This window comes from Acidimicrobiia bacterium, assembly GCA_041676705.1.
Classification (GTDB): domain Bacteria; phylum Actinomycetota; class Acidimicrobiia; order Acidimicrobiales; family SKKL01; genus Actinomarinicola.
Genome location: JBAYRL010000003.1, coordinates 57,672 through 114,380, shown reverse-complemented (window position 1 = coordinate 114,380; position 56,709 = coordinate 57,672). Strand labels below are relative to the sequence as shown.

Sequence of the window (56,709 nt, the reverse complement as noted above, 5' to 3'; positions counted from 1 at the left end):
TGCACCCAGGGTTAGCGTGGAACGCCTATCTGGCTTGTTTCATTGCCACCGCAGCCAGCATCCAGCATCTGCGCAAAGGCTCCATTGGTTCAGATTTGTTGGCCCACTCGGCCGTTGAAGTTGGTGTGGTCATGACGGCTCTAACCCTTTTCACCGGTTCAATCTGGGGACGACCAACTTGGGGCGTGTACTGGGTTTGGGATGCCCGTCTGACCTCAACGGCTATTTTGTTTCTTTTACTGCTGGGCTATCTGGCCTTACAACGGATTGATCTGCCAGCCAAGGTTCGCTCCCGCCGAGCGGCCGTAGTGGGCCTGTTGTTGGTGCCGAACGTGATTCTGGTACACCAGTCGGTTGAGTGGTGGCGCACTTTGCACCAAGAACCCACCTTGGCTCGCCGCGACTTCGACTTCGGGGCTAGCGACTTGATTATGTTCACCATGTTGTTCGGGTTCGTGGCGCTGTCGCTGGTTTTCGGCTGGTTAATGTTGCACCGCTTCCGCCTTGGTTGGTTAGAGGCCCAGGTTGAACAGAGCTGGCTAGATGAGGCGATTGAGGCTCGTCGTGCCGAATCAGGTGGTGCCTCAAACCCTGGTACCGATGCATTAGCTTTTCCCACTGAAGGAGCCTCTCCGTGAGCCAAATGGGTTATATGTACGTGGGATGGGGCGTATCCCTCACTGTGGTAGCGCTCTATTCCGTTTTATTGGTGTTGCGCGGTCGCCGCCTCAGCCAACGAGTGCCAGCGGAGAAGCGTCGATGGACCAGTTAAACGAAACCCCCAAAACCTCACTTGACCTGTCGCCACGTGAAGTTAAGAGTAAGGGCGGTCGGCGTCGTAAGCCCTGGGCATTGTTGGCCCTAGTGGCAGTGGTTGGCGCTCTGTTGCTAGTGGTGTTCCAAGGCCTCGGCGACGCCACCTTGTTCTTCCGTAATACCGATGAAGCCGTTGCTCAACGGGCTTCGCTTGGTGAGAAGCGGTTCCGGATCCAAGGCCGGGTTGTTGGCGACTCCATTACCCCTACGCAAAACGGTGTTGATTTTGTTATCTCATACAACGACGTCGATGTAACAATCTCGCATCTGGGCGACCCCCCCGATCTTTTTCAACCTAATATCCCCGTTGTTCTTGAAGGCCGTTGGGCCCAAGTTGGTGACTTGGAAGTGTCGAGTCCGAACGCGGCCCTACCAACTGACGATGGCTGGTTTTTCGCCAGCGATCGCTTCTTTGTGAAACACGAAGAGGTTTACCAAGAAGAACATCCTGATCGGGTAGAAGATTATTCTTCGAGCGACGCCAACCCTTCGAGCGTTACCAACCCATGAACGCTGCGCTGGGCTCCGCCGGGGTCATGGTCGGGCTGGTATCGGCTGCGTTCGGTGTGATTTCCACGGCCGTTGGTTTAACCCGCCATCGGCCGCTCTTGCTAAAGCGGGCCCGGACCTATGCCATTTTGGTCTTGGTAGGCGGACTGGTGGCCTTCGCCGCCATGGAACGTGCTTTGATTGTGCGCGATTTCAGCTTGGAATACGTTGCCAAAAACGGCAGTAGCCTAACACCGCCGCTCTATAATTTCGCGGCTTTATGGGGGGCGTTAGAAGGCTCGATAATACTCTGGGCACTAATTCTCGGGGCCTACATTGTGGCCGTAGCTTGGAAGTTTCGCGATCGTCTGACCGATCCGTTAGTTGGCTGGGCGCTGCTCACCATGTTTGTGGTGGCCCTGTTCTTCTTTGGCTTGCTGGCGGGGCCTGCGAACCCATTTAGGGTGCTGGCCGAGGCACCACTAGATGGCAGAGGGCCAAACCCGCTCTTGCAGAACCATCCACTCATGGCATTCCATCCGCCCATGTTGTACTTGGGTTACGTGGGTTTCACCGTGCCCTTTGCTTTCGCGGTCGCAGCGTTAGTCACAGGTCGGGTCGGCGAAGGTTGGCTTTTGGAAACTCGCCGCTGGACCTTAATTGCCTGGGGTTTTTTAACCCTTGGCATCGCGCTCGGTGCTTGGTGGGCCTATGAAGTATTGGGCTGGGGAGGCTACTGGGGGTGGGACCCAGTTGAGAACGCTTCTTTCATCCCTTGGCTGACCGGAACCGCCTATCTCCATTCGGTGATGGTGCAAGAACGTCGGGGCATGCTGCGGGTGTGGAATCTTTCGCTGCTATGTGCCACATTTTCGCTCACCATCTTGGGCACCTTTATCACCCGTTCTGGGGTCTTGGCGTCGGTGCATGCCTTCACTGAGTCGACTATCGGGGTTTGGTTGCTCAGCTTTTTCGCACTTATCGTGGTGGTTTCGGTCGGACTTATTGGCTGGCGCGGCGACCGTTTGCGATCACCGGGTTCTATCGATTCGCCGATGTCTCGTGAAGGCATTTTCTTAGCTAACAACGTTCTTTTTGGTGCCTTTGCCTTCGTGATCTTGTTGGGCACAGTCTTTCCGCTGCTCATAGAGGCCTTTAACGGTGATCAGGTTCGAATCGGGGAACCCTATTTCGAGCGTATGAGCGTGCCTTTGGGTCTAGCCATGCTCACTTTGATGGCCATCGCTCCGGTATTGCCTTGGCGTAGCACCAATGTGGAAACCTTAGCCACCCGCCTTCGCTGGCCAATTTGGCTGGCCGCGCTGGCAGTGGTGTTTACCGTGGCTATTGGTCAACGCGGTCTAGGCACTATTGCCGGATACGGTCTAGCCGGTTTCGCGGCTGGTTCTGCCTTGCGAACGGTAGCTTTAGCTACCCGACGACAAGGCTGGCGTGGCCTGGTGGGGCGGGCCAACGGCGGGATGATCGTTCATATCGGCGTCATCATCATCGCTACCGGGATTATTGCTTCGAACGCCAACGTAGTGAGCCGTGAAGCACGTTTGATGCCTGGGGAATCGTTCGTAGTTTCAGGCCACGAGCTGACCCTAGAAGAAGTGACGATTGAAGATTTACCTCGCACCATTAGAACTACTGCCTACGTACGAATTGATGGGGGACAGGTCTACGCTCCCGCAGTGAGCATTTTCCGTGCCGATGGACAAACCATTCCCACGCCGTCAGTCAAGAGCAGCTTTACCCACGACGTGGCGCTGACAATGTCAGTTGGAGACTGGCCCGAAGGCCCAGTACAAATTCGTGCGGTGGTACAACCGCTGATTTCTTGGCTGTGGTTCGGTGTGGCGCTAATGGCAATAGGCACTTTACTGGCGGCTTTTCCTGGGCGGAGGCGACGCCCCACCGAGCCAGTTTCGGCATTGCTAAGTGATGATCAAGCGAAACGGATTGCTCCAAAGACCTCACCAACAGCCGAGGTTAAAGCCACGCTAGACCAAGGTGACAACGATAAAGATTTGGCTGAAGTTCTGGCAAGCGAGGCTGAATAGTGGCACCCGATGAGCTTTATGACGAACATGTGGCCAAACACCCTTCGGCCGCAAAACCTAGGCGCACGGCCTTAATAGCATCGCTAGTGGTGGGCATTGTAATGGTGGGCTTTATTGCCGTATTGGCAGTAAGCGACACCGGCCCCAGGGCTGCAAAAAATAACATGGTTGGGCAGGCCGCTCCTGGTGTGAGCGGTGTAACGCTCGACGGCAACGCTTTCGACCTGGATGATTATCGAGGCCGCTGGGTGCTCGTAAACTTTTTTGCGGATTGGTGTCCGCCGTGCCGGGTGGAACATCCCGAATTGGTGAAATTCCACGAAGCTCATGCGGCCCGTGGTGATATTGAAATTGTGAGCGTGGCTTTCCAAAACTCCAAAGAAGACGTGCAGGCCTTCTTCGATGAAAATGGAGGAGAGTGGCCCGTCTTGGCTGATGACGTTAACCATTTGGCGATTGCGTGGGGCGTAACTAAGCTGCCCGAATCATTTCTGATTTCGCCACAAGGAGTGGTGGCCTACAAATTCATTTCCTCTGTTACCCAAGAAGATTTGGAGTCGGTCCTTAGCGAGGCTCGAGGTCGACCGGTTGAGAACGCCGCTACCTCATCGCCCTCATCGCTAGCGCTGGCTTCAATCTTGAATCAATCGGGCTTGCTGCAATGACACGAACCAAACATGCTTCGCCAGCATTGGTGATTTCGTGGATTTTGGCGGTCTCAATAATTGTGGTGGGCCTAATCATTGGCACGGTGGCATCGTCACCCGCTACCCCGCTGGAACGGGCTCGCGACCTAGCAGGGCGATTCGGCTGTCCGGTGTGCAACGGGCAATCGGTCCGCGAAAGCGACTCTGGCATCGCGATTGAGATTAGAGCCGAGATCCAACGCCAAGTTCAGGCCGGTCGGAGCGACGATCAAATCCTTGGTTATCTAGAGAACTCTTATCCCGGTCACCTTCTTACGCCACCTTCGAGCGGGTTCTCTGCTTTGGTGTGGATTCTGCCGGTGGCCGGCGGCATCGTGGCTCTGGCCGGAGCGGGATTCGCTTTCATCTGGTGGAAGCCTCGTAAAGACGTGCAAGTAACGCCTGAAGAAGAGGCGCTAGTGAATCGCCTTCTCGACGAGCGACGGCAACCCTCAGGCGGTTAATGGTGAATCAACGCAAGTTGGCTGATCCCGACTATTTGGCACACCTGGAAGAAGAGCAAGACTTCCTGTTGCGTTCGATTGAAGATCTGGACCGTGAACTCGCCGCCGGTGATCTCAGCGCGCAAGACTACGAAACCCTCCGTAACGATTACGTATCACGGGCGGCAGCGGTCGCCACTCAAATAGAGGAACGCGCCGAGTTCGTGGCGTCCCACAAACGGGAATCAAACCTGTTGCGTTCACTAGGCATGGCAGCTCTGGTGGCCTTAGTCGCTGGTCTGGCCGGAGTTGCGGTGGCCAGATCTTCAGGCGACCGTTCGGCGTCACAAGAACTAAGTGGGGGCGTGAATGAGAGTGTGGGTCAGCAACTTTCCAACTGCTTTGTGATGATCCGCACCGCCGAGCCGGTTGAGACGCTCAAATGTTATGACCAAATTTTGGAGCAACACCCGGCAAATGTTGAAGCGCGTACCTATCGAGGTTGGTCGCTGGTGCTAGCCGGGCTTCCTCAATTTGCGTGGCGCGACTTCACTGAAGCTGTAGCCATCGAAGCAGAATATCCTGACGTGCGTGTGTTCCGTGCCATTGCCCTTAACCAGCTGTGCCGACCCGATGAAGCTTTAGCCGAGCTGGCGGTATTTGATGCAATGAATCCGCCTGAAGACATGGTTGACCTGGTTGAAAGTCAAGGTCTACGGGAATCAATTTCACAACTGATGGCACTGCGCGATGGAGTCGAGCAGGTTGCGGGGCCACCGGCACCAGCGTCGCTTGATGCTGAGGACGAACTTGATCAATGCACGGTGTTAGTCGAGGCCGGGGTGTTCGATTCGTTAGCCGAGTCGGAGTCGGACTCGCCGCTCGACCCGCCAACATTGGACCCATCTACGGTCAAACCCAGCTCTTAATGGGCATGTTGGGCCAATTGTTACCGCGATTTCATTGCAGAAGAGCTGTGTAACGAGCTAGCGCAAGATCTGATGCTCAGCTCGTGCTGGTCGCTACTCGTCGAGTGGTTTACAAAGTGGCGCGCAATTGACGCAGCTCGGAAACTACCTTGGGCAGCGCTGCACAAAGAGCATCCACATCAGCTTGGGTGGTTGACCAACCAAGGGAAATTCGGAGCGAATGTTGAGCGTCGACTCCCATGGCTTCAAGTACGGGTGACGGTTCAAGAGCCTCTGAAGAACATGAACTACCGGAATGCACCGAAATGTTCACTCGATCAAGCCCTATCAGGATTGGTTGTGGTTCCACATCGCTGATTCCTAGGCAGATGAGGTGATCAAGGTGGTGTTCGGGATCGCCAAAAACCTCGACCCTGGGAATAGTCTCAACCGCTTTGAGTATTTGGTTCCTAAAGAGGGTGTTCTTAGTCGCTTCTTGCGACATAACCTCGCCAGAGCTCAGGGTTTCGGCAGTGGCACCAAATGCTGCGATGCCGGGAGTGTTTTCAGCGCCCGCTCGCCGGGCCCGCTCCTGGTCTCCCCCCAGAAGCAATGGTGTAAGACGAAGACCACGACGCACCAACAGTGCACCCATGCCCGGAGGGCCACCAAACTTGTGTGCTGAGACTGAGACTAGGTCGGCACCAAGTTCGTGAAACGAAAAGGGTATACGGCCAATGGCTTGAGCAGCGTCAACGTGAACTAGAACCTTATGTTCTTTACACCAATCGATCACCTCGCGAACGGGTTGCAGGGTGCCGACTTCATGGTTGGCTAGTTGGAGGTGAACGAGTGCCGTTTCGCCTGGTACTACTGCCGCCACCAGTTCTTCAGGGTCGACCCGTCCTAGATTATTTACCCCCACCAAGGTGGTTCGACTGTGACGGGCCGCCTGTTCTCGCACCGCGGAATGTTCAAGAGCAGCTAAAACCTGGTGTGTGCCTTTGGTCTGTACCCCCCAGACGGCACTGGCAATGGCCTCGGTGGCCCCAGAAGTGAAGATCACCTCACGAGGTCTAGCACCCAAGAAATGTGCTACTTGTTCTCGGGCGTGTTCAACAGTAACCCGAGCTTCTAACCCTGGCGCGTGGATACGACTCGGGTCGCCCAAGTTCTTTTCGATGGCACTTAGATAGGCGGCCTTAGTTTCTGGGCGCATGGGAGAAGTGGAGGCGTGATCAAAATAATGTTGTGTCACCAGCGCTAGCTTTCTACCGACGTCACGCAACGTGCTGCTCCAAGTGCTTGTGACATTTCGACTTGGGTAGTGGTCGAGCCGTAGAGGGCTTCCAGCATGCCTTTGATCATGCCCTGGTCTACGGCGCAGATTACGGGGTTTGCAACGGCGGTGTCACCAAAGGGGCAATGGTCGGCCACGATTTTTAATCCGGTGGCGTGCTCTTCGGTGTGAGCGTCGAAACCATGCGCCGACATGGCCTCGGCAACCGCGTAGAGCGCGGAACGGAAGGAACGTTGATGAACTGAAGCGTCACCCATGGCAGCTACAATCCGGTGACCATGTTCAAGGCCCACTTCTTCAGCTAATTCTGCGACCAACTCGGCGGGTAGATGGCGAAGAGCTTTGTTCAAAAGCGACGCCAAGATTTCGTCTTTCCGTAACGCTGATTCGAAAACAAAGTCGTGTTGCAGCACGATGTAACGTTTTGAAGGTCGCCCCACCTTGCCAGTGGCGGGAGTGGAATCGGTATAGAGATAGCCACCAGCCACCAGTTTCTCGAGGTGATGTCGGGCCACGTTGGGGTGAAGTCCAAAATGTGTCGCCACGGTGTTGGCGGTGGAACCATCGGGCCGTTCGTGTAAATACAAATAGATTTGGCGGCGTGTTGGGTCTCCGAATGCCGCCGTAATAGCGTTGGTAGCCGAGGCGAACTCAGTTGGATTGAGGCCTTTTGATGACACATAGGTATTATACCTATGCACATAGTAGAAAATAAGGAGCCCGGTAGCTTATGGCCGTTAGTGAAGCCGCGATCATCGAAGCCTTGAGGCCGGTTGACGACCCAGAATTGAAGCGTTCGATCGTGGATTTAGACATGCTGCGCTCCGTTGGTCAAGAAGGCAGCGCGGTCGTGGTGCAAATTGCACTCACCACCGAGGGCTACCCAATGCGGGCCGAGCTCACCCGCCGTGTAACCGATGCCTTAATGGCACTTCCCGACGTTAGTGCCGTCAATGTTGATTACACGGTCATGACTGACGAGGAACGGGCGGCGCTGCGCCAATCGCTACACGGCAACCCGGCAGCTACAGCTGGCACGACCCAACGCCAAGGCCATTCAGAAGGCCGGGTCATTCCTTTTGCTGATCCCCAATCGAAAACGCGGGCCCTGCTGATCGCCTCAGGTAAGGGCGGTGTGGGTAAATCTTCAGTCACCGCTAACCTGGCCATCGCGTTAGCTAACCGCGGCCACTCGGTCGCCGTAATTGACGCCGATGTTTGGGGATTCTCCATTCCACGCATGTTGGGTGTCGAGCATCCGCCAACCATCATCGATTCCATGTTGGTACCGCCTGAAAGTCATGGCGTGCGTTGCATCTCCATGGGCTTTTTTGCTGAGGAAGATCAACCAGTCATTTGGCGGGGACCAATGTTGCACAAGGCCCTTGAGCAGTTTTTGACCGATGTTTTTTGGGATGAACCTGATTTCCTGCTGGTCGACCTGCCGCCAGGCACCGGTGACATCGCGATTTCTTTAGCTCAGTTCTTGCCCCGCTCGGAAGTATTTGTGGTGACCACGCCACAACCTGCGGCCCAACGTGTTGCACAGCGGGCGGCCTTTATGGCCCAAAAAGTGCAGCTCGACATCAAGGGCGTTATTGAGAACATGTCGTGGTTCACCGGCGATGACGACAAGCGTTATTACCTCTTCGGGGCGGGCGGTGGTCAAGAGCTGGCCGATCGTCTACATGTTCCCCTAGTGGGTCAGGTGCCACTGGAACCAGAACTTCGCGAAGGCAGCGATAGCGGACGACCGATCGTGGCCGTTTCTCCCGAGAGTGAATCGGCTCAAGTGTTTGCCGCCATGGCTGAGCGAATCGATGTTGAATTGGCACCAACCAAGCGTGCGCATCCCGAGCTGAAAATTATTTAAGAACCTGACCAGAAGTTGCTTCAGCCCGTTACTCTCTTTCGCCTGTTAGGGCGTAACATGGCCCGAGGCAGCATGAGGAGGAGCCCGTGGAAGTTCGGATTGGGATTACACAAGCGCGTGAGCTTGAAATAGAGCTGGCTGACGACGCTGATCCCGAGGCCCTAAGTGAGTACGTGAGCGAGCAATTGGCAAATGATAATGCAGTGCTTTGGCTCACCGACCGTCGTGGTCGCAAGGTTGGAGTACCGGTGGCCAAGGTAGCTTTCGTGGAAATTGGGAGCCCGGCCGATACTCGACGTATCGGTTTTAGTTCTTAAGAGGTCTCGTAACCCTCAGCAGACGAAGTGACCTACGCCGTGACAAGGCTAGGTATGGGTGATCGCCGAATGCATTCACCGTGCCGGCGGGGTGAAATGCTCATCGTGGCTGAGCGGTTGGGTGCAAAACAAAGTTTGGGTACCAGTTCAGCGGAACTGGTACCCAAACCTGTGAACTTTATCTAGCTGGCGCTATTACCGGTGTGGTGGTTAAACCTTCGGTAGTTGTTAACTCTGGTGTAAGAGATTCTGCTAAGAGGCAGCCTGTGAGCGACGCTCGGCTACCCACTGACGCCGGATTTTGCGGCGTTCCTCTTCCGAGGTACCACCCCAGATGCCAGAGTCTTGATTGGTGGTCAATGCATATTCAAGGCACTCCAGTCGTGCCTCACAGGTGTTGCATACCGCTTTGGCGATTTCAATCTGTTCAATCGCTGGGCCGGTAGTACCTACTGGGAAGAACAAGTCTGGGTCGGTGTCTCGGCAAGAAGCCAAACGCCGCCAGGCCTGGGGCTGGGTCGGATCGATATCTAAGTTGAAGGCAACCGAAATGCTGCTCGTGAGTGCCACGACACCTCCACGCGCTCGTGACTAGATTCACATGCGCAGGCCTGGGCGGGGCACAGCGCATAGGGGGACTTGGTAACCGTATCGGTTTGTTGTGCGTTAGACAAGGGTTTTTTGCCAAATAGTTTAAGATTTGTCAAGAAAGATGAAAGTAGATGACCGAGAATGCTTGAAATATACGCTCACCGTGGCGCTTCTGCTGATGAACACGAAAACACGCTGCTAGCTTTTGAGGCCGCCGTTCGAGCGGAAGCCGATGGCGTGGAGCTGGACGTGAGACGTTGCCAGAGTGGTGAGCTCATCGTGCACCACGATGCTGTACTGGCTGATGGCATCGCTTTGGCGAGTATTGCCTACCCGAACTTGCCAAGCTACATACCGTTACTTTCCGAGGCGCTATTGGCTTGTGGGTCGTTGACCGTAAACGTTGAGATAAAGAATTTACCCAATGATCCTGATTTCGATGTTGATAACCTAATCGTCGCTGATGTGATTAGGGTAATAAACGAAACTAATTATGCGTCGCAAGTAATAGTCTCAAGCTTCAACTTGGCTACCTTGAATGAGGTTAAGGTCCAATTTCCTGAACTTCGTACTGCTTGGCTTATATTTCCTGGTATGGGTGATGACCTGGTGCAGCGTACCCATGATGCCGGTCATGAGGGAGTGCATCCCCATTTCTCAATGGTCGATGCGGCCTTCATAGGCAAGGCTCGCGAACATAACCTTTTTACCAACGTCTGGACGGTTGATGAACCGAGCGAGATACTACGACTAGCCGATTTAGGGGTAGATGGGATTATTACTAATAAGCCAGGTCCTACTCGAGCGGTATTGACGGAACGCGGCGAGTAGATTTCGTATCTAGTTGCTGAGTGGCATTAAAATGTTTAAGGCCTCTGGCTCGTAGCCTAAATTGAGTATTGGTACAGCCCCTAGATAATCGCCATCCACCTGAAAGGGGATAGGCCGGGTTCCGCTAATCGTGGCCGAAGTAATTCCCCGGTGAACGTCTAGCCATCTTCCTGGTTTGAGGCCGTTTCCCCGCACTAACGAGGTTGCGATACTTCGCACCAAGGGCAAAAATCGCAAGGTTTTTAGAGTCACCAGGCTCAATCCGAATTCGGAAGTAGCGCCCGGCATTAGGCTCAGTGGCCGATTGCCGAGATAGGTGTAGGGGTCGGTGTTCATCCCGATGGCGAAATAGCCATCGTCGATCGTTTCCGTCTCGGTCCGATCAGTTGCCGCGGTGTCAGCATCGTGCTTGGCGGCCGAATCGTCTGAGCTGTTTGCGGCTAATGGGGTGACCGAAGGTATTGAGACCGTGAAATGGGGTTGGGCACGGTCATAATGGCGAAGCCAGGTGTCAATCGCCGAGTAGATAAAGAGGGGATGGCCCGCCCAGCGTTTCAGTGAACCCCGTTTCTCCACCTGCTCCACCACCGCAGCATCAAAGCCAATGCCCACATGAAAGAGGAAACACCGACCGTTGACTGTGCCAACCCCCATAGAGGCATAGTTAGGTGCTGCCATGGCTTCCAGTAAAGTGGCGGTGGCTTCTATAGGATCGTTGGGAAGGCCAATCGTCCGAGCGAAAACGTTCGTGCTTCCTCCAGGCAGAACACCCAACATGGTTTTCGTGCCAACTAAACCATTGGCGGTTTCATTCAGGGTGCCGTCTCCACCCAAGCTGATGACAGCGTCAAACCCCGAGTTGGCAGCGCCGCGCGCCAGACGCGAAGCGTGTCCACGGCGGGAAGTTTCAGCCACCTCGAGGTTGTGATCCGCAGACAGAGCCTTCTGGATAACGACCCGACTTCGAGGCGTTACTGACGAGGCTGAAGCGTTGACGATGAGCAGGGCTTTCAGAGCTTTTCTCCGACTGTGGCGAGACCGCGACTTAAGGTGGGGCGGGCCGAGTGCATATAACATCTTTGCACGGGCCGATTTGTAAAAGCCTCCTCCTAGGCTGCAAAATCGCACAATGAACGTCGTCGTCTGTGTGAAGCAGATCCCCGACCCGGCTGAGCCGGGCGCGTTGGATCCCTCGACCAAGACCCTCAAGCGAGATGGCAAACTTATCCTGGATGATTCTGACAGCTACGGCGTCGAAATGGCGCTGCAGCTGGTAGATAAAGCCGGTGGCGGTGAAGTCACTCTTGTTTCGATGGCCCCGAATGGCGAAGTCTCAGGTCTTCGCACTGCCCTTGCAATGGGCGCAGTATCCGCCACCTTGGTGAGCGATCCCGCGCTGTTGGGCACTGATGCTTTAGGTACCGCCAAAGTGTTGGCAGCTGTGATTAAAGAGGCCAACCCCGATCTAGTAATTGCCGCTACCGAGTCGAGCGACGGTTACACCGGTACTGTGCCTGAGCAAGTCGCCGCCCTATTGGATCTGCCTTCGATCACCTTTGCCAAGACGGTAGAAATTGCCGACGGCACCGTGAAGGTTCAACGCCAAACTGAGGCTGGCTACGACGAGGTTGAATGCCCGTTGCCCGCCGTGGTGTCAGTAACCGCTGGTGTGGTGGAACCACGCTACCCGTCCTTCAAGGGCATCATGGCCGCCAAGTCGAAGCCAGTGGCTGAAAAGACATTGGCTGACCTTGGTATCGACGCCTCGAGCGTTGGTTGGGCTGGTGCTGGTCAAGAAATCGTTGAAATTGCCGATGCGCCTGCTCGTGAAGCCGGTGAAATCATCGAAGATGAAGGCGAAGCGTACCTTAAGATTGTCGAACTCCTCGACAGCCTCAAGCTTCTCTAGGAGGAATTGGACATGTCTCTTTCAAAAATCTGGGTGTATGCCCAAGCTGCCGAAGGCAAAGTAGCCACAATCACTCTTGAGATGCTGGCTAAGGCCCGCACCTTGGGGGACACCGTAGAAGCCTTCTACGGCGGTGCCGATGCCGATGCCATTGCCGCTGAGCTTGGAGATCACGGCGCGACCAAAATTTATGCGACCGGTGACCTCGGTGGTGCCATGCAAGGCGCCTCGGTGGCAGCTGCTTTGGCGGCGGCCATTGAAGCTGGCAACACTCCCGATCTCATCATGTTGGGTACCACCTACGACGGTCGTGACGTAGCGGCTCGTTTGTCGGTGAAGCTCGATAAGCCTGTTGTGACGAACGTGGTCGACGTTGCTCTCGACGGCGATGCCATTGTTGGTACCGAGCCCGTTTTTGGTGGCACCGTCAACGTCAAGACCAAGGTCACCACTAGCGGTCCGGCCATCGTGTTGGTTCGTCCTAAATCGTTTGCTGCAGAATCAGCTGGCGGTGGCGCGGCGGCTGTTGAAGCGCTGACCGTACCCGATGTAGGTGCGGCTGGTACTGCTCGCATCGTCAATCGTTTTGTGGAAGAAGCCACCGGACCGAAGCTTGACGAGGCCGCGGTCGTAGTGGCTGGCGGTCGTGGCCTGGGCGAATCCGACAAGTTCGACATGATCGAAAAACTTGCCAAGCTGCTTAAGGGTGCTCCAGGTGCCTCACGGGCAATTGTTGACGCCGGTTGGGTGCCTTACTCCTACCAGGTTGGACAAACCGGTAAGGTTGTGAAGCCTAACGTCTACATCGCCGCTGGTATTTCAGGCGCCACGCAGCATGCGGTTGGGATGAAGGGCTCCAATCACATTATCGCCATCAATAAGGACCCAGAAGCTCCCATCTTTGGTATGGCCGACCTGGGTATCGTTGGTGACGTGCACGTTGTGCTGCCGAAGCTCATTGAAGCTTTGGAAGCTCGTTAGAGTATTCTGCACTCAGTAAACTAGCTTTAATCTAAGTTAAACCGAAGGCGGCCCCATTTAATGGTGGGGCCGCCTTCTCTTTTGGTTATAGAGGTATGACCATAATGTTTATCCACTAAAGATTATATCCATTCTTTAGTGGATAAATCGGGGCCATTTACTGCTAGGGTTTTCATTACTAAATTACTTTTGGATGCGTGAACGCTGAGTAATGGAGCCTTTGACTAAAATACCAGTGCGCTCAGCAATGCGCGTTCGTAATTTCGCCATCATATGCGTTTTGGCATTCGCGCTATCTGCTGTGGGCCTGGGTTTTCGACATGGACCGACAATCTCTGTTGTTTGGCCCGCGGCCACCATTATCATCGGTATTTTAATCCGCATGCCACAAATGGCTCGCTGGGAAGCCTTTGTTGCGAGTGCGGGTGGCTTTTATCTGGCCGACGGACTCACGCACAATCATAGTGGTCATGGGTTCGTGGCGGCGGTAGCTAACACCGTGTTTGTGGTGGTTGGTTGGTATTTGCTGTATCGAAGCAAGCCCGTTGATTTGCGTCTAGGTCGAGCACAGTCGGTAGTTGTAATCTATTTCGTTTCGGTAGTAGCGGCTTTGGTATCGGGCGCATCGGCCATGGTGTTAGAACAGCTTTTAGGTGCCGACACCAGCGCGACCACCGTGCTGAGCTGGGCTATCGTGAGTTTTTCAAATGCTGCGCTGGTTCTTCCAGTGGTTCTAACCGCACCTGCCTGGCGGCGTGTTCGGGTGATAACTAATACCCCACGTCAAGAGGCTCGAGGCCGTGTTATTGTCACTCCTGTCTTTTTAGTGGCAATGCTGAGTTTTGGGATCTATATATACGCGCCTACGGCCGTTACTTTCGCGGTACCGGTATTAATTTTTTCAGCGCTTAGAAGTGGTGTCTTTAATACCGCAGTCTTAGCGGTATTTACTTTGGCTCTGATGCTGGGGGCGATTGTGTTCGAGGTGGGTGACTTTGTTGCCGGTTCCGACATGGACACCCAAGATGTGATTGTGGTGATGCAATTGAGCTTGGCGTTCATGGCCATGGGGCCTATCGCTGTGGCCAGTACTACGGCCATGAGGAACCAAGAATTGTTCCTGGCCTTGCGTCAGGCCGAGCTGGATGGGCTAACAGGTGCCTACACTCGTCGTGCCTTTTTTGAAAAGGCAGCGCTGCTGCTAGAACTGGCCGAAGACTCGGGGCGGCCAGTAACAGTGGCCATGATCGATTTCGATAATTTCAAGAAGATAAACGACCGCTATGGGCATGCGGTAGGCGATCTGGTCATACAAGACGTGGTCTCGGTTATTAAAGAGCATATGCGTGACACCGATCTTTTGGGTCGTCTTGGTGGAGACGAATTTGCCATTGTGCGCTCTGGGATTAACTGTGACTTTGTACAGCACCTTGCGGAAGGTATTCGCGCCCAAGTAGCTCGCCTAGGCACATTAGCGAGCCAAAGCCTTTTACCGGCCACCTCACCCGAGCTGATTGATTCTTTGCCAGCAGAAATCAATCAGATTTCTATTAGTATTGGCGTGGTGTGCCAAGAGAAGGTTACGCGGTCGGTTAATGACTTGCTGGAACTAGCCGACAAAGCCCTTTACCAGGCAAAACAGGCTAAGAACGTTGTCGTGGTACACAAGGTGAGCTAAAGCTTAGCTGATGCCATAGGCTTTATTATGGTTCCCACTGGAACCTGCCTGGCTCGCGCTCCCATGTCGATCACGGCAGTTTGAGCGTGCTTCAAATGATTGATAACAACTCGGCGCCTAAATCGAAATTTGAACTGAATTTACCTTCGCTGTTTATCGTGTATGCAACTTTAAGCACCGTCTTAGCATCAACCGGCCAACTGTTCAGGCTCTGGGATGGCTCGTTGTCACTCCTATGGTTACCAAATGGCGTGTTACTTGGGGTCTTGGCCCGTCGAAGGCATGACAATCGATGGGCGGCATTTGGTGGTATCGCTGCTGGGCTTTTGCTGTGGGACCTTATCTCAAGGGGAGAGATTAAGTTTGTCTTGGTGCTGTTGGCCGGAAACCTAGCTTTTATCGGCGTGGGTTTGGCTGGTTTCGAGTTTGTTCCATTCCAGGTGCGGCGTCTTCGTCAGCCACAATCAGTGATGTTTTTGGCAGTCATAGTTGCGGCGGCCGCCTTTGCTATGACCTTTTGCGTAGTTGTCTTGGGTCATCTGGTCTTGGGTGAGGCCCCCGGCAACGGTTTTATCCGTTGGTTTGTGATCGGCTTTGCTAACGGACTGGCGGTCTTGCCGGTGGTTCTAAGTGCTCCACCTTTTGAACGCCTGAAGTTATGGAAGACCCAGGAACGTGAAAGGCGTCGCTCGAAGCTATTGGGTCCAATGGCGTTATTGCTGTTGTCGCTTACCATTGGCATGCTGACCTCGATTCCAGCGGCATTAGCGTTGGTGTTGCCAGCATTAATTTGGAGTGCGCTCACAGCAGGTCTGTTCAAGACGTCAATCTTAAGCTTCTTGACGCTGATGGTCTCACTGGTGTTGATCGGAAGTAGCTCACACGCCAATGCCGAGCTAACGAGGGAAGAACGCAGTGAACTCAACTCCTCGATCCAGTTGTCTTATGCCCTTATGGCTTTAGGTCCCCTGGCGGTGGCAGCCAGCATGGCCACCATTGACGCCGAAATTAATAGGGTCAAACGGAAAGCTGATCACGATGCCTTGACGGGGGTTCTTAACCGACGGGGCATGTTTGAGCGAGCGGTTTTGCTCTTGGGTGATCTACGCCTTGGAAAGCATGCTGTGGCGGTAATGGTTTTCGACTTAGATAATTTCAAACAGATCAACGACACCTACGGACATAGCGTCGGCGATCGGGTGTTGTATGAGGTTGCCAGCCTGGTACAAACGCTCATTCGGCCTGTTGATGTTCTTGGCCGTATGGGCGGTGAAGAGTTTGTGGTGGTCGTACCTGCGGTTTCAGCAGATATGGCTTGCACGACGGCCGAGCGGATTCGAAGTGAAGTCGAGCGCCTAGAAGTTAGCTTGGTGAATGAACCTTCCAGCGGATCCGAAGTTTCGACAATTTCGGTCACCCTAAGTATCGGCATCACTTGGCACGCGCAGGCTCAACTCTCGCTGTCGGAACTCTTACGTCAAGCCGACATTGCGCTTTATGAAGCCAAGTTGACTCGTAATCACGTTATTCTGCACTAGTACTTGCCATCCGCCAAACGGTGTTGCTCTAGCCCGCTACAGCACAAGAAACTCCGTGCGCTGGCCTGGCTGCATCACCTGGACAAGCCGTCTGGCGGTCGCGTTTCCCTCGATGCCCGAGTGGCGCCGAAACAGGATTAGATTAAGGGCCAAGGGTAGCGGTGTCTGCTGCTATCGATCGGGAAAACCTTGTGGTTGAGTATAAAACTTGCCCGGTCTAAAACTGCCTCGCGTTCGCCCTCATCCAAGAGGGTAGTCATCGATGCTGGTAGCCCTTCTTCTATGAGTCGCTCAATATCATTCAATATTTCAGCTGGAATCGGATGGCCACCAAATTCCCAAATTACGGTTCGAAGCTTGAATTCTTGGTGGAACGCGAGTCCGTTATCGATGCCCCAAATTTGTCCCTTGCTATCGATCAAGCAGTGGCCAGCTTTTCGATCAGTGTTATTTATCAACAGGTCGAAGGCGCACATGTATTGAAGCTGGACATGAGTAGTTTCATCTTCGAAGAGCGTGAAATAGTGTTGCGAAAAATCGGCGTCCACGAATCTCTGTATTGAACCTACGCCGTAAGGCGCGTCGTCGCGAAGAACCGTAGCGGGAACCAAGTGCCAGCCTAAATGACGAGATAGCTCAAAGGCTGCTACCTCGCGTCGGTATAAGCCAGGTGGGAAGTCCCACAATGGTCGCTCGCCTCGGAGTGGTTTGTAGATGGCCATCAGTGGATCTTCACCCTCAACACCGAGGCGTACTAAGAGCGTGGTGTTCGAGCTCCAGGGCATCTCGCCTTCCACCTCAATTTTGCCCTCCAAGAGAACTCTTGAGGGTTCCTCGCGGTCATTTATTGCAAATGGCACGATCGGTGATTTGCTAGTTTTCTCGGGGGCAGAAGTGCCCGTCGACGTTTATGGGTAGACCACAAAAGATGCAAACGGGTCGACCTTGTGCCGCGAGGGTCTCATTGCGATGGATGAAACTGGCAGCCTGGGCAAAGGAAATTTGGATTCGAGCCTGAGGGTCGGTTTCTACTTGTGCTTCGAAGGCTCGGAATGCCTCTTCAGTATCTTCGGCTAAAACTGATACGTCACCAGAGTGAAGCACCAATGTGAACAACTCGTTCTCAAGGTCGATGCCAATTGAAGCGGCGGTCACCGTCCATTCCGGGTCGACAGGCTCTACCAACTCGGGGGCTGGATGAGCGTAGTTAACGGGAAATTCGGCTTCTTCAAGCATGAAAGAGAAATATTCGGCCATCGAACGAACCTGAATCTTTTCTAGCTTGAAGTTGTAAACACCCTGGTCAACTACAACCTGAATGTAAAACACTCGTTCGCCTGGACGCCCCAGTGCACCCACGGTGAAAGCGTCGGGATGGATGAACTCGAATGAGCTAGTCATGACAATGCCAAGCTCCCTAGGTTGTGGCCGGTTGAATTAACGCTCAGGACATGGAAGATTCCCTCGGTGACAAGCAGCACTGAAACGGAACATGGTGAAATTACAAATCGTTGAAATTGGTCTAAGTGTGCTCCGGCCGCGAAGCTGACAGCCGCTTTAATCGGATCGGCGTGTGAAACGGCCACCACCATCTCACCGGGGTGCTGGTTAGCAATGTCGATGAGGGTGGCGACGATACGCATCTGCATTTCCAGAAACGACTCGCCGTCAGGGAATCGAAATGCGCTCGGATTATTTTGTACGAGCTTCCATTCAGGTTTCTTGACCAAATCTGGCAGCGAAGCGCCCGTCCACTGGCCAAAATCACATTCCAACAGACCTTCATGTACTGCAATGCCAAGATCAAGTGCCCCGGCGACTGGTGCCGCGGTTTGCAACGTCCGTTCAAGTGGCGATGAATAAACGGCGGTCACTTGGCCGACGTCACTAATTCGAGCGGCCAGCTGTTGGGCCTGATCATGGCCATCGGCTGATAGATTTAATCCTTCGGCACGGCCTGGCAGCACCTTGCCTGTGGTCCCGGTAACTCCATGTCGGACTAACAGGATTCGTGTGGCTTTGGCCTCACTTTTGGGGCCATCATTTTGGTCTTTGTTGGTACCAGTCATAGCGTCCCTAGGTAGCAAAAGCGTATTCCTACTCTACTGTGCAGAACATGTCAGACCTTGCGGTTCCCCCGGCTCAAGCCTTCCTTCAACTCGCCAACGATATCGCCACTTGTCGCGCTTGCCCCCGTTTAGTTGAGTGGCGTGAACGCGTAGCGCGAGAAAAAAGAGCAGCTTTTCGTGACCAAGAGTATTGGGGGAGAGGTGTCCCAGGATTCGGCGATTTTGAGGCCAAGGTGGTGGTCGTGGGCTTGGCCCCGGCCGCTCATGGTGCTAATCGAACTGGGCGAATGTTCACCGGTGATCGCTCCGGTGATTGGCTGTACGCGTCGTTATGGCGCACTGGCTTTGCCAACCAGCCGACCAGTGTTGCTAAAGACGATGGTTTAGAGCTAAGTGGAATGTGGATAACAGCACCAGTTCGGTGTGCCCCACCGGCCAACAAACCCACCCCCCAAGAGCGAGATAATTGCTATCCGTTTTTGGCTCGTGAACTGGATTTACTGCGAAATGCCAAGGTCTTTGTGGCCTTAGGTGCATTTGGCTATCGGGTCTTAGCTAACAACCTTGGTCTTCGGCCACGTCCAAAATTTCGCCACGGCCTAGAGGTCGAGCTTGGAGATGGCCGCTTCGTTATCGCTTCTTACCATGTGAGCCAGCAGAATACCTTCACCGGTCGCCTCACCGAGGAAATGACCGACAACATATTTATAAGGGCCCGAGAGCTCGCTGGCTAAGACAAGTCAAAGCCGGCGGTGCTACAGCAATCCGACTGGCGGTCAAGGGCCACGGTTGTGGGCCCACGGGCATGCTCAGCGCTACAATCGACCCTGATGTCGCGTCCATCATCCACATTGCGAACGAATCGTTCTTATCGCTTGGTATTGATGCCAGCGTTGACGACGCTACTGATGGTCTTCGCGGTGGGTGGTTGCGGGTCTAGTACCCAAAATGAATATACAGAAGCTTCGAAAACAGCGATGTTACGTGCTTGTGCCGAAGACGACGACGATCCGAACCTGATTGAGGTTTGTACTTGTGCTGAGGCACAAATAGAACAAAACGTTCCCTACAGCGAGTTCGCTGATTGGGAAAAACGATTGGCAGCTGGTGAAACATCTATGCCAAATCGCCTGGCCAGCATCATTAAAGATTGCATCTGGACTGTCAGCGAAACTCGTTAAAGCGTTTCGGGTAGAAAACACGATCTAGACCGGTTAAATTAACCGAAGAGTAAATTCCCAAAGGTAGGCTCTAGCTATGACCAACGTAGAAGCACAAGCTCCTAAATCCGCGGCCGGAGGTAAGCCCGAGCGGTGGACCCACCAATGGAAAGAGCTGTACGCCGAGGTCGTGACTACTGGTTTGTGTACCGGTTGCGCTGGTTGCGTGATCGCTTGCCCACACGACGTATTGGGATATGAGCACTCCTCAGGCAACTATCGGCCCTTCCACCTGGAAGAAGAGTTGGGCCTTGACAACTGCATTCACGGGGAAAAAGGCTGTACTTCATGTACCCGGGCTTGCCCCCGTTTTCGGGCTTGGGAACCACAGGCCGACGAGCACCTTTTTGCCCGTGTGCGGACCGCGGATGAGCCGTCTGGTATCTACCAAGACATTATGCTCACCCGGGCCTCCGATGAAATGGTGCACCGAATGGGTCAAGATGGTGGTTTAGTCTCGGCCATTTTGTTGTGGGCACTCGAGGAAGGCTACATTGACGGTGCTTTAACTTCGTTTGTTGAGCGCGACTTGGTTGAGGGCGGCTCAAATTGGAAGGCCGTTCCTGGAGTGGCCACGAATCGTGAAGAAGTGCTGAAGGCCGCGGGCAGTCGCTACACCTATTCTGCCAACACGCTTGCTTTCGACGAGGCCGTGGAGCGCGGTTTGAAGAACCTGGCCCTGGTGGGTACCGGTTGCCAAACCTCGTCGCCGCCGGTTATGTGGACCCGCAAACTAGGCAAGGTTTCCAAGCCCTTTGTGTTTAATTTGGGTCTATTGTGCTCAAAAACTTTCGATGAAGCCATGTTCGACGAGCTCTTCTGGGCCAAATATGGGTTAGCACAGTCCGAGATGGAAAAGATGAACATCAAGGGTGTGTTCCAGATCTGGATGAAAGACGGGTCCTATCATGAGATTCCACTTAAGGAATGCCATGCTTGGACGCGTGAAGGGTGCATGATGTGCCCCGACTTCGCGGCGGAACATGCCGACATTTCAACCGGCGGTATTGGTGAGAATGCCGATTGGACGCTAACCATTGTTCGCACCGATCTGGGGCGTGAGATTATGAGCCGCATGATCGAAGCCGGTCTGGTGGAAGCCCGTCCGGGTGATTCTGACCCTGGTGCTATAGAGCTTATGCGGAAGCTTTCTTTGGCTAGTCGTTCTCGGTGGCCCGAATGGGGCGCCAGTCCGGTTTCTCTGGGTCTGCCCACCAAGAAACCAGTGGCTGCTACATAATCCGACTTCGGTAACCTTACCCACCGAGCCGAAGCTCTAATCGAGTGGCGCGGTTAATGTGCCGCTGCGGTGCGCTAACCGCGCCACTCAATGGTCCCTGATCCGTTTACGGCGGTGCGGGGCGATGTTACGAATGTGTTGCGCTGGGCTAGGCTTTTTGGCGCATGAACCCCGGCATATCCCCCTCTCTTCCGCCATCTTCCGGGCAAACTAGAGTCCAGCGGCGTGAAACCCGGGCAGCCCAGATACGTCGCGCGGCACGCCGAAGCTGGCCCGAGCGGTTGATCCTAGGTCTGTTGATTCTGGCGGCGTTCACGTCATTTGGTGTAGCCGCCACCTTTGGATATGGCCTGTACCGTTTTCGACAGATCGAGCGAGTTGACGTAGTCCTAGCATCACGGCCGCCACCCGGTGAAGCCAAGAATATCCTGGTGGTTGGCTCTGACTCGCGTGAGTCGATAGCCGATTCGGTGCTGCCTGATGACGCTTTTGTCGAAGCCACCGAGGCAACCTCCGGTCAGCGCTCAGACACCATCATGGTGGTGCGTGTCGATCCGAAAACCGAAAGTTTGGCGGTGTTGTCATTTCCACGTGATCTGTGGCTGCCGATCGCCGGTACCGATCATTCTCAGCGAATTAACACCGCCTATGCCAACGGTCCTCAAGGCCTTGTTGACACGATTGAGGACAATTTTAATATTCCGATTCACCACTACGTGGAAGTGAATTTCGCTGGTTTTGCCGGGCTGGTAGATGCCATTGGTGGAGTACCGATGTGGTTTGACCAGCCGCTACGTGATCAGCATTCCGGTTTGGTGATCGAAAGCGCCGGTTGCCATGTCTTAGACCCTGAAATGGCTTTGGCATACGCCCGATCTCGTCATCTGGAATACAAAACTGACAGCGGTTGGTCGAGCGATGGCACTGGTGATTTGGGTCGCATTACCCGACAACAAGTCTTTTTGCGTCGCGCTCTTGATCAAGTTAACAATTTAGGAATTGGAAACCTAATGACCCTTAACCGTCTGCTGGGTGTAGCGGTCCATAACACTGTGATCGATCGTGATTTGGGCTTGAACACCCTGTTAGACCTTGGTAACCGGTTCGCTCATTTTGAGGGGAACGAGCTTCAGGCAATGTCGTTGCCGGTGTATCCGTTTCGGACTTCCGGTGGGGCCGCGGTATTGGGCCTAGTTGAAGACGAAGCCCAAGTCGTGCTGGAAGCTTTTCGTTCCGGAAACTTTCAGACGGCGACTACCTCAACCACAGGCTTTTCAGGTCAAGAATCTACCAGCGAGGATTTCACCAGCGAGGATGGCCAGGGTATGAACGCGGCCAGGTCGACTACCACTAGCACCGAACCTATTGGTGTGGCACCCGACGCTGAAGCGGCCTGCCGATGAGCGCAAGCCTTCATGACGTAGTAACGCAAGCCTTCATGATGTAGCTCGGAACGTGGCCGATATGGTCTAAATGTGAGCACAACACAAAAGATCAACGGGCCACGGTCTCTAATAAGCAATCTCGATGACCTGCGGTTTTCAAACCGCTATATAGATAAATTGCCTGGTGATCCCGAGGCGACCAACGCACGACGACAGGTGTACTCGGCCGCATATTCGTTGGTAGCACCTACCCCTGTTCGAGCGCCGAGCTTGGCAATGTGGTCGCCCGAGGTTTTTGAGTTGCTGGGTCTCGATTCAGGCTTGGCGACTGATGCCGATTTTGCCCAAGTGTTTTCAGGCAATCGGATTCCTGCGGGTGCGGTTCCCTTCGCCCAAAACTATGGCGGGCATCAATTTGGTAATTGGGCTGGCCAGCTGGGTGATGGTCGCGCCATTGCCCTAGGTGAGATTCTGGGCGACGACAACGTTCAATATCTAGTGCAGCTTAAAGGTGCCGGGGCGACCCCATATTCACGCGGTGGCGACGGACGAGCCGTGCTTCGATCGTCACTTCGTGAGTTTCTCTGCAGCGAAGCCATGTTCCACCTTGGTATTCCAACCTCACGGGCCTTGTCGCTAGTGCTCACCGGGGATGACGTGGTTCGCGACGTGCTATACGACGGAAATCCGGCGGCCGAATCTGGTGCTGTGGTAGCCAGGGTGGCGCCATCTTTCACCCGCTTCGGTACTTTTGAACTGCCTGCTAGCCGGGGTGATTCCCAGTTGCTCGAACAGCTGGTGCGTTTCAGTCTCGAAACCGAATTTCCGGCTTTGGTAGCGGCTATGCCGGAGGCCAGTTTCTCGGAACAAGTGGTTGCATTTTTCGAAGAAGTGGCCATGCGCACGGTGCATGTGGTGGTTGATTGGATGCGAGTTGGTTTCGTGCATGGGGTGTTAAACACCGACAACATGTCCATTCTGGGTTTAACGATCGACTATGGCCCCTATGGATGGTTGGAGAGCTTCGACCTCAATTGGACCCCCAACACCACTGATGCTGGAACCCGCCGTTACCGATACGGCGCCCAGCCTGAGATAGCTCATTGGAACTTGGTGGCGCTTGCTAACGCTTTGGTTCCTCTGGTTGAAAATGTTCAAGAACTGCAAAGGGTGATCGACCAATATCCTGTTTGGTTCGCCAGTTCCTTCGCCAAAATGATGGTGGAACGGTTGGGCTGGGCCCAATACCACGAAGGTGATGAAGAACGTTTTGAAAAGCTCTTTGCCACGCTGAGCAGCATTGAAATTGATCAGGTGATTTTTTACAGAGAGTTGGCGCGGGTGCCGATCGATGTCGCTAACGAATTTAGTGATGATGAGATCTTAAATCCGCTGTTTGAGGCCTTCTATAACCCCGATGCGTTGAGCGGCGTCGCCAAGGACCAGGTGGTTTCCTTCTTGCGATCGTGGATGGAACGGGTGGTGCAAGGTGGTTTGGATGATGAGGAACGTATTCCTCGTATGGACGCCGTTAACCCGAAGTATGTGCTTCGAAATTATTTGGCGCAGGAAGCCATTGAGCTGGCCGAGAGCGGTGATTGGACGTTAGCCCACGAGCTCTTTGAGGTCTTGCGCCATCCATATACTGATCAACCCGATAAGGAACGGTTTGCGAAGCGTCGCCCCGAATGGGCACGCATGAAGGTCGGTTCCTCCATGCTTTCTTGCAGTTCCTAAACTGTAGTGTAAGGTTAACTTTACATAAAATTACAGGTGAGCTTTTATCTCGACATGTTGTCGTATAATCTGGACAACATGACAATCATCAAGATCAACGCGATCACCGTGCCGGTTGAAGCTGGCGACGAGTTAGCGCACCGTTTTGAGCCGCAATCGCACATGCTCGACGGTCATGACGGCTTCTTGGGTTTCGAGTTATTGAAGCCCACTGATGAGCGCACCCAGTGGTTGGTGGTCACGCGCTGGCGCGACGAAAAATCGTTTGATGCTTGGTTCGCGTCCCCTGAATTCCGAGCAGCGCACAGCCGTAAAGATGGTGAAACCGGCGAACGTCGTAAACCGGTTGGTACCGACGCCCAGCTGTGGTCGTACGATATTGTTGGAGGATCTGAATTTGTAAAGTGAGTGTTATTTGAGCCTGCGCGAACTCCATGGAATCTGGGCCTGGGTAGTCGTTCTATCTAACGCTGCGGCTGGAGTGTGGGCGTTGGGTGCTCATTGGGTACCGGCCTTGCGTCAGCGCGCTATGTGGTGGTTCACAATCGCCGCTGAAATCGCTATCTTCATCCAGGTAGTTCTGGGCGTAGCTCTAATTTCGATTAAAGGGGCTGAGGTCGCTCAGTTCCATGTGTTTTATGGATTTGTGGCAGCCATTACTGTTGGTTTGATCTATAGCTATAAGGCCCAAATAGATCCCTGGCGGTATTTGTTATACGGCTTTGGCGGATTGTTTCTAATGGGTTTGGCGATTCGGGCCATGACCATCGGCGTGTAGCGGCTGATCAAAGCCTGAACGCGAAAAGGGCCACCCAGAAAGTCTAAATCGCTTCCGGGTGGCCCTTACCGTCGTTTATTTAGCTAAGTGCAGCCTTTAGGCTTTCTAGCTGTTGTGCCAGCTCTTCTGGCAAACGTTCTCCGATGAACTCGAAGTGTCTCTCAATTAGCGGCAGCTCACCTTTCCAAGATTCCTTGTTAACCGTGGTCAGCAGGTCCATCTCGGCGTCGGAAACGTCAATACCACTGCGGTCAATGGCATCGGGTGTTGGAACGAAACCAATCGGCGTTTCTACCGCTTCAGCGGTGCCGTCAAGACGTTCCAGAACCCACTTCAAGACGCGAATGTTGTCACCAAAGCCGGGCCAAATGAACTTCCCGCTGTCGTCTTTGCGGAACCAGTTAACCCAGAACAGCTTAGGCAGCTTCTCGGCGTCGGTAGCCTTACCGATATCCAACCAATGGTTGGCATAATCACCGGCGTTGTAACCAATGAATGGCAACATGGCGAACGGGTCGAACCGCACCTCGCCGATCGTGCCAGCCGCCGCCGCCGTTTTTTCGGACGACATAATCGAACCCATGAATACGCCATGTTCCCAGTCGCGAGCTTGGGTCACTAGGGGAACGTTAGTGGCGCGTCGACCACCAAAGAGAATGGCCGAGATACGCACGCCAGCTGGATCTTCCCACTTGCTTGAGATGGAAGGACACTGTGCAGCAGGGGCGGTGAAGCGAGCATTGGGATGAGCGGCAGGCGTTTGCGAAGCCGGGGTCCAATCGTTGCCACGCCAGTCGACGAGGTGCTCGGGTGCCGGGCTCATGTCTTCCCACCACACGTCACCATCATCAGTTAAGGCTACGTTAGTGAAAATACAGTTTTCATTGAGCGTGGCCATGGCGTTGTAGTTGGTCTCGTCGCTGGTGCCAGGGGCGACACCAAAGAAACCAGCTTCGGGGTTTATGGCCCTCAGGTAGCCCTCATCATCGTATTTCATCCATGCGATGTCGTCGCCGACCGTCTCAACCTTCCATCCAGGCAGGGTTGGAATCAGCATGGCCATGTTCGTTTTGCCACAAGCCGATGGGAAAGCTGCGGCAACATAACGAGTTTCCCCACCTGGGGGCGTTACGCCCACGATCAACATGTGCTCGGCCATCCAGCCTTCGTCGCGAGCCATGGTTGATGCAATGCGAAGAGCGAAGCACTTCTTACCCAACAAAGCGTTGCCGCCGTAGCCGGAACCATAAGACCAGATTTCGCGAGTTTCGGGGAAATGGGTGATGTACTTATGTTCCGAGTCACACGGCCACGGAACGTCGGCCTCGCCCTCGGCTAGGGGTGCGCCGACCGAATGGACACAAGGTACGAAATCGTCGTCACCCAAGGTGTCAAGCACTCGTTGGCCCATCCGCGTCATGATCCGCATGTTGGTGGCCACATAGGCTGAGTCAGAGAGTTGGACGCCAATGTGAGCAATTGGCGAACCAATAGGGCCCATGCTGAATGGAATTACATACATGGTGCGACCAGCCATGGCACCGCGGTAAAGGGCCAGCATCTCTTCCCGCATTTCACTGGGTTCCCGCCAATTGTTGGTGGGACCAGCATCAATTTCTTTGGCGGAACAGATGAAGGTGCGGTCTTCCACCCGCGCCACATCGTCTGGGTCAGACAACGCCAGATAGCTATTGGGCCGCTTGGCCTCATTGAGAGATGTGAAGGTCCCGCCAGCTACCAAGGTTTCACATAACCTTTGGTACTCTTCGGCGGATCCATCACACCATTCAACGCGGTCGGGCTGGAGAATCTCCGCCCATTCGTCAACCCAAGATATAAGCTTCTGGTTGGTAGTCGGTTTGCTCACAGCTGCGGTTACCTCTCCGACGGTGTCAAGTTATTTTGTTTAGGGGGGTGATCAGCCTTCGCTGGTCAAGTAACCAGGTGTGCCCATGTCTACCTCGGAACCCAGGCTTAAGCTACGAGCCAATCCTGAGTCATCGACGGTGAACAAGACACGTTGTCCGGGGCGAAGATTTCGAAAAATCGTTCCAGACAATGCTCCTGGAGCTAGGTCGTAGTCTTTCAGGTCGCTATCACACGTAAGTGTGCCGATGCCTGTTTCTGGATCAAAGGACTTGATCACACCTTGCACGTTCTGGCTCCTGGTAGTTATCCAACCTGGTTCCTTCATCCTAGTCTTCACCTATTCGAGTTCACTAACCCAAAATAGGAAGCGCCCGTTCCACCGGAATCGAATTCACCAGCGAAACGGGCGTTAAAATGTTGTAGACGTAAGTAATAGCTGGGGGCGGCGCTTAACGAGCGGCCTTTTGAACCTTCCCAGCCTTCAAGCAGCCAGTGCATACGTCGACGCGCTTAGTGGCGGTTCCAATACGAACCCGCACACGTTGGATATTGGGGTTCCACCGACGTCTGGTGCGACGGTGGGAGTGGCTGATTTGCATGCCAAAGGACGGCTTCTTGCCGCACACCGAACACACGGAGGCCATGAGGGCACCTCAAAGATACATAGCCGATAAGGACGAGGGGTCATGCTATCAGTGAATTAGCTTTGAACACCTAATTGGGTGAAAACCTTCACTAGTCTAGAGACACTATGACCGCCTTAGCAGGGTTAGACGCGTTGGCGTTGGCCGAATCAATCAGGGTATTCAAGGACGCATTACGGTCGCACCAAAGCGAAATCAACCGTCTCAATGTTTATCCCGTACCTGACGGTGACACTGGCACCAATATGACCTTGACCTTGGAATCAGTGGTGGCCCGCCTGGATGAACTGCCCCAAGATTTGAACGGTGCCGATGCCCAGGCAACGGCCCAAGACCTAGAAGCGGTCTGTCACGCCATCAGCCACGGTTCGTTAATGGGAGCCCGGGGTAACTCTGGGGTCATTCTTTCCCAGATCATGCGTGGTTTCACCAATGAATTTCGCCGAAAAGCAGACCTCACCGACGATGATGACAGCAATGAAGCCACACTTGCGGGGTCGATTGATCGAGGAGCGCTGCAGTTGGCCCGGTCGATGATTGCGGCGTCTAAAGCTGCCTATCAGGCCGTCATGCGACCGGTAGAGGGCACCATCTTGACGGTGGTAAGAGAAAGCTCGGAAGCGGGACTTGAAGCAGCCTTAGGGGGCGCTACTCTAATCGACACGATAAACGCCGCTCGCCAAAGCGGTGCCGAATCGCTAGAACGAACGCCAACCTTGTTGCCGGTGTTGGCTCAAGCGGGCGTAGTCGATGCTGGCGGTCGTGGCTTTTTGCTGTTCTTAGACGCGCTTCGTCATGTTGTCGATGGTTCTCCCATGCCCGAGGCTCCAGCAAACGACGATGTGCTGCCCTTGGCAATGCTGTTGGAAGAGGCCTTGGTTGGCGAGCACGACAGCGTAAGCGATCTGCGCTATGAAGTCATGTACTTCCTTGAAGCTCCCGATGAACTGGTACCAGCCTTCAAGGAGGTCTGGGCCACGCTTGGCGATTCAATCGTGGTGGTTGGCGGCGATGGTCTGTGGAACTGCCATATTCACACCGATGACATCGGTGCCGCCATCGAAGCTGCTATCGATTGTGGACGTCCTCGTGAGATTCGGGTGACCGACCTTTTTGAACAAATGGAAGAAGAACGATGGGTGCGTGAGGCGGCTCAATCGATGCCACCCAACGAACCACCTGAACCCGTTGGTACTGCGGTGGTTACCGTGGCTGCCGGAGGAGGACTGCATCGACTCTTCGGAGCGCTTGGGGTGCAACAAATTGTGGCTGGGGGGCAGTCGATGAACCCGTCAACCGCCGAGCTAGTAGCAGCCGTAGAAGCGGCCCCATCCGATGAAGTGGTTATTCTGCCCAATAATAAAAACATTGTGGCGGTTGCCAACCAGGTTGTAGAAGCAACCCAAAAAACGGTGTATGTAGTACCCACGCATGCGGTGACGGAAGGGATGGCGGCGCTTTTGGCCTATGATCCCGAAAGTGATGCTGAAACCAATAGCGTCGAGATGGCCCGAGCCGCGGCCGATATCGTGACCGGTGAGGTAACCCAAGCCGTTCGTGAATCATCCTCCGAGGCCGGACCTATTGCGCTCGGCGATTTTATCGGCGTTACGAACGATGGCATTTGGTCGGTGTCGAAAGATCTAACCGAGACTTCAGTTGGTCTATTGAAGCATTTGATAAGCAACGATTACGAGATAGTGACGATCCTTGAAGGTGACGGATCGCGCGCTGGAATCACCCGAGCCATAACCGAGTGGCTGAATGATAACTACCCCGACCTCTCAGTTGAGGTTCATCATGGTGGCCAACCGCTGTACCCCTATATTTTTGGGCTTGAGTAGATGGCGCGACGCTTAGCTCGCCTGGCACAAATACCAATCGAAACTTTAGCCGGCGTTGGCCCCGCTCGAGCTAAGGCCTTGGCTGCCCTCGAAGTCACCTCAGTGCTCGACCTCCTCATGACCTACCCTCGCCGCTACATTGATCGTTCTCGCCAAGCCTCCATTGCTGAGCTTTTGCCGGGTGAGGAAGCCATGGTCATGGTGGAGGTGACGGCCATTTCACAACGTCGTACTCGCGGTGGTCGTGCCTTGGTTGAAGCGACTGCTAGTGACGGACGCAATTCCATACGGGTCACCTTCTTTAATCAGCCGTGGCGAGCAAAACAGTTAAAGGTCGGCACCGAAACGATCTTGTTTGGTCGGCTCGAACACTTCCGCGGACGCGCCCAGATGACAAATCCGGTGGTCGATCTAGTTGGGGATCGGACCGGGCGTATTATCCCGGTGTATCCGCAGTCAGAACGCTCAGGCCTAATGACATGGGAAATAGCGCGATTAGTGGAAGAGGCGCTTGATCGAGCTGGTGAGTTTGCTGAGCCGATAGCTCCTGCCGTGATAGCGAAGCACGGACTTGTCGACCGCACCCAGGCCTTTCGTGGTATTCACCTTCCGGAGAGCATGCCACAAGCCCAGGCAGCACGGGCTCGGTTGGTCTTCGATGAACTGGTACGACTTCAGGTGGCCCTGGTCGAGCGAAAAGCCCGTATTGCACGCCAAAGTCGAGGGTTGGCACATAGCCTCAAGCCCGGGCGACTATTAACGCAGTTCCTTAGCAGTCTTTCGTTTCCCCTAACGAGCGCTCAGGAACGCGTCATCAGCGAAATACAATCCGACATGGCACAACACCAACCGATGCACCGGCTGCTGCAGGGTGATGTGGGTGCGGGTAAGACGCTGGTGGCCGTGGCCATGCTGCTTACCAGTGTGGAGAACGGATTCCAGGGGGCGCTGATGGCACCCACATCAGTGCTAGCGGAACAGCATACCGCCGCTCTTGCTGAATTGCTGGATGGTCTTTCGGTAGAAGCGCCTGGATCGCTTTTTTCTCACAAACCCTTGGCTGTGGAACTCCTCACCAACCAGACCGTTGGCGCGAAGCGAAAAGAACTTTTGGCAGATCTTGCCCAGGGTCGAGTGAACATCTTGGTTGGCACCCACGCGCTCATTCAAGAAGGGGTCAGTTTCAAGCAACTTGGGGCGGTGGTGATCGATGAGCAGCACCGTTTTGGCGTGGAACAGCGCGCCGTGCTGCGAACAGCCAACGCCGATGGTTCAATTCCCGACGTTTTAGTAATGACGGCTACACCAATACCACGAACGGCAGCCATGACCGTCTACGGCGACCTGGACGTTTCGATACTCGACGAGCTGCCCCCAGGTCGTACGCCCATAACTACCCGCTGGGTTTGGTCAGCAGATGTCAATGAGAACACCAATATCAGGGGGTCTTCACCGGTGACAGAGCGGCCAGCCTTGCTTCTGGAACCCGATGCTCGTCCTAAGGCGGCCACTGCTTCCCTAGATGAGATGTGGGCGGCGCTCAAAGCCGAACTTGATGCTGGTCGATCGGCCTACGTCGTGTGTCCGCTCGTGGAGGAATCAGAACACAGTGAAGCTGCTGCCGCCACTGAGACCTTTGAAGAGTTGCAAGCAGGGGAGTTAGCCGCCTATCGACTGGGGTTAATCCATGGCCGTCTAGGTGCAGCTGAGAAAGCACAAGTTATGGATGAGTTCCGCCGAGGCGAACTTGACGTGTTGGTTGCTACGACGGTGATTGAGGTAGGCGTCGACGTACCCAACGCCACCGTGATGGTGATCCTTGATGCCGACCGGTTTGGTATTGCCCAGCTGCATCAGCTCCGAGGCCGGGTCGGGCGTGGTTCCAACCAATCCTGGTGCTATTTGGTCTCGGGGGCCACGAACCCCGACAGCCAAAAACGCTTAGAAGCGTTGGTTAAATCGACCGATGGTTTTGACCTAGCCGAAATTGATCTTGAGTTACGTGGCGAAGGGACTTTGATGGACAGCCGACAAAAGGGCCGTAACGACCTGCGGTTGGCCTCGCTGCGCCGTGATCGACGCTGGGTCGGCGTGGCTCGTCAGGTAGCAGAAGAAATACTTGAAGCCGATGAAACTTTACGGGCGCACCCTATGTTGGTGGAAGAAATACGCCTACTCTTGGGCGGCGATGAAACCTCTGAATTCCTGTTGAAGTCATAAGATGACCCCTTCAAACTCAGCTGAACACAACGACGCTAATGACGGTAACGACGAGCCATTCGAGCCCACCGGCAAATGGGCCAGCCCGGCCATTTATGCCTCCAATTGGCGTCGTATCTTGATTATCGACGCTTTATTGGGCGTGGCGTTTGCAGTTATTGGTGTGTTGGTCATGATCCGCTGGAACCTATGGGTGGGCTCGTTTATGGGTGCTTTAGGCCTTACCTACGTGGTCGCAGTCTTTCGCCGTTTTTTGCAGTGGCGCTGGTTACGAACCAAAGCCGGTTTGCCGACCTAACCGCCACCGTTAGCTCTGATACCTACCCGGTTAATCGTCTTCCGGCAATACCAAGTCCCAACGGTCTAAACAATCTTCACAGCGATAGACCACAACTTCGCCTGGATAAAAGCGGCCAAGTTCATCGGGGCGTGAGATTAAATGGCAACGGCCGCCGCAGTCGATGCAATCGATAGTGGGGTCAGGAATCACCTCCTCTAGGCTACCGTTATGACCGTGAGGCAAACGGCTTGAGAGCAAAAACTCCACAATCTAAACAAGCTGGTCCGGCACGACTTCGTATCGTGGCTGGGTCAGCTCGAGGTCGCTGGATCAAAACACTTCCTACCGAGGAAGTTCGTCCGACCTCCAACCTGGTTCGTGAGGCGACCTTTAACGTGCTGGCCTCGATGGGGGTGTTGCAAGACGCCAACGTGCTCGACCTATTCGCCGGAAGTGGTGCCTTGGGCATCGAGGCGCTTTCACGCGGTGCCCAGCAGGCAGTTTTTGTAGAATCCAATCCCCGTGCTGCCCGCCTAATTCAACAAAATCTTGAACACCTAGGTTTCAACAAAACGGGCCGAGTTGTTAGCGGCGATGCCATGTCCTATGTCCGTAACATGGCACCGGTCGATGTCACGTTTTGTGATCCGCCCTACGACTTTGATCGGTGGGATGAACTCTTGACGCAACTGCCCAGCTCTCTCATTATTATCGAAGCTAACCACGAGATTGATGTAAAGAATTTTGGTGAGTTGGTGAGACACAAGCGATACGGGGGTACCTTTGTGTCGATCATTTCAACCATGCCGTCGTCCCAAACGGAGTGAGCACTAGTGGCTGTTGTCCTCTATCCCGGTTCATTTGACCCTGTCCACAACGGACATTTAGAGATCGTTGAAACTGCGGCTCGGCTATTTGACCGAGTGGTTGTAGCAGCTGTCGGCAACCCTCAAAAAGCTGGACCGTTATTCACCTTGGCTGAACGGGAAGAAATGTTGAAAGAGGCGTTTGCCCATCTCCCGCAGGTCGAAGTCACGATGTTTTCGTCGCTAGTGGTCGACCTCGCTAAGAAGGTTGAAGCTGACTTTATAGTGAAAGGCCTCCGAGCAGTATCAGATTTTGAGAGTGAATTGCAGATGGCCCAAATGAACCATGCTATTTCTGGGGTAAATACTGTCTTTATCCCCTCGGCCTCACGACATTCGTTTTTGGCTTCTAAACTGATTCGTGAGATCGCCCGTTTTGGTGGCGATGTATCGTCCATGGTGCCAGCATCAGTGTCGGCACGATTAAGTGAGAAATACCCGGAGGTTCAGGGTTAATGCCCGAAACCCCTGAAGTTCCCTTTCGCTCCAGTGACCACAAGGTCCCAGAAGCGGAAGTACTTTTGCGGCGTGTGGCCGAACTCATAGCACAAGCCCGACCAGTGCCACTTTCAACCTCGGTAATGGTTAATAAAGACGAAGTCTTAGAACTTCTGACCGAGGGCATCAATCGGTTACCCGATGAGTTGCGTGCGGCACGTTGGTTGCTTAAAGAGCGCGACGAATTTTTGGCTTCTGTACAGGCTGAAGGCGACGAAATTTTAGAGCAGGCACGCGCCCGTGCCGGAGCGATGGTGCAGCGCTCGGAGGTGGTCAAAGCCGCCGAACACAAGGCTCGCCAAATTGTAAAACAGGCACGAGCCGAGGCACGTGCCATGCGGTACGAAGTTGATGACTTTTGCGACCAACGCCTAGCTAGCTTCGAGATCATTCTTGAACGAACTGCCCGTACAGTGGCTGAAGGTCGAGCGAAATTTCAAGGTTCGGCATCGAGTGGACCCGGGGGAGCCGATTCTCCTGCCGAGCTCGATGACAACGAATCTGATGGCATCGACTCAACCGATTCGGCGGGTTTCTTCGACCAAGACAACTCATAGATAACGCAAGCGCCTGTTATGTCATCTGAACTCAAAATTAGCGTGCATGATCTACTGCGGCGGCCAGGTTCACGCAAAGAAATTGACCGCCAGTTGACTTCCGAAGGTTACGCCATCAGTGCCACTGGGGTACCTGAAGGCGAGCCAATCGAGGTTCAACTAGTGCTTGAGTCACTGGCCAATGAGGGCACCATTCGTGTTACCGGAGAAGTCTCCACCAGATTTAAAGGTGAGTGTCGACGGTGTTTAGGAGTGGTCGAAGACACCTTGGTTGCTCACGTCGATGAGTTGTTTTCTCGTTCCGAAGACGCGACTACTGATGAGGACGTTTGGCCCCTCGAAAGCGATGAGATCAACATCACCGATGTGGTTAGAGAAAATATCTTTCTTGCCTTGCCACTATCGCCACTATGTAAGAGTGAATGCCGAGGCCCGGTACCCGACGAATATCCGGCCCTTTTGGCAGATGAGCTGCCCAATGACGATGAGCCGGAGGGTGACGAAGCGCCAGGTGACCCACGTTGGTCGGCACTTCGTGCATTACACTTCGACTAGTTGACCTAAAAGCGGCTATCGTACGAACCTTGTGCCGGAGCCCTCCGGTCACTTTCGAATTGCTGCTGGAGGCTCTTGTCTCCACACCCCCTCGAGGAATTCCGCAATGGCTGTCCCAAAACGAAAGACTTCCAAGGCCAAAAGCCGTAGCCGGCGTGCGTCGGCCTGGAAATTAGGTACTCCAGCTCGTAGCGTGTGTCCACGCTGTAGCGCCGCCAAGGTGCCCCACGTAGTGTGTGGCAACTGCGGATGGTACAAAAACCGTCAAGCTATCGACGTCGACTAGATAAGGCCGCCCTGTGTTACGCATCGCGGTTGATGCTATGGGCGGTGACAATGCGCCAGCCGAAGTAGTTGCTGGTGCAATTCGGGCACATGAAGATGGTTTCCCCGTTGTGCTCGTCGGTCGCCCCGATGAAATTGGTGATCCCGGTCCGTTAGAGGTTATTGCTGCATCAGAAGTCATCCCAATGGATGCCGATGCCGGTAGTAGCGTCCGACGCATGAAAGATTCGTCGCTGGTACGCGCTGCTGAAGCCGTCCGCGACGGAAGAGCCAGTGCCATGATTAGCGCTGGTAACACTGGTGCCACGATGGCTTCAGCTCTGTTGCGAATGGGTCGCATTAAGGGCGTCGCTCGTCCAGCGATTGCCACCCCAATTCCAGATCCGGTTGGAGCGCCCTGCGTGCTCTTGGATGCCGGTGCCAATGCCGATTGCCACCCTGAATGGTTGGTGCAGTTTGCCCTAATGGGGGCGGTTTATTCGCAGCAGCGTTACGGTGTTGAACGACCGCGGGTGGGCTTGTTGTCAAACGGTGAGGAAGCCACCAAGGGTAATTCACTGGTAAAAGACACCCATTCGCTGTTGGCGAAAATTGAGTGGAGCGCCATCGGGGCCGAATTTATCGGCAATATTGAAGGTCGCGACCTTATGTCTTCCGTTGCCGATGTGGCGGTGACCGATGGTTTCACTGGCAATGTGGCGCTGAAGGCACTCGAAGGAGGCATGCGCTCTCTGATCGGTGCCTTGCTCGGCGTGTTCGACTCTTCCGAAGAGGCCCGCCAGGCCTCTGAGGTATTGCTCCCGGGTTTGGCTCCCTTGTATGCCCAGCTAGACCCAGAAAGTACTGGTGGGGCGATGCTTTTGGGGGTCGATGGTATCTGCATGATCGGCCACGGGTCATCGTCAGCCACCGCTATTCACAACGCGGTTCGTACGACTGCTGAGATGGTGCGCGGTGATCTGGTGGGGCACCTACGTAGGGCAGTTGGCACCTAGCGCCTCGAAATAGTATTTTCGGCACTAATCTCGTGAATAGCTGCTAAACTAGCCTTCCTTTAGCGTCAATATTCTTATATCTACGGAGTGCCGCGTGCCCGCAGAGACTAACTCTGATACAGGTTCCATCGACCGCGACGAAATCTTCGCCCTAATCCGCGATCGCCTAGCCGACATTTTAGAGCTAGACCCTGCCACCATTAAAGAAGGGCAATCCTTCGCCGACGATCTAGACGCTGACTCTTTAGCACTAATAGAACTAGTGGAAGCTCTCGAAGAAGAACTCGCTGATCGGGTAGGCGGCTTCCGCATTGATGATGAAGACCTTGAAGACCTAAAGACAGTTCGTGATGCTGTCGATTATGTGCACGGTCGGGTGGGCTAAATCCTGCACGACAATGCTTCGCTCCTTCAACTACAAGAGCGGCTCGGATACGTTTTCGTCTCTCCAGCCACGTTAGATTTGGCGCTTACCCATCGTTCATTTTGTGCTGAACATGCTGGCTACGAATCTAACGAACGGCTTGAGTTTTTAGGTGACTCGGTATTAGGCCTAGCAGTGACGCAACATTTGTATCGGGTCTATCCCACACGGCCTGAAGGTGAGCTGGCCCCAATGCGCGCCGCGGTGGTGAACTCGGCCAGCTTGGCGGAAGCTGCCAGCGAAATTGGTCTTGGCGAGTCGCTGCGGCTTGGCAAGGGCGAAGACAAATCGGGCGGTCGGCAACGGCCTTCTATTTTGGCTGATGCCATGGAAGCCGTAATTGGTGCGGTGTATCTCGACGGTGGATGGGTGGTGGCCAAGGATTTGGTCGAACGCCTTATCGCTCCCAAGATTCGCACGCCCGATGAAACGCCCCGTTATCAAGATTACAAAACCGAGCTCCAAGAATTGATTGCGCGCCTTAACTATTCGACGGCGCCGCAATATCAGGTAAGCCACTTCGGTCCTGATCATGAAAAGCACTTTCAGGCCACGGTTAGCGCTGAGGGAAAAGTGCTGGGCCGCGGTGAAGGCCGTTCAAAAAAACAGTCGGAACAAAATGCGGCCGCAGCCGCCCTAAAGCAGCTTTTACATACCCATGAGGCTGCCGCGGCCAATCCAGAAAATGATATTAGCCAAGGAATGACGAACATAGATGCGTGAATTGCCTGAGGTAGAGAGCATTCGCCGGGGCTTTGAAAAAGAGGCGGCCAGCAAGAAGATTAAGACCGCTGAAATAGTCGGCCCCATGTCATTTTTTAGAGGGCATTCAAGCAAGAAGAGTCTGGTGGACAAGCTTGAAGGTGCCAAGATCAACAGCGTTGCAAGGCGTGGTCTAACTCTCATTGCCACGCTCAACAACGACCATTTCATGGTGATCGAGCTAGGTAAGCAAGGGTTGATGGTTAAAGCCACCCCACGGGAGAAAGTGTCTGAGGATACCTTCCTCATCCTTTCCTATACCCAAGGTGGTCAAACCCGTTTTGCTGATAGCTCTGGCAAGGCCGTGGTGTCGGTTCTTCCTGAAGATGCCATCGCCAAACACTTTCCCGACCTAGAAACCATCGGGCTTGACCCGGTTGAACAGCCGATTTCGTGGACGGCTTTTGGTCATCTTCTAACTGATAAACGCAGTCGTCTCAAACAAGTTCTGTTAGATCAAACGATCGTGGCTGGTTTGGGTGACGTTTATGTGGATGAGATTCTCTTCGAGGCTGGTTTGCGGCCCGACCGGGCACCCAAGTCACTCACTATTCAGGAGATTCGCCGGCTGTACCGGTCGGTGGTGGAAACTCTGCACGATGCACTTAAGTATCGTGGGACCTCCCTCGAAGGTGATGATTACGTAGATTTCTACGGTAAGCCTGGTGACTATGGCGAGCATTTGAAGGTCTTTGGCCTCGATAAAGTGGCTTGTCGACGTTGCCGCGAGCCGATAATTCGCAAACGTGTTTCCAATACTTACGCCTACTTGTGCGAAGACTGCCAAATCTAGGTCGCCCTACCCGCCAAAGGCCCGCTTGTTAAGTCTGAGGGCGTTACTCTAAGCCAACTCTGAGGTCGCAGGTGTTCTTGAAAAACCTCACCTTAAAGGGCTTCAAGTCCTTTGCTGATACCACCAAGCTCGAATTCACTTCGGGCATAACCGTGGTGGTAGGCCCCAATGGCAGTGGCAAATCAAATGTGGTGGATGCCATTGCCTGGGTATTGGGTGCCCAAGCGCCCAAAGCGGTGCGTTCTGGCAAAATGGACGACGTTATCTTCGCAGGCACGGCCAAGCGGTCGGCCTTGGGGCGCGCTGAGGTTTCGCTGACCATTGACAACAGCGACGGAGCGTTGCCTATTGATTTCACTGAAGTCACCCTGACGCGAGTGCTATTTCGCACTGGTGATAGCGAATACGCCATTAATGGTGTCGCCGCTCGACTGCTCGACATCCAAGACTTGCTGTCAGATAGCGGCGTTGGACGCCAACAGCATGTGATCATTTCTCAGGGCCAGATTGATGCCGTGTTGAACGCGCGACCAGAGGAACGTCGTTACATCATCGAGGAAGCAGCTGGCATCCTTAAGTACCGTCGACGTAAAGAACGCGCCGAGCGGCGTTTGCTCGGTACCGAGGCCAACCTGGTTCGTTTGCAAGACTTATTGCGCGAAATACGTCGGCAGTTGCGGCCACTTGAACGCCAAGCTGACGCCGCTCGGCGTCATGGTGAGGTTTCATCGGCACTGCGTGAAGTGCGGGTGTTTCTTATCGGAAGAGACCTGGCGAGAGCACAGGCACGTCTAGGTGAATCGAACGCCGCGCTCGTCAAGCTTCAAGAACAACAGAGCGAAATTCAGGCGAGCTTAGGCAAACTTGATGCCGCGGTGGTGGCCGAAGAATCGTTGCTTGACGCCCAGGGTGTGCATGATCTGAGCGATGACCTCGTGGTTTTCGAGGCGCTAGCTGCTCGAGCGAAAGCTATCCGTTTGGTGATTGAGGAGCGTCAGCGTTACGCCGAAAGAGCGGTTGGGTTGGAAGTGTCCTCAAGCCCACTTGATGACTTGTTATCACAACACACGGCTACGGTGGCCGAGTTAGAGCGGGCCGAAACTGAACTAGCCGGTGTGGCGCTGGTTGAAGCCCAATTGGCTGACCAAGAAAAGTTACTGCAGGATCAGCGGCCAGACACCAGTGCGAATCGACCTTCAGCCTTGCCGCACAATGGTCCCGAGCTGGGTGAAGTTAGGGGCGAATTGAGTGCCATTTCAACCTCGACCGCCCACACTGAAGTTGAGCTGGAACAACTAGACAACGAAATTGCCCGACTGAACCAGACCTTGGCCGATGACACTGTGTCGAAGGCCGAGCTCGAAGGTGCTATTGAAGCTGCTGTTACACAAGAGAGCACTGCTCAGATTGCGGCGGCGACGGCCCTTCAGCAATTTGAGGCTGTCACCGAGCGCAACCGTAAAGCCGACCAATTACGACAAGAGCGCAATGAAAATGCGGCCCGATGGATCGCCCGAGCCGAAGCACTTAGCCAGGCCTTAGACGAGGCCCGCTCTAAGGCCGGTGCTCAAACGTTATACCAGGTAGATGGGGTTGTCGGCACATTATTAGACGTCGTGATAATAGAAGAGGGTTGGCAGGCGGCTTGCGAAGCGGCACTAGGTGATGCGCTCTTAGCAGTGGTGGTGGAAGGCATTAAACCTGGTCGTGATTCTTTGTCGATGTTGGCGCAAGACGACAAATCAGTGGCGGTTCTGCCCCTCGGACTCTTTGAAAAGGCGGGCAGTTCCGCAATATCAGAGCAGATCGCGGAAGGTTTGACGCTTGGTGGCGACACCGAATGGATATTGAAATATGTTCATTCAGAATCTGAATCTGTCCAGCAACTACTCAACCATTTGTTGGCCAGAGCCTTGGTGGTGGAGGGCAGCTGGAGGGAAGCCCTTGACGTAGCCCTTGAACAACCGGAATGCGTAGTGGTCACCAAAGAAGGCGATCGCTTCAGCCCGACAGGCTGGCGTTTGGGCGGAGGGGGCGCTGGCGCAACCGGTGCCGCTCACGCCGAAGCGTTGGCCCAAGCTGCCCAAGCTCAAGCCGAGGCCGATAGGGCGACCAAGGCTTACGAAGAGTTGCAAACACAACAACGAGAGTCCGAAGCGGACCATAAGCGAGCTGTGGCAATGCTCGAGAACGCCCGCTCAGAACTCGCTCGACTTCGGCGCGGCGTGGAGGCGGTGGAATCCAATTTTCGCACCACTAGCGCCCGGTTGGACTCACTCCACCAACGGCGAGTCGAACGTGGCGAACGCTTCACCACCGAACTCGCTCGCCAAAAAGAGCTGGAGGCTTTACTGCCGGGTCTTGAAGCAGAATTCGAAAGCCGTCGCAATGAAGCACGACGCTTAGCGACCGAGCGTGCCAGTTACGACGAAAAGGTTAATCAGCTTGGTAACCGTCGGAGATCGATTGAGCTAAAGAAAGTTGAATTCAACCAGCAGGTCGGTCATCTAAACGCTCGGATACAAGATCTAAATTCACGGATTAAGCACGAACGTAACCGAGCTGCGAAGGCCCACGAGCAGCGCCAACGTGCTCGAGTTCGCCTCGACGCCCTGAAACAACTTCACGATGCGGTAGTGCAACAAGAAAGCCGGGTGCATGCACGGTTGGAGGCATTGTCATCTGAACGTCATCAACGCTCGGAAGAGGCGCGTCAGGCGTTTTCACGCTTGGAAGCATTGCGCGCCGAGCGAAGTGCTACCGAAGGTCAGCTGCAAGAACTTCGTGAGCGGCACAATCGTGAATCTCTAGTTGTTTCGGAAGCTCAGATGCGCCTCGAAACTCTTAGCCAATCGGTCCGATCGGAACTTGATATGGAACCCTCGGAAGCAATGGCCCAGCAATTGCCAGAAATTCCCGATGGGCAGTCACCCGAGGAATGGCGCCGGTATCTGGAACGAGAAATAAGGTTAATGGGCCCTATTAACCCCCTGGCCCTCTCCGAGTATGAAGCTTTGGCTGAGCGGCACGATTTCCTTACCGCTCAGCTCGAAGACGTGCGCTCAACCCGGCGAGACCTATCGAAAATCATTCGCACGATTGATGCTGAGATCGTGGACATCTTCGCAGATGCATACCACGATGTGGCCCGTAACTTTGCCGAACTCTTTACCACGCTGTTCCCTGGGGGCAAAGGCGGCTTAAGCCTAAGTGATGCTAATGACCTCTTAACCAGTGGTGTTGAAGTCGAAGCTCGACCTTCTGGTAAGAACGTGGCCAAGCTGTCATTGCTCTCGGGCGGTGAACGTTCGTTAACTGCATTAGCTTTTCTATTCGCTGTTTTTCGAAGTCGGCCCAGTCCGTTTTATGTTATGGACGAAGTTGAGGCGGCCCTAGACGATGTCAACTTGCATCGGTTCTTGCAGCTCGTGCACGAGTTTCGTTCCGATGCTCAACTGCTGATTGTGAGTCACCAAAAACGCACCATGGAGATTGCAGATTGTCTCTACGGCGTGACCATGCAGCCGGGTGGTTCTTCAAAGGTCGTTTCCGAGCAGATGGCTTAATCGTGGAAATCTAACCAAAGTCTCACCGATGTTGCGGTTTGTGGGGGCGTTAGCTCCATTACTCTAAAGGGTGACAAAGGGGTCGAAAAGATGAGCTACAACCCGAATTGGCCCGAGCAACCAACCGGTTCGGTGCCAGAACCAGAAGTACCAAACGAAACAGAGGCCACCACTCCGCCGGCAACTCCAGAGCCTTTTGAGAGCCCACACAGCACTCCGGGTGGTTTTCAACCTGCTGGCGGTGCGTACGGTACCCCGGTGAGTCCGTCATCGGCTGCCAGTGCATACGGCAATGGCACCCCGGCCGCCCCGCAGCCCGAGCCCATGGCACCGAACGTGGCGTACACACCTACTCCGCCACCAATGCCAGGCCCCACGTTCCACCACAGCTCGGCTTCGACTTCGCCGCCTAGTGCAAACCCATCAACCACCCCAGCTGCCAAAGCTCCGGCCTGGATGCTGCCATTCGCAATATTGGCCGCCCTGGCTCTCTTTAGTGGTGGAGCGCTAACCGGCTGGGCAATAGCAACCAAGAAGAGCCCGGCCGAAAGCTTTGTGGCCGAGGAAGGTACTAACACCGCTGTAAGCCATTCCACCAACGACCCTGGTTCCACCATTGGCGAACCGGTAGCGGATGTCGCACGTATGGTCGCACCCTCAGTCGTGCAGATCGAAACCAACACCGGGCTTGGCTCTGGTGTGGTCTTTGATAATGACGGTCATATTCTGACCGCGGCTCACGTGCTCGAAGGTGCCACGCAGATACGGGTCCGTTTGGCTGATGGCCGTTTGCTGCCCGGTGAAGTGGTGGGTATGAATGCCGCCACCGACGTTGGCGTGGTTGCTATCGAGCCCCCTAAAGACCTTCGGCCAGCACGGCTCGGCCTTGAAGTGCCGGTAGAGGTAGGCCAGCTAGCCGTAGCGGTTGGCAGTCCATTCGGGCTCGATCAAACTGTCACCTCGGGCATTATTTCTGCTACTGATCGACCAGTGGAAACTGAGTCCACCTCTATGGTCGGCATGATTCAAACTGATGCTTCGATCAACCCTGGGAACTCGGGTGGTGCCCTGGCTGATCGTCAAGGACGTGTCATTGGGATCAACGATGCTATCCGCACGGCTGGCGGTGGCAACGAGGGCGTGGGTTTCGCCATTCCTATCGACCTTGCGAATCGCATTGCACTTCAAATCATTGCAGGTGAGGAGATTCAGGCGGGTCTATTAGGAGTAACCGTTGAAGAACCAAGCAGTGGACCTTCCGGTGCTTTGATTAAAGAAATCATGGAAGATTCGCCAGCTGCTGATTCCGACCTCCAAATTGGTGACCTAATAACCGAGGTTAATGGTCAGCCCGTGTCGCGCACCCAAGGACTACGAGCACGAATTTTGGGTTTTGCCCCTGGTACTGAGGTGACTTTAACTGTTATTCGCGACGGTAAAACCTTTGAAACCTCGGTGGTGTTAGCTAGCGCAACGCGATAATGGCGTTAAACAGTGCGAAATGGCCTGTAACCACGGCGTCGCCCTCGAGGCACAAAAGTCTAAATAATGCTGGCCATAGGCATGCGCTAGCGTTCACTCGGTAGGCTTTGGCGAACATGTCTGCATTATTCATAATTCTCATCGTGGTGTTGGTTCTAATCAGTGGAACCGCTGGCTTCGTGGCGATTCGCAAGAGCCGTGGGGTTCCACTGGAGCCACCAGCCGCGCCACAGGGAGGGGGTGTTGAGACTCTTGAAGCTCCTTCGGTGTCGGAAATCGAGACCGAAGAGCTTGAGCTTTTGCTCGAAGACACGATAATTGTCGAGACAGAAGACGAAAGTGCCACCGCCTTAGAAGAACCTCCTTTGGCGCCGGTCGAGGTTCCAAAGCCGCCACGCTTACGTGATCGCCTTAGCCGGGCACGCTCTACCTTTGCTGGTTACTTCGGCTCGATCACCGGCCGTTCTACCATTGATGACGACACTTGGGATGAACTTGAAGAAGCCTTGATTCTGGCTGATGTGGGTGTTTCACCAACCATGGAAATGCTTGATCAGCTTCGTGCCAAGGTTGCCTCGGAAGCAATTAAAGAGCCAGCAGCGCTATTAGAAGCCTTGAAAGTTCAACTAAAAGAGCGGATAGGCGGCTATGACCGATCGCTGCGTTATACCGCCGATGAAGGACGGACCTCGGTTTGGCTCATCGTCGGGGTAAACGGCGTTGGAAAAACCACCACTATTGGCAAAATTGCAGCTCAGACCATAGGTGAAGGCCGCTCAGTGCTACTTGCTGCGGGTGATACCTTCCGAGCGGCCGCCGCGGAGCAGCTTGGTATGTGGGCCGAACGTGCTGGGGCCGAGTTTGTGCGTGGCGCAGAAGGCGGCGACCCTAGCTCAGTCATTTTCGATGGTATCGCCAGTGCTGCTTCCAAAAAGGTTGACCTAGTTCTGGCCGACACCGCGGGGCGTTTGCATACCAAAACCAACCTCATGGAAGAGCTGGCTAAAGTGCGTCGCGTGTCTGATAAAGAACCAGGACAAGTGGTAGAGGTTCTACTGGTCATCGACGCCACAACCGGCCAAAACGGCTTGGCCCAAGCTCGTCAATTCACCGAGGCTGCCGATGTGACGGGAGTAGTTCTAACCAAGCTAGATGGCTCTGCTAAAGGTGGCATCGTGGTAGCTATTCAAGACGACTTGGGAATTCCAGTTAAGCTGGTGGGTCTAGGAGAGTCGATTGGCGATTTGGTAGCGTTCGACCCCGACGAGTTTGTCGAAGCTCTCTTTGACACGCTTTAGTTCGTTTCCCCCATTAGGCTTGATGTAGGCATGTTTGACGCTCTTTCAGACCGTTTTGACGGAATATTTAAGCGGTTGCGCGGTCGCGGCCGCCTTGGCGACGCCGAAGTTGATGAGGTGTTGCGCGAAATCCGCGTGGCACTGCTTGAGGCCGACGTAAACCTTAAGGTCGCGCGATCACTGGTAAATCGCATTCGCGAACGCTGTGTAGGTGAAGAACTTTCAAAGAGCCTCACCCCGGCCCAACAAGTCATCAAGATAGTTCATGAAGAACTAATTCAAACTCTTGGTGGCGAGACCATGAAGGTCACCTACGCCTCCAAACCACCCACCGTAATCCTCATGGCAGGTTTGCAAGGTGCGGGTAAGACCACCACCACCGCCAAACTGGCTCGCTGGTTTAAGTCGCAAGGGCGTAACCCGCTTTTGGTGGGTGCCGACTTGCAGCGTCCGGCGGCGGTTGAACAGCTGCGAACCTTAGGGCGCCAGGTAGACGTCGATGTTTGGTCAGAACCAAGCGATCCAGTCACGGTGGCCCAAAAAGCGTTGGATGAAGCTGCTCGCTTAGGTCGTGATGTGGTGATCGTTGACACCGCTGGCCGGTTGGCAATTGACGAAGAACTGATGGAGCAGGTCCGTCAGATCTCTGAGGCCGTTAACCCGCATTACACCTTCTTGGTCATTGACGCCATGACGGGTCAAGACGCCGTGAATACCGCCGAGGCATTTCATAACACCTTGGCTCTGGATGGCGTTATTCTCACCAAATTAGATGGTGATGCTCGAGGTGGTGCTGCATTATCAGTTAAAGAGGTTGTAGGTCGCCCTATCGCCTTTGCTTCAACGGGTGAAAAACTAGAAGACTTCGAGCAGTTCCATCCCGATCGCCTAGCTGGGCGAATTTTGGGCATGGGCGACATGCTCACGCTTATCGAAAAAGCAGAGGAAGCCTTTGAAGCTGAGCAAGCCGAAGAGGCTGCCGCTCGGCTCCTGGAAGGTACCTTCACCCTCGACGATTTTCTTGAACAGATGCAACAGCTCAAGAAAATGGGGCCGCTGCAAGGCATTATGGGCATGTTGCCCGGTATGCCCAAAGAAGTGCGTGATGCCGAGATCGATGATCGCGAGATCGCTCGAATTGAAGCCATGATTCGCTCGATGACTACCCAAGAGCGTGCCAACGTTGATTTAATCAATGCCTCACGTCGAACCCGAATTGCTAACGGCTCTGGCACTAGCCCTGGCCAAGTTTCGCAGTTGGTTAAGCAATTCAAAGAAGTACAGTCTCTAATGAAGAGAATGGGTGCCTCACCTGCGATGATGGGGCGCAAGAAGGGCAAGAAAGGCAAGAAAGGTCGCAAAGGCGGTCGCGTCACCCCTAAAGGTGCCATGAAGCCGCGTTTCGACCCGGATGATCCCTTGGGTCTATCTGCCTTGGGTGACTTGCAGTTGCCCGGCGGTGGCCCGAAGTTGAAATAGGACCCCAGTTAGGTCAAGACTATACAGTCGCCCTCGCATTGGAAGGGTGCTGTGCTAGCAGTGTTCGCTGACAGCAAAAACGAAACAGGAAGAGAACTACGTGGCCGTAAAGCTCCGTTTAATGCGTATGGGCAAGAAGAAGCAACCCACTTACCGTGTGGTGGCGGCTGATTCGCGTTCCCCACGCAATGGTCGGTTTATCGAGATCGTTGGTGTGTATGAGCCACGCCGCGAGCCGTCGCTCATAAACATCGACAATGAAAAAGCAGTGAAGTGGTTGCGCAACGGTGCCCAGCCCACCGAAACCGTTGAGAAGCTTCTAAAGGTCTCTGGTGCTTGGGAATGGTTCAAAACCGGTAACGCCCCTGCCCCTGCCCCAGTCGAAGATTCCGCAGCTGTTTCAGCCGAGAGTGCCAACGCATCGTGACCGATTCGCAAAATAGCAACGAAACTGCGCTCGACGAAGGCTCAAACACCGGTGCTCCTACCGCAGTGGCAGTGCTTGAGTACTTGGTACGCAATGTTGTAGACGACGCTGACGGGGTCAAAGTCAATGTCGAGTCGGCTGGCGAATCTCGTTTAGCTCTCAACGTGCAGGTTTCACCGGGCGATATGGGCCGAGTCATTGGCCGGCGGGGTCGCGTGGCAAATTCCATTCGCACGTTGGTTCGAGCCGCAGCAGCACGTGACAATGTCGAAGTCGACATTGAGTTTGTAGATTAAGCGACCTGTAATGGCCGACCGTTTAACGGTTGGGCGTGTATCCAAGCCTCACGGATTATCCGGTGAGGTGTTGGTGCTACTCACCACCGATCGTCGCGAAAGAGTCGCACCTGGCACCATTCTGTATACAGGTGAGCGCCAGCTGCGTATCGAATCCGCTCGTCCTCATCAAAACGGTTGGTTGGTTTGTTTCGAAGGAATAGACAACCGAGAGGCAGCCGAGGCGATCCGAGGACTCGAACTTTCCGCGCCTCCCTTGGTAGATGATGAAACCCTTTGGGTGCATGAGCTGGTTGGTTCGGTTGTACTGGAAACGAACGGCACCGAGCGGGGGATCGTAGAAGCCGTTGAAGCCAATCCAGCTAGTGATCTTCTGGTGCTCGAAACAGGGGCGTTGGTTCCCTTAACCTTCGTGGTTGAGCATTCGGCCGGACGCATTGTAATTGATCCGCCGGAAGGCTTGTTCGAGCTCTAGCCGCTATATTGCGCGGACCCATCTTCATGCGTATTGATGTTTTTACTTTGTTCCCCGAGATGATCAACACCTTCGCGGCCATGAGCTTGATCGGACGCGCCCAAGAACAAGGTCTGTTGAATATCACGGCCCATGACCTGCGGGCCGAAGCCACCGACATTCACAAAACTGTCGATGATGCACCATTTGGGGGCGGTGCTGGCATGGTCCTGATGCCCGAGCCGGTGTTCGCGGCTGTTGAGGCTGTAGATCCGCCCCGGCCCTTATTTCTGTTAGGACCAGGGGGACGAACCTTTAACCAGTCTATGGCTAAAGAACTAGCTCAATTGGAAGGATTCTCGCTGCTGTGTGGCCGCTATGAAGACGTCGACCAACGCATCCGTGAGCACCTTGTGGACGGGGAAATTTCACTGGGGGACTTTGTTCTGTCCGGTGGTGAAGTGGCCGCTATGGCAATTTTGGAATCGGTGGGACGCTTAGTGCCCGGAGTGATGGGCAACATGGCCTCTGCCGATGAAGAATCTTTTGCCAACGATTTATTGGAATACCCGCAGTACACCCGACCCGCCACATTTCGTGGATGGACAACTCCGGCCGTTCTTCGCTCGGGAAACCACGCTCTAATTGCCCGTTGGCGCCGTGCACAGGCCTTGGCGCGCACCGTGGCGCAACGACCCGATTTGATCGTGCGACGAGGTGGAATTTCACCCGAAGAGGCTGCCTTGTTGGCCGAGTTCGACTTAGGGCTAGACTCGGAAGCGGATTGAAGCTGCCGCCACTTTGGCAACGCCACGCTAATCCTCTATCCTAAAGAGTCCGCTTAGAACGGGTGAGCGCCTAGTTGTGCCCCCACTCTCTTCTCTCTGCGCCAGGAGCGCCTTCGATGCAACCCACAGACATAGTTGACCGCAGCAGCCTTCGCGACGACATTCCCGATTTTGCTCCTGGGGACACCCTAAAAGTTCACGTTCGAGTGGTTGAAGGTACCCGCGAGCGAATCCAGGTTTTCCAAGGTGTCGTTATTCGCCGACAAGGTGACGGAGTTCGTGAGACTTTCACCGTACGTAAGCTCAGCTTTAGCGTCGGGGTCGAGCGTACCTTCCCGGTGCATTCGCCAGGCATTGCCCAGATCGAGGTTGTGAGCCGCGGTGTGGTACGTCGCGCCAAGCTTTACTACCTACGCGATCGCGTTGGTAAGGCCGCCAAGATTCGCGAACGTCGCGACCACTAAGGGCCCTCGCCCGCAATAGCTAAACCACCGGGTAGGAATTGAGCTAAGCGGCAAAATTGCTTGCTAAAGCCTGTTGCGCTCGGCTTAAAAACAAGCCCTTCGCGCTCTTCTTAGCGCTTGACTGTCACAGGTCCTCTTTAAGGTTGTGGTGTATGAACACTACATTTTGAAATAGAGGTCACCATGAGCAAACAACGCCAAGCCCTAGGGGCGTGGGGCGAACGTCAAGCGGCCCGCTGGTATCGCGACCAGGGCTATTCGGTGCTAGATCAAAACTGGCGCTCTCGTCAGGGCGAATTAGATCTGATCTGCCAGCGCGGTGAGTTGCTAGTTTTTTGCGAAGTAAAAACTCGCTCTAGCACTGCTTTTGGGCTGCCCGAAGAGGCGGTCACCTACGCCAAGCAAAGGCGTATTAGGTCTTTAGCATTTGAATGGTTGTCGCAGCACCAGGTGTATTCACCGCAGCTACGGTTCGATGTGGCCGCGGTTTTGGGCAACCAAATACGTGTTTTGGAAGCGGCATTTTAGATTGCTTCGTTGCTTCTCTAGCGAGTACGCATCTCGTCAGGCACATGTTCGGTGTCGCCAAGGCGGTACAAGGTAAACGACCAGCCGCGACCAATTCGAATGGGGCGAATCACACTAAATGAGGCGTGAAACATTACGAAGCGTTCCCATTCCCACGGAATGGGTTCGATCCCAAGCAGATGGCTAGTAATTACAGCATTAGTGCCAGCGTGGGCCACTATCAACACTCGAGCCGACTCATCATCGATTTCCCAAAGGGGTGGGTCGTCGACAATCGGCGTCACTCCCAGGGGTGCCAGGGTGCTTCGAACTCCGTGTGAGATTCGGGCATAGAAGTCAGCAAAATGTTCTCCGCCATCAGGCATCCCTTTCCAGTGTTCCGACACGGGTCGCGCAAAGGCCCGTTTGAATCGTTCGTCAACTTCTGAGGTAGGAGTACCGGTCCAGTCGGGAAATTTCACCTCTTCGAGCCAGTCAAGGGTTTCCGGTATGGGCAAGTCTCGAGATTTGAGAATTGGCTCCGCCGTTTGCTGTGAGCGCACTAACGGTGAAATGTAGACCGCATCGAAATGCTCATGAGCTAACCGTTGCGCCAACAGATCGGCTTGTTCGTGACCACGCTCGGTCAACACCGGGTTGCTAATGGTCAAACCATCTCTTGACCATTCGGGTTCCGCATGGCGAACAAGTACTAATTCCAAGTCTTCATCCTCTAGTTGAGTCAGCTTATGAAAATGTGGGGACGGCGTTTAACGGCGTCCGGGTCGACGTCGAGCCCGGTTAACCCAACAGCCGCGATGCCAGTGACGCCTCAGGTCGGGTTCTTCTTTGGGCACGGCCACCATGTGTCCGAGACCTGGTGGAATGTCTTGATTACATCCCGGGCATAGGTATGTTTTTCGAGCCTGATAAGGCTGAATAAACGACACTTCAATGTTGTCGTCGGCCCTGCCATAGCCCGCGCTGGGGTCAGCGTTCATGCTCAAAAGTCTAGAAGGGATTGCCAAACATTGCCCAGGCCACGGCCAAGGCAGTGATGGTGAGCCCAGACACTACGAAGGCAATGTCAGCCACCCGTGATCCACGGTTAGGGCGAAAAGGGTTTAGTCCCATGGGGCTAGTATCGTCGAGCCAATGTTGAAAGTGCAGTTTCTGGCCCACAAGTTAAGTCGCATTACAGGTGCCTTGGTCGCTGGTTTCCTCATGGTACTGACGCTCTCGGCGTGTGCCACCGATGAATCTCCTGAAGTTCCAAGCTCGAACGGGACTACCGACCCCGTATTGGAACAAGGCCGAAGCGTATTTTCATCAAACTGCGCCCGTTGCCACGGTTCGAGCGGGGGAGGAGGGGCGGGCGTAAAGCTCTCTCAGGGTCGAGCTGTCGAACTGCACCCCGATATTGCCACCATGATCGAGGTGGTGACCAACGGTAAGAACGGTATGCCGTCGTTTGGGAAAGCTCTTTCCGAGGCTGAAATTGAAGCTGTTGTCCGCTACGTGCGCGAAGTTTTATAGCTAGGCCTCTTCCAGCCCGACTCTTTTAACTGTCACAGCGGTACCGTATGCTTTGAGTACTTCCCCCTCCTTTTGGAATCTCTCTTAGGAGGGTTGTGGTGACAGCCACTATCCCATCAGCCACGCTCTTAGGGGTGGAAGGTCGGCCTATAGCGGTCGAAGTCCATGTTTCATCGGGTTTGCCTAGTTTCAACATTGTTGGCTTACCCGACGCCTCGTGCCGTGAGGCACGCGACCGTGTTCGCGCCGCCTTGCTATCAAGCGATTTCGGTTGGCCAGCCGGTCGCATCACTATCAATCTTGCGCCCACAGGTTTACGCAAAGCCGGTTCTCAACTCGATTTGGCTTTGGCCGTTTCAGTATTGGTTTGGCTTGAAAAGCTAACGCCAACCCAGATTGCTAATACTGCGTTTTTGGGGGAACTAGGCCTCGACGGCACCATCCGTCCCTTAACAGGAACAGTGGCATTGGTCGATGCTATTGCCAGTCCGAAGGTAGTAGTCCCCAAGGGTTCCGAGCATCATGCGGCATTGGTTGGTCGACACGAAATATTGGCTGTTGCCCATCTCCATGAACTGGTTGAGGTTCTGAGTGGCACTCAACCGTGGCCACCAATTCCAGACCCGCCGCCAGCTCTTCCACCTAAATTTGACGACTTGGCCGATGTGAAAGGTCAACCGTTTGCCCGTTTGGCGGTGGAACTAGCGGCCGCTGGTGGACACCACTTGCTGATGGTCGGTCCTCCGGGGTCGGGCAAAAGCATGTTGGCCAATCGCTTGGTTGGGTTATTACCGCCGCTCGAACAGGTCCAGTCGCTTGAAGTCACCCGCATTCACTCGGCGGGTGGTCTTCCAATCAACAACGGGCTTGTTACCCACGCTCCGTTTCGAGCTCCACACCATGGGGCATCAACGGTGGCCATCACCGGTGGTGGTTACGCACAGATGCGTCCCGGTGAAATTTCGCTAGCTCACCATGGGGTGCTCTTTCTTGATGAACTGGGCGAATTCGCCGCTGCTACGATCGACGCACTGCGCCAGCCCTTAGAAGAAGGCGTGATTCGTGTAAGTCGAGCATCTGGCACCGTAACTTTCCCGGCGAGGGTGCTGTTGGTGGCTGCAATGAATCCATGTCCTTGCGGCTACGGAATGACCTCGGCTTCCTGTCAGTGTTCGATTTCGATGCGGCAGCGTTACCGACGGCGGCTATCGGGACCAATTCTCGACCGTTTCGACCTGCGTATAGATATCGCTCCGCCAGCACCAACCGATTTGCTCTCAAGCGCCAGTGCGGAATCTACAGCGGTGGTGGCCCGTAGGGTCTTAGCAGCGCGGGCCAAGGCCCAAGAACGTGGTGTTACCTGCAATGCACTGCTACCTAGCAATGAACTCGATCATTGGGCACCACTTTCCAAGAGTGCAAAAACAATTGTGGAAGCCTTATTACGCACCGGCTATTTAAGCGGTCGTGGTTTGCATCGGGTGCGGCGTGTCGCGCTCACTATCGCTGACTGCAAAGACGACGATGGTCCACTCAGTGATGAACATCTAGCGTTGGCGTTGCAGCTGCGGTCAAGTTCCATGTTGCATGGTCACCCCGAAAGGTCGTCCTATGGAGCAGCTTGAGTCGGAAGAAACACAAGCCGCCGCGGTTGCAATAGCAAGTTTGCCCCTCATGGGTCCCATCCGCATGTCGGCTCTAGTGCGACGATTTGGTTTTCAGCAGGCCTGGCAAAAGCTGCAGAGTGCTTCATGGACTCGTTATGCAGGTGTTGCGCGCACGGTTGGGCCACAGGCCGCGAACTTGGCTGAATCTTGGGCTAGAGCGGCCCGAGACATAGTCCCTGAGGTGTTGTACCAGCACCACCAGAGGGCGGGTGTCGACATTATCCCGTTGGGTTCGCCGCGTTTCCCTTCTTCTATAGCACTCGATATCGAACCACCGATGGTGGTTTTCGCCCGCGGTAACATTCACCTCACTCAAGCCACCAGCGTGGGTATAGTAGGCACTCGTGCCGCCACCACTTTTGGCAATCAAATAGCCTATGAACTGGCCGATCTATTAGCCACTGCCGGTATTAACATCGTCTCTGGTTTGGCGCTCGGGATTGACGGTGCGGCCCATCGAGGAGTGCTAGCAGGCTCGGCTGGCCGGGTCTCACCAGGTGCGCCCATTGGGGTCGTGGCTAGCGGACTTGACGTTGTGTATCCCAAAGCTCACAACAAGCTTTGGCAGCAGGTGGCCGAACGAGGAGTCTTGTTAAGCGAATGGCCTCTTGGGACGGTGGCTCAAAAATGGCATTTCCCAGCTCGTAATCGTTTGATCGCAGCGCTGAGCAAAATTTTGGTTGTCGTTGAGTCGCACGAGCGGGGTGGTTCGCTGTTGACTGCCGAGGAAGCCCTTAAGCGGGATCGTTTGGTAATGGCGGTGCCTGGATCAATCAGGAGCCCGGCCTCATCAGGATCAAACCGTTTAATAGCCGATGGTATGACACCAATTTGTCAACTAGATGATGTCCTAGTGGCCTTGGGTCTAAGCGGTGCAGTGGAAGTACCGCCGAGCGATCCTTCCAATACGGGCCCAACACACGACTCAAGTTCCGCTGCGGGTCTCGATCAAGGCGACGCAGCGTTGTTGGACCATCTCGGATGGCAGCCCGTAATGCTTGATGAACTGGCTGAACGGGCAGGGCTCTCACTCGCCGAGCTGTCATTGCGTTTGACGCTCCTCGAAACAAAAGGTTTGATCACGAGGTCAGCCAGTGCCATCGAACGGGTTCGCTAACCATGGTCCGAATGCGTGAAAGCCAGTCAGATTCACCAATACCGGCGCTAAGTTATAGCCATGCATTGGGCGATCGACGAGTTTGTAAGGTCATTGACAGGTGTCAGCGACGCGACACGTCAAGCGTATCGACGCGATCTAACGGCGTTTCTAACTTGGGCCGACCGTTTGAAGCTCGCCTCGCCCGACCAGCTTTCCAAAAAAGTCTTGCGTCGCTATTTGGCCTACCTGTCGACACGGGGCTACGCACCACGAACCATTGCACGTCAGGCATCCTCGCTACGTCGATACTGTGCTTGGGCACAAAGTGCGGGCTATCTGCAACACAATCCGTCCGTTGGATTATCGGCACCACAAGGCAGCGGACGCCTACCGCGGGTGTTGCAACGCGGCGAACTCAAAACATTGCTCAAACCAGAAAACCTCGACCCGTCCCCTCTACAGCTACGCGACCAGGCAATTCTCGAGTTGCTGTACGGCTCGGGCCTGAGGGTGGCCGAGCTTTGCGGCTTAAATCTAACCGACGTCGACTTGAAGCAACGTCAAGTACTGGTGTTTGGCAAGGGCGGGAAAGAGCGCTTGTTGCCACTAAGTGGCCCATCAGTGGGGGCACTTTCGGAATGGCTCGATGGGCGGCGTGCTTTGATACCGGGTCATCAGCCGCATTCCACCGCTGCACTCTTTATAAACCAGAGATCCAAACGCATCACGCCGCGCGATATTCGTCGCATAATCGACCGTCGTGCGGCCAACCCAACCAGCCCCCATACGCTCCGACATACTTTTGCTACTCACCTGCTCGATGGCGGTGCCGATCTACGTTCTGTCCAAGAGCTGCTCGGTCATGCCGACGTGGGTACGACTCAGATCTATACTCACGTCAGCAGCGAACGTTTAGCTCGAGTTCATCAAGCGACCCACCCGAGAGCGTAATAGCGACCACGACCATGAGCATAGATAGTGACTACGTGGAACGGCTTTGGGCCGATTACAAGTCGGCCCCTTCCAGACCATTGCGCGACCAGCTAATTTTGCATTATGCGCCGTTGGTAAAATTCGTAGCTAGCCGTATCGCCACCAACCTTCCTTCTAGCGTGGATCAAGGCGATTTGGCGAGCTACGGAATGTTTGGCCTGATCGATGCCATCGAAAAATTTGAACCTCAACGGGGATTCAAATTTGAAACTTACGCCACAGCTCGCGTGAAAGGCGCGATCTACGACGAACTACGTTCCATTGATTGGGTTCCTCGATCGGTTAGAACGAAGGCCAAAGCGGTTGAAGCCGCCTATGCCACCCTCGAGGCATCGCTCCATCGAGCACCAACCGACGCCGAGCTGTCAGTAGAACTTGATCTAACGGAAGAACAGCTACAAATAACGCTCGGCCAAATTTCAGCTGTTGGTTTGGCGGCGCTTGATGAACGCGTCTCTGGTGGGAACGGCGAGAGGGACTACTTCACCCTAGGCGACATGATTGCTGATCGACATGACGGGCCTGTGGCTCGTTATGAAGAAAAAGAAATACGAACTTTTCTGGCCGAGTCGATTAACCGAATGTCTGACCGCGAACGCATCGTATTAACGCTCTATTACTTCGAGAACATGACCTTGGCCGAAATCGGTGAGGTGCTCTCCGTCACCGAAAGCCGTGTGAGCCAAATTCACGGCAAAGCAGTCTTAGCGCTAAAGGCTCGAATGGACGCCTTTTCGCGGGCAGTGCACTAATCTAACTTCCTTCGTTTCACGCCTTCCCCGTCAGGATCTCCTTTCAGGAGGGCGTTTTCTTGCGTGCCATATCTCGTTTCCTGATCGTGGCTTTAATCGCTAGTGTGCTGGCCCTCATAGAGCCAGCATCAGCCGAAGAAATTACAGTCGGGCCGGTTGAATATCATCACCCCGTCGATGCCAAGGTCATCGCAGAGTTCCGTGCCCCAACCACGCCATATGGTCCCGGCCACCGGGGCATTAAGTACCAGACCGAGAGCGGCACAGTTGTGGGTGCGGCCGCCGCGGGTGAGGTGATTTTTGCTGGCACAGTAGCAGGGGAGCAACACGTTACGCTGCGCCACGCTGATGGTCGTCTGAGCTCGTATTCCTACCTAGACAAGGTGACGGTTGCTAGCGGTCAATGGGTGACGAGCGGCCAGACGGTGGGCCATAGTGGCGAAATGTTGCATGTCGGCATGCGTGAAGGCGGCAAGTATATAGACCCGCTGCTGTTCTTCGGCACGGTGGTACTAACAGTTGTGCTAGTACCCGAAAATGAGCCGGGTGGTGAGCTTTGGAGCGCAGCTCATGAGGCCGCGCAACTGGCTTTGGCTGTTGCCTTTGACAACTCGGGCTTTGGCTTTGGATCAGTGTGGTCCGCAATGGCGAGTTTTGGCGATGATTTGTTAGCTGGTCTTGGCGGGCTATCTAGCTTCGGTCTCGTTTTCGCCAACTGGGTTATTGAGAACCTCGTTGATCCAGTATTGACCGTAGTGCTAACCGTGATTAGCACGGCCTTGCTCATTGGTCTTGGGCCTGAGCTATACGGGCTCTTATTGGCGCATTCACCGATCGAATTGGTGCGTCACTTATACCAATCCACCCTTGAATGGTGGGAATCAAGACGAGATTGCACACCAGCGTCCACCCAGCCCACTGCTCCTCCGCAAAGGCGAGTAGCGGTCTTGGTAGACGGCTTCGACTCCGAATCGGCCGGCGGCAACATTGGAAATCTACCCCTCAAAAATTTGGGCTACGACCCGACTGATGTTCTTCGATTCAGCTATGAAGGCGGGCGCACTCCGGCTCTTCAGAGCGATGAGATCACTGAAGTTTCGCTCGAACTGGCCGACATTCCAATTAGTAGCTACGACAAAAATTCATCACGACGCCAGCTCGCCGACAAGGGAGTGTTGCTGGCTGAGCTGCTGACCGAGGTAGCTAGTAACACTCCTTCTGGCCTCGAGGTTGACCTTTACGCCCATTCACAGGGCGGCATCGTGTTGCGATTAGCGTTGGACAACCTGGCTGCTACCCCAGAAGGCCTGGCGGTGATCGAGCGTTTGGGTCTGGTGGCGACTATAGATTCACCTCATGCGGGTGCCGACTTAGCGGCCGTGGCCACCATCTTGACTTCAAACCCGCTAGTGGGCGCTGGGGTGGCTATCAGCCCGCTTGAGAATAAAGACCCCAACCGGGCAACAAATCTCAACCAATTGGCGACCGGCTCTGAATTTATGAAACAGCTGACGCAGCAGGAACTACCAGCCGGACCTAACTACTACGCACTGGCAGCATCGGCCGACTTGACCGTGCCTGCATCGCACGCTCGTTTAGAAGGAGCTACCAATGTCACAGTGTGGGCCGGTGCTAAAAACCCGCACAGCAGCGTCATCAAACACTCATCTACTGAACGAGAATTAGCTTTGGCCCTAGCTGATATGGCACCCACCTGTGTTGCCTTCCTCAGTTTCCTGGGGAACCTCGTAACTACCACGGCCGTGGAGATTGGTTCAACGGTGGTAGGCATTGCCGCAGGAGCGATTGCCACTCGAAGCTTCGGAGGCCTACGTCTCTTGGATAATGGCACTAGCCAGTTATCACCCGGTTATTGATCACCTGTGACTTCGGCTTTCGCCTCTACAACCGCTAGAGTAGCTCGGGGTCAAAAATGACCCGGTCTGTGTTTCACAGGTCTTTCATTTCCAACTACTCACGTTGCACCGCCTTACGGTCGCTTTGGCGCCGGTGTTAACGGTTAAACCGATAGAGGAGACGACATGGCAACTCCAGTCGTAACTATGAAGCAATTGCTCGATGCGGGTGTCCATTTTGGGCACCAAACTCGTCGCTGGAACCCGAAGATGAAGCGGTTCATCCACGGCGAACGTAGTGGCATCTACATAATCGATCTTCAGCAAACATTAGATCGCATTGAAACCGCATACTCTTACATCCGCGACACGGTTGCCGATGGCGGTACCGTTCTATTTGTAGGAACTAAGAAGCAAGCACAAGACCCCGTGCAGTCCTACGCCGAGAAGTGCGGAATGCCCTATATCAACGAGCGTTGGTTGGGCGGCATGCTGACTAACTTTGAAACCATTTCAAAGCGGGTTGCCAAAATGCGCGAATTCCAGCGCATGCGGGCCTCAGGTGAGTTCGAGGCCATGCCTAAAAAAGAAGCCCTCT

At 54.5% G+C, this 56,709-nt stretch carries 65 protein-coding genes (2 of these 65 running past the window's edge); 50 read left to right on the top strand and 15 right to left on the bottom strand.

The features are described 5' to 3' along the window. The 7 genes in view from ccsA to WC184_06565 are tightly spaced (each overlapping or abutting the next) and all read left to right on the top strand, a layout consistent with a single transcriptional unit that may run on beyond the window. A protein-coding gene (ccsA, locus tag WC184_06595) for a cytochrome c biogenesis protein CcsA (protein ID MFA7477547.1) crosses the window boundary here: on the top strand, positions 1-638 show its 3' portion. 172 nt of this gene lie to the left of the window's left edge; only the last 638 of its 810 coding nucleotides appear in the window; its start codon lies beyond the left edge, outside the window; its stop codon occupies positions 636-638. Beyond that, on the top strand, positions 635-772 hold the full coding sequence (locus tag WC184_06590) for a hypothetical protein (protein MFA7477546.1): 138 nt from the start codon (positions 635-637) through the stop codon (positions 770-772). The genes ccsA and WC184_06590 overlap by 4 nt, the downstream gene beginning before the upstream one ends. Continuing rightward, on the top strand, positions 760-1,326 hold the full coding sequence (locus WC184_06585; GenBank protein ID MFA7477545.1) for a cytochrome c maturation protein CcmE: 567 nt from the start codon (positions 760-762) through the stop codon (positions 1,324-1,326). Before WC184_06590 ends, WC184_06585 begins: the two co-directional genes overlap by 13 nt. Beyond that, complete coding sequence (locus tag WC184_06580) at positions 1,323-3,371, top strand: heme lyase CcmF/NrfE family subunit (protein MFA7477544.1); 2,049 nt, start codon at positions 1,323-1,325, stop codon at positions 3,369-3,371. The genes WC184_06585 and WC184_06580 overlap by 4 nt, the downstream gene beginning before the upstream one ends. Then, positions 3,371-4,036 carry a TlpA disulfide reductase family protein gene (locus tag WC184_06575; GenBank protein MFA7477543.1) on the top strand — a complete coding sequence of 222 codons (666 nt, stop codon included), beginning with the start codon at positions 3,371-3,373 and terminating at the stop codon, positions 4,034-4,036. The genes WC184_06580 and WC184_06575 overlap by 1 nt, the downstream gene beginning before the upstream one ends. After that, entirely contained in the window at positions 4,033-4,521 is a 489-nt protein-coding gene (locus WC184_06570; GenBank protein ID MFA7477542.1) for a cytochrome c-type biogenesis protein, read from the top strand. Before WC184_06575 ends, WC184_06570 begins: the two co-directional genes overlap by 4 nt. Next, positions 4,521-5,429, top strand: coding sequence for a hypothetical protein (locus WC184_06565; GenBank protein ID MFA7477541.1), 909 nt, complete (start codon positions 4,521-4,523; stop codon positions 5,427-5,429). Before WC184_06570 ends, WC184_06565 begins: the two co-directional genes overlap by 1 nt. Positions 5,430-5,538: 109 nt before the next feature. Here WC184_06565 and WC184_06560 read toward each other — a convergent pair whose 3' ends face one another. Both WC184_06560 and WC184_06555 read right to left on the bottom strand, forming a co-directional pair. Continuing rightward, positions 5,539-6,666 (bottom strand): cysteine desulfurase family protein, encoded by a 1,128-nt coding sequence (locus WC184_06560; GenBank protein MFA7477540.1) that lies wholly within the window; start codon positions 6,664-6,666, stop codon positions 5,539-5,541. Positions 6,667-6,671: 5 nt separating this feature from the next. Further along, positions 6,672-7,388 carry a helix-turn-helix domain-containing protein gene (locus tag WC184_06555; protein ID MFA7477539.1) on the bottom strand — a complete coding sequence of 239 codons (717 nt, stop codon included), beginning with the start codon at positions 7,386-7,388 and terminating at the stop codon, positions 6,672-6,674. Positions 7,389-7,438: 50 nt separating this feature from the next. Between WC184_06555 and WC184_06550 the strand changes: the two genes are divergently transcribed. Next, positions 7,439-8,581, top strand: a complete 1,143-nt coding sequence (locus tag WC184_06550) for a P-loop NTPase (GenBank protein ID MFA7477538.1) — start codon at positions 7,439-7,441, stop codon at positions 8,579-8,581. A gap of 86 nt (positions 8,582-8,667) precedes the next feature. After that, positions 8,668-8,898: a DUF3107 domain-containing protein gene (locus tag WC184_06545; GenBank protein ID MFA7477537.1), complete on the top strand. Its 231-nt coding sequence runs from the start codon at positions 8,668-8,670 to the stop codon at positions 8,896-8,898. A gap of 252 nt (positions 8,899-9,150) precedes the next feature. Here WC184_06545 and WC184_06540 read toward each other — a convergent pair whose 3' ends face one another. Next, positions 9,151-9,426, bottom strand: coding sequence for a WhiB family transcriptional regulator (locus tag WC184_06540; GenBank protein MFA7477536.1), 276 nt, complete (start codon positions 9,424-9,426; stop codon positions 9,151-9,153). Between the two features lie 204 nt (positions 9,427-9,630). Here WC184_06540 and WC184_06535 point away from each other — a divergent pair, with 204 nt between their 5' ends. Further along, a complete protein-coding gene (locus WC184_06535) occupies positions 9,631-10,320 on the top strand; it encodes a glycerophosphodiester phosphodiesterase (GenBank protein MFA7477535.1) in 690 nt (229 codons plus the stop codon). A gap of 9 nt (positions 10,321-10,329) precedes the next feature. Here the strand turns inward: WC184_06535 and WC184_06530 are convergent, their stop codons facing one another. After that, positions 10,330-11,397: a diacylglycerol kinase family protein gene (locus WC184_06530; protein MFA7477534.1), complete on the bottom strand. Its 1,068-nt coding sequence runs from the start codon at positions 11,395-11,397 to the stop codon at positions 10,330-10,332. A gap of 52 nt (positions 11,398-11,449) precedes the next feature. Here WC184_06530 and WC184_06525 point away from each other — a divergent pair, with 52 nt between their 5' ends. From WC184_06525 to WC184_06510, 4 genes are all read left to right on the top strand, one after another. Continuing rightward, entirely contained in the window at positions 11,450-12,229 is a 780-nt protein-coding gene (locus WC184_06525; GenBank protein ID MFA7477533.1) for an electron transfer flavoprotein subunit beta/FixA family protein, read from the top strand. A 12-nt stretch (positions 12,230-12,241) separates the two neighbouring features. After that, positions 12,242-13,210, top strand: coding sequence for an electron transfer flavoprotein subunit alpha/FixB family protein (locus WC184_06520; protein ID MFA7477532.1), 969 nt, complete (start codon positions 12,242-12,244; stop codon positions 13,208-13,210). A gap of 220 nt (positions 13,211-13,430) precedes the next feature. Next, a complete protein-coding gene (locus WC184_06515) occupies positions 13,431-14,888 on the top strand; it encodes a diguanylate cyclase (protein MFA7477531.1) in 1,458 nt (485 codons plus the stop codon). A gap of 95 nt (positions 14,889-14,983) precedes the next feature. Further along, complete coding sequence (locus tag WC184_06510; protein MFA7477530.1) at positions 14,984-16,426, top strand: diguanylate cyclase; 1,443 nt, start codon at positions 14,984-14,986, stop codon at positions 16,424-16,426. A gap of 137 nt (positions 16,427-16,563) precedes the next feature. Here WC184_06510 and WC184_06505 read toward each other — a convergent pair whose 3' ends face one another. From WC184_06505 to WC184_06495, 3 genes are read right to left on the bottom strand one after another with little or no spacing between them, the layout of a single operon-like run. Then, a complete protein-coding gene (locus WC184_06505) occupies positions 16,564-17,286 on the bottom strand; it encodes an SCO1664 family protein (protein ID MFA7477529.1) in 723 nt (240 codons plus the stop codon). Positions 17,287-17,299: 13 nt separating this feature from the next. Then, positions 17,300-17,827 carry a DUF3090 family protein gene (locus tag WC184_06500; protein ID MFA7477528.1) on the bottom strand — a complete coding sequence of 176 codons (528 nt, stop codon included), beginning with the start codon at positions 17,825-17,827 and terminating at the stop codon, positions 17,300-17,302. Then, positions 17,824-18,495 (bottom strand): histidine phosphatase family protein, encoded by a 672-nt coding sequence (locus WC184_06495; protein ID MFA7477527.1) that lies wholly within the window; start codon positions 18,493-18,495, stop codon positions 17,824-17,826. Before WC184_06495 ends, WC184_06500 begins: the two co-directional genes overlap by 4 nt. A 47-nt stretch (positions 18,496-18,542) precedes the next feature. Here WC184_06495 and WC184_06490 point away from each other — a divergent pair, with 47 nt between their 5' ends. From WC184_06490 to WC184_06460, 7 genes are all read left to right on the top strand, one after another. Beyond that, positions 18,543-19,229: a uracil-DNA glycosylase gene (locus tag WC184_06490; GenBank protein ID MFA7477526.1), complete on the top strand. Its 687-nt coding sequence runs from the start codon at positions 18,543-18,545 to the stop codon at positions 19,227-19,229. Positions 19,230-19,325: 96 nt separating this feature from the next. Continuing rightward, positions 19,326-19,676 carry a hypothetical protein gene (locus tag WC184_06485; protein ID MFA7477525.1) on the top strand — a complete coding sequence of 117 codons (351 nt, stop codon included), beginning with the start codon at positions 19,326-19,328 and terminating at the stop codon, positions 19,674-19,676. 76 nt (positions 19,677-19,752) lie between these two features. Next, entirely contained in the window at positions 19,753-20,955 is a 1,203-nt protein-coding gene (locus WC184_06480) for a Coenzyme F420 hydrogenase/dehydrogenase, beta subunit C-terminal domain (GenBank protein ID MFA7477524.1), read from the top strand. Between the two features lie 164 nt (positions 20,956-21,119). Then, positions 21,120-22,358 (top strand): LCP family protein, encoded by a 1,239-nt coding sequence (locus tag WC184_06475; GenBank protein ID MFA7477523.1) that lies wholly within the window; start codon positions 21,120-21,122, stop codon positions 22,356-22,358. Between the two features lie 72 nt (positions 22,359-22,430). Beyond that, entirely contained in the window at positions 22,431-24,077 is a 1,647-nt protein-coding gene (locus tag WC184_06470; protein ID MFA7477522.1) for a YdiU family protein, read from the top strand. Between the two features lie 78 nt (positions 24,078-24,155). Beyond that, positions 24,156-24,485: an antibiotic biosynthesis monooxygenase gene (locus WC184_06465; protein ID MFA7477521.1), complete on the top strand. Its 330-nt coding sequence runs from the start codon at positions 24,156-24,158 to the stop codon at positions 24,483-24,485. Between the two features lie 7 nt (positions 24,486-24,492). Next, positions 24,493-24,855, top strand: coding sequence for a hypothetical protein (locus tag WC184_06460; GenBank protein ID MFA7477520.1), 363 nt, complete (start codon positions 24,493-24,495; stop codon positions 24,853-24,855). A 79-nt stretch (positions 24,856-24,934) separates the two neighbouring features. Here the strand turns inward: WC184_06460 and WC184_06455 are convergent, their stop codons facing one another. From WC184_06455 to rpmB, 4 genes are read right to left on the bottom strand one after another with little or no spacing between them, the layout of a single operon-like run. Next, complete coding sequence (locus tag WC184_06455; protein ID MFA7477519.1) at positions 24,935-26,722, bottom strand: phosphoenolpyruvate carboxykinase (GTP); 1,788 nt, start codon at positions 26,720-26,722, stop codon at positions 24,935-24,937. Between the two features lie 51 nt (positions 26,723-26,773). Next, the gene (locus WC184_06450; GenBank protein ID MFA7477518.1) at positions 26,774-27,049 is read right to left on the bottom strand and encodes a hypothetical protein; all 276 of its coding nucleotides are present in this window, start codon (positions 27,047-27,049) and stop codon (positions 26,774-26,776) included. 8 nt (positions 27,050-27,057) lie between these two features. Then, positions 27,058-27,222, bottom strand: coding sequence for a hypothetical protein (locus tag WC184_06445; GenBank protein ID MFA7477517.1), 165 nt, complete (start codon positions 27,220-27,222; stop codon positions 27,058-27,060). Then, on the bottom strand, positions 27,174-27,368 hold the full coding sequence (gene rpmB, locus WC184_06440) for a 50S ribosomal protein L28 (GenBank protein ID MFA7477516.1): 195 nt from the start codon (positions 27,366-27,368) through the stop codon (positions 27,174-27,176). Before rpmB ends, WC184_06445 begins: the two co-directional genes overlap by 49 nt. A gap of 107 nt (positions 27,369-27,475) precedes the next feature. On the opposite strand from rpmB, the gene WC184_06435 reads away from it, so the two are divergent. The 3 genes from WC184_06435 to WC184_06425 are packed head-to-tail and all read left to right on the top strand — an operon-like array spanning position 27,476 to position 31,730. Further along, a complete protein-coding gene (locus WC184_06435) occupies positions 27,476-29,212 on the top strand; it encodes a DAK2 domain-containing protein (protein MFA7477515.1) in 1,737 nt (578 codons plus the stop codon). Further along, on the top strand, positions 29,213-31,432 hold the full coding sequence (locus tag WC184_06430; GenBank protein MFA7477514.1) for an ATP-dependent DNA helicase RecG: 2,220 nt from the start codon (positions 29,213-29,215) through the stop codon (positions 31,430-31,432). 1 nt (position 31,433) lies between these two features. Next, a complete protein-coding gene (locus WC184_06425; GenBank protein MFA7477513.1) occupies positions 31,434-31,730 on the top strand; it encodes a hypothetical protein in 297 nt (98 codons plus the stop codon). Between the two features lie 30 nt (positions 31,731-31,760). Here the strand turns inward: WC184_06425 and WC184_06420 are convergent, their stop codons facing one another. Then, positions 31,761-31,922 (bottom strand): hypothetical protein, encoded by a 162-nt coding sequence (locus WC184_06420; GenBank protein MFA7477512.1) that lies wholly within the window; start codon positions 31,920-31,922, stop codon positions 31,761-31,763. Between the two features lie 38 nt (positions 31,923-31,960). Between WC184_06420 and rsmD the strand changes: the two genes are divergently transcribed. The 19 genes from rsmD (at position 31,961) to WC184_06325 (ending at position 48,229) form a co-directional block, all read left to right on the top strand. Beyond that, on the top strand, positions 31,961-32,539 hold the full coding sequence (gene rsmD, locus WC184_06415) for a 16S rRNA (guanine(966)-N(2))-methyltransferase RsmD (protein ID MFA7477511.1): 579 nt from the start codon (positions 31,961-31,963) through the stop codon (positions 32,537-32,539). Between the two features lie 6 nt (positions 32,540-32,545). Beyond that, positions 32,546-33,034 (top strand): pantetheine-phosphate adenylyltransferase, encoded by a 489-nt coding sequence (coaD, locus tag WC184_06410; GenBank protein ID MFA7477510.1) that lies wholly within the window; start codon positions 32,546-32,548, stop codon positions 33,032-33,034. Next, positions 33,034-33,633 carry a hypothetical protein gene (locus WC184_06405; protein ID MFA7477509.1) on the top strand — a complete coding sequence of 200 codons (600 nt, stop codon included), beginning with the start codon at positions 33,034-33,036 and terminating at the stop codon, positions 33,631-33,633. Before coaD ends, WC184_06405 begins: the two co-directional genes overlap by 1 nt. 18 nt (positions 33,634-33,651) lie before the next feature. Then, positions 33,652-34,188: a DUF177 domain-containing protein gene (locus WC184_06400; protein ID MFA7477508.1), complete on the top strand. Its 537-nt coding sequence runs from the start codon at positions 33,652-33,654 to the stop codon at positions 34,186-34,188. A 106-nt stretch (positions 34,189-34,294) separates the two neighbouring features. After that, positions 34,295-34,474 (top strand): 50S ribosomal protein L32, encoded by a 180-nt coding sequence (gene rpmF, locus WC184_06395; GenBank protein ID MFA7477507.1) that lies wholly within the window; start codon positions 34,295-34,297, stop codon positions 34,472-34,474. Positions 34,475-34,487: 13 nt separating this feature from the next. Continuing rightward, a complete protein-coding gene (gene plsX, locus WC184_06390) occupies positions 34,488-35,468 on the top strand; it encodes a phosphate acyltransferase PlsX (protein MFA7477506.1) in 981 nt (326 codons plus the stop codon). Between the two features lie 94 nt (positions 35,469-35,562). Next, positions 35,563-35,853: a phosphopantetheine-binding protein gene (locus tag WC184_06385; GenBank protein ID MFA7477505.1), complete on the top strand. Its 291-nt coding sequence runs from the start codon at positions 35,563-35,565 to the stop codon at positions 35,851-35,853. Continuing rightward, a complete protein-coding gene (gene rnc / locus WC184_06380; protein MFA7477504.1) occupies positions 35,854-36,615 on the top strand; it encodes a ribonuclease III in 762 nt (253 codons plus the stop codon). It begins immediately after the preceding gene. After that, on the top strand, positions 36,608-37,447 hold the full coding sequence (locus WC184_06375; protein ID MFA7477503.1) for a DNA-formamidopyrimidine glycosylase family protein: 840 nt from the start codon (positions 36,608-36,610) through the stop codon (positions 37,445-37,447). Before rnc ends, WC184_06375 begins: the two co-directional genes overlap by 8 nt. A gap of 77 nt (positions 37,448-37,524) precedes the next feature. Then, positions 37,525-41,013 carry a chromosome segregation protein SMC gene (gene smc / locus WC184_06370; protein ID MFA7477502.1) on the top strand — a complete coding sequence of 1,163 codons (3,489 nt, stop codon included), beginning with the start codon at positions 37,525-37,527 and terminating at the stop codon, positions 41,011-41,013. 90 nt (positions 41,014-41,103) lie between these two features. Continuing rightward, the gene (locus tag WC184_06365) at positions 41,104-42,495 is read left to right on the top strand and encodes a trypsin-like peptidase domain-containing protein (protein MFA7477501.1); all 1,392 of its coding nucleotides are present in this window, start codon (positions 41,104-41,106) and stop codon (positions 42,493-42,495) included. Between the two features lie 116 nt (positions 42,496-42,611). Next, a complete protein-coding gene (ftsY, locus tag WC184_06360) occupies positions 42,612-43,793 on the top strand; it encodes a signal recognition particle-docking protein FtsY (protein ID MFA7477500.1) in 1,182 nt (393 codons plus the stop codon). 30 nt (positions 43,794-43,823) lie between these two features. Further along, positions 43,824-45,272, top strand: a complete 1,449-nt coding sequence (gene ffh, locus WC184_06355) for a signal recognition particle protein (GenBank protein MFA7477499.1) — start codon at positions 43,824-43,826, stop codon at positions 45,270-45,272. Between the two features lie 100 nt (positions 45,273-45,372). Further along, entirely contained in the window at positions 45,373-45,699 is a 327-nt protein-coding gene (gene rpsP, locus WC184_06350; protein MFA7477498.1) for a 30S ribosomal protein S16, read from the top strand. After that, positions 45,696-45,995 (top strand): KH domain-containing protein, encoded by a 300-nt coding sequence (locus WC184_06345; protein MFA7477497.1) that lies wholly within the window; start codon positions 45,696-45,698, stop codon positions 45,993-45,995. The genes rpsP and WC184_06345 overlap by 4 nt, the downstream gene beginning before the upstream one ends. 10 nt (positions 45,996-46,005) lie before the next feature. Beyond that, positions 46,006-46,470, top strand: a complete 465-nt coding sequence (gene rimM, locus WC184_06340) for a ribosome maturation factor RimM (GenBank protein MFA7477496.1) — start codon at positions 46,006-46,008, stop codon at positions 46,468-46,470. A 26-nt stretch (positions 46,471-46,496) separates the two neighbouring features. Beyond that, on the top strand, positions 46,497-47,237 hold the full coding sequence (gene trmD, locus WC184_06335) for a tRNA (guanosine(37)-N1)-methyltransferase TrmD (protein ID MFA7477495.1): 741 nt from the start codon (positions 46,497-46,499) through the stop codon (positions 47,235-47,237). Between the two features lie 116 nt (positions 47,238-47,353). Next, the gene (gene rplS / locus WC184_06330) at positions 47,354-47,701 is read left to right on the top strand and encodes a 50S ribosomal protein L19 (GenBank protein ID MFA7477494.1); all 348 of its coding nucleotides are present in this window, start codon (positions 47,354-47,356) and stop codon (positions 47,699-47,701) included. A gap of 183 nt (positions 47,702-47,884) precedes the next feature. Further along, positions 47,885-48,229, top strand: coding sequence for a YraN family protein (locus tag WC184_06325; protein ID MFA7477493.1), 345 nt, complete (start codon positions 47,885-47,887; stop codon positions 48,227-48,229). A 17-nt stretch (positions 48,230-48,246) separates the two neighbouring features. On the opposite strand, the gene WC184_06320 is transcribed toward WC184_06325, so the two are convergent. Genes WC184_06320 through WC184_06310 form a run of 3 tightly spaced genes read right to left on the bottom strand, consistent with a single transcriptional unit; the run spans position 48,247 to position 49,342 of the window. After that, the gene (locus tag WC184_06320; protein MFA7477492.1) at positions 48,247-48,930 is read right to left on the bottom strand and encodes a histidine phosphatase family protein; all 684 of its coding nucleotides are present in this window, start codon (positions 48,928-48,930) and stop codon (positions 48,247-48,249) included. A 48-nt stretch (positions 48,931-48,978) separates the two neighbouring features. Continuing rightward, on the bottom strand, positions 48,979-49,209 hold the full coding sequence (locus WC184_06315; GenBank protein ID MFA7477491.1) for a hypothetical protein: 231 nt from the start codon (positions 49,207-49,209) through the stop codon (positions 48,979-48,981). Between the two features lie 10 nt (positions 49,210-49,219). Continuing rightward, positions 49,220-49,342 carry a hypothetical protein gene (locus WC184_06310; GenBank protein ID MFA7477490.1) on the bottom strand — a complete coding sequence of 41 codons (123 nt, stop codon included), beginning with the start codon at positions 49,340-49,342 and terminating at the stop codon, positions 49,220-49,222. A gap of 21 nt (positions 49,343-49,363) precedes the next feature. Between WC184_06310 and WC184_06305 the strand changes: the two genes are divergently transcribed. The 7 genes from WC184_06305 to rpsB form a co-directional block, all read left to right on the top strand. Further along, on the top strand, positions 49,364-49,744 hold the full coding sequence (locus WC184_06305) for a cytochrome c (GenBank protein MFA7477489.1): 381 nt from the start codon (positions 49,364-49,366) through the stop codon (positions 49,742-49,744). Between the two features lie 98 nt (positions 49,745-49,842). Next, a complete protein-coding gene (locus WC184_06300) occupies positions 49,843-51,369 on the top strand; it encodes a YifB family Mg chelatase-like AAA ATPase (GenBank protein ID MFA7477488.1) in 1,527 nt (508 codons plus the stop codon). Next, a complete protein-coding gene (gene dprA / locus WC184_06295; protein ID MFA7477487.1) occupies positions 51,356-52,528 on the top strand; it encodes a DNA-processing protein DprA in 1,173 nt (390 codons plus the stop codon). The genes WC184_06300 and dprA overlap by 14 nt, the downstream gene beginning before the upstream one ends. A gap of 60 nt (positions 52,529-52,588) precedes the next feature. Beyond that, on the top strand, positions 52,589-53,461 hold the full coding sequence (locus tag WC184_06290) for a tyrosine recombinase XerC (GenBank protein MFA7477486.1): 873 nt from the start codon (positions 52,589-52,591) through the stop codon (positions 53,459-53,461). Positions 53,462-53,475: 14 nt separating this feature from the next. After that, the gene (locus tag WC184_06285) at positions 53,476-54,255 is read left to right on the top strand and encodes a FliA/WhiG family RNA polymerase sigma factor (protein MFA7477485.1); all 780 of its coding nucleotides are present in this window, start codon (positions 53,476-53,478) and stop codon (positions 54,253-54,255) included. Positions 54,256-54,314: 59 nt separating this feature from the next. After that, positions 54,315-56,132, top strand: coding sequence for a M23 family metallopeptidase (locus WC184_06280; protein ID MFA7477484.1), 1,818 nt, complete (start codon positions 54,315-54,317; stop codon positions 56,130-56,132). 165 nt (positions 56,133-56,297) lie between these two features. Next, positions 56,298-56,709 carry the start of a 30S ribosomal protein S2 gene (rpsB, locus tag WC184_06275; protein ID MFA7477483.1) on the top strand. The gene runs 518 nt beyond the window's last position, so only the first 412 of its 930 coding nucleotides appear in the window; the start codon lies at positions 56,298-56,300; its stop codon lies off the right edge, out of view.

Coding starts and splice junctions, on each gene's coding strand:
- WC184_06585 (MFA7477545.1), top strand. CDS start 760: ATGGACCAGTTAAACGAAACCCCCAAAACCTCACTTGACCTGTCGCCA.
- WC184_06580 (MFA7477544.1), top strand. CDS start 1,323: ATGAACGCTGCGCTGGGCTCCGCCGGGGTCATGGTCGGGCTGGTATCG.
- WC184_06570 (MFA7477542.1), top strand. CDS start 4,033: ATGACACGAACCAAACATGCTTCGCCAGCATTGGTGATTTCGTGGATT.
- WC184_06565 (MFA7477541.1), top strand. CDS start 4,521: ATGGTGAATCAACGCAAGTTGGCTGATCCCGACTATTTGGCACACCTG.
- WC184_06550 (MFA7477538.1), top strand. CDS start 7,439: ATGGCCGTTAGTGAAGCCGCGATCATCGAAGCCTTGAGGCCGGTTGAC.
- WC184_06535 (MFA7477535.1), top strand. CDS start 9,631: ATGCTTGAAATATACGCTCACCGTGGCGCTTCTGCTGATGAACACGAA.
- WC184_06530 (MFA7477534.1), bottom strand. CDS start 11,397: ATGTTATATGCACTCGGCCCGCCCCACCTTAAGTCGCGGTCTCGCCAC.
- WC184_06525 (MFA7477533.1), top strand. CDS start 11,450: ATGAACGTCGTCGTCTGTGTGAAGCAGATCCCCGACCCGGCTGAGCCG.
- WC184_06520 (MFA7477532.1), top strand. CDS start 12,242: ATGTCTCTTTCAAAAATCTGGGTGTATGCCCAAGCTGCCGAAGGCAAA.
- WC184_06510 (MFA7477530.1), top strand. CDS start 14,984: ATGATTGATAACAACTCGGCGCCTAAATCGAAATTTGAACTGAATTTA.
- WC184_06500 (MFA7477528.1), bottom strand. CDS start 17,827: ATGACTAGCTCATTCGAGTTCATCCATCCCGACGCTTTCACCGTGGGT.
- WC184_06495 (MFA7477527.1), bottom strand. CDS start 18,495: ATGACTGGTACCAACAAAGACCAAAATGATGGCCCCAAAAGTGAGGCC.
- WC184_06490 (MFA7477526.1), top strand. CDS start 18,543: ATGTCAGACCTTGCGGTTCCCCCGGCTCAAGCCTTCCTTCAACTCGCC.
- WC184_06485 (MFA7477525.1), top strand. CDS start 19,326: ATGTCGCGTCCATCATCCACATTGCGAACGAATCGTTCTTATCGCTTG.
- WC184_06480 (MFA7477524.1), top strand. CDS start 19,753: ATGACCAACGTAGAAGCACAAGCTCCTAAATCCGCGGCCGGAGGTAAG.
- WC184_06475 (MFA7477523.1), top strand. CDS start 21,120: ATGAACCCCGGCATATCCCCCTCTCTTCCGCCATCTTCCGGGCAAACT.
- WC184_06465 (MFA7477521.1), top strand. CDS start 24,156: ATGACAATCATCAAGATCAACGCGATCACCGTGCCGGTTGAAGCTGGC.
- WC184_06450 (MFA7477518.1), bottom strand. CDS start 27,049: ATGAAGGAACCAGGTTGGATAACTACCAGGAGCCAGAACGTGCAAGGT.
- WC184_06445 (MFA7477517.1), bottom strand. CDS start 27,222: ATGCACTGGCTGCTTGAAGGCTGGGAAGGTTCAAAAGGCCGCTCGTTA.
- rpmB (MFA7477516.1), bottom strand. CDS start 27,368: ATGGCCTCCGTGTGTTCGGTGTGCGGCAAGAAGCCGTCCTTTGGCATG.
- WC184_06435 (MFA7477515.1), top strand. CDS start 27,476: ATGACCGCCTTAGCAGGGTTAGACGCGTTGGCGTTGGCCGAATCAATC.
- WC184_06430 (MFA7477514.1), top strand. CDS start 29,213: ATGGCGCGACGCTTAGCTCGCCTGGCACAAATACCAATCGAAACTTTA.
- WC184_06425 (MFA7477513.1), top strand. CDS start 31,434: ATGACCCCTTCAAACTCAGCTGAACACAACGACGCTAATGACGGTAAC.
- WC184_06405 (MFA7477509.1), top strand. CDS start 33,034: ATGCCCGAAACCCCTGAAGTTCCCTTTCGCTCCAGTGACCACAAGGTC.
- WC184_06400 (MFA7477508.1), top strand. CDS start 33,652: ATGTCATCTGAACTCAAAATTAGCGTGCATGATCTACTGCGGCGGCCA.
- rpmF (MFA7477507.1), top strand. CDS start 34,295: ATGGCTGTCCCAAAACGAAAGACTTCCAAGGCCAAAAGCCGTAGCCGG.
- WC184_06375 (MFA7477503.1), top strand. CDS start 36,608: ATGCGTGAATTGCCTGAGGTAGAGAGCATTCGCCGGGGCTTTGAAAAA.
- WC184_06365 (MFA7477501.1), top strand. CDS start 41,104: ATGAGCTACAACCCGAATTGGCCCGAGCAACCAACCGGTTCGGTGCCA.
- ftsY (MFA7477500.1), top strand. CDS start 42,612: ATGTCTGCATTATTCATAATTCTCATCGTGGTGTTGGTTCTAATCAGT.
- ffh (MFA7477499.1), top strand. CDS start 43,824: ATGTTTGACGCTCTTTCAGACCGTTTTGACGGAATATTTAAGCGGTTG.
- rimM (MFA7477496.1), top strand. CDS start 46,006: ATGGCCGACCGTTTAACGGTTGGGCGTGTATCCAAGCCTCACGGATTA.
- trmD (MFA7477495.1), top strand. CDS start 46,497: ATGCGTATTGATGTTTTTACTTTGTTCCCCGAGATGATCAACACCTTC.
- rplS (MFA7477494.1), top strand. CDS start 47,354: ATGCAACCCACAGACATAGTTGACCGCAGCAGCCTTCGCGACGACATT.
- WC184_06325 (MFA7477493.1), top strand. CDS start 47,885: ATGAGCAAACAACGCCAAGCCCTAGGGGCGTGGGGCGAACGTCAAGCG.
- WC184_06315 (MFA7477491.1), bottom strand. CDS start 49,209: ATGAACGCTGACCCCAGCGCGGGCTATGGCAGGGCCGACGACAACATT.
- WC184_06310 (MFA7477490.1), bottom strand. CDS start 49,342: ATGGGACTAAACCCTTTTCGCCCTAACCGTGGATCACGGGTGGCTGAC.
- WC184_06305 (MFA7477489.1), top strand. CDS start 49,364: ATGTTGAAAGTGCAGTTTCTGGCCCACAAGTTAAGTCGCATTACAGGT.
- dprA (MFA7477487.1), top strand. CDS start 51,356: ATGGAGCAGCTTGAGTCGGAAGAAACACAAGCCGCCGCGGTTGCAATA.
- WC184_06290 (MFA7477486.1), top strand. CDS start 52,589: ATGCATTGGGCGATCGACGAGTTTGTAAGGTCATTGACAGGTGTCAGC.
- WC184_06285 (MFA7477485.1), top strand. CDS start 53,476: ATGAGCATAGATAGTGACTACGTGGAACGGCTTTGGGCCGATTACAAG.